51 protein-coding genes and 1 pseudogene (2 of these 52 only partly in view) are annotated in these 57,671 nt (G+C 57.8%); 32 read left to right on the forward strand and 20 right to left on the reverse strand.

Going from position 1 to position 57,671, the window contains the following annotated elements:
• Positions 1-606, forward strand: the 3' portion of a protein-coding gene (locus tag AC13C0_RS15515; protein ID WP_117619743.1) for a molybdopterin-synthase adenylyltransferase MoeB. The gene continues 141 nt to the left of window position 1, outside the view; 606 of the gene's 747 nt are visible here — the last part of the coding sequence; the start codon falls outside the window, past its left edge; the stop codon is at positions 604-606.
• 192 nt (positions 607-798) lie between these two features.
• Here the strand turns inward: AC13C0_RS15515 and phrB are convergent, their stop codons facing one another.
• Positions 799-2,202 (reverse strand): deoxyribodipyrimidine photo-lyase, encoded by a 1,404-nt coding sequence (gene phrB, locus AC13C0_RS15520; RefSeq protein ID WP_117619744.1) that lies wholly within the window; start codon positions 2,200-2,202, stop codon positions 799-801.
• A 178-nt stretch (positions 2,203-2,380) separates the two neighbouring features.
• Between phrB and AC13C0_RS15525 the strand changes: the two genes are divergently transcribed.
• From AC13C0_RS15525 to AC13C0_RS15550, 6 genes and pseudogenes are all read left to right on the forward strand, one after another.
• Entirely contained in the window at positions 2,381-3,190 is an 810-nt protein-coding gene (locus tag AC13C0_RS15525; RefSeq protein WP_117619745.1) for a hypothetical protein, read from the forward strand.
• Positions 3,191-3,214: 24 nt separating this feature from the next.
• A complete protein-coding gene (locus AC13C0_RS15530; protein ID WP_482954659.1) occupies positions 3,215-4,102 on the forward strand; it encodes a mechanosensitive ion channel family protein in 888 nt (295 codons plus the stop codon).
• Complete coding sequence (locus AC13C0_RS15535) at positions 4,083-4,574, forward strand: ATP-dependent zinc protease family protein (protein ID WP_482954660.1); 492 nt, start codon at positions 4,083-4,085, stop codon at positions 4,572-4,574. The genes AC13C0_RS15530 and AC13C0_RS15535 overlap by 20 nt, the downstream gene beginning before the upstream one ends.
• Before the next feature lie 3 nt (positions 4,575-4,577).
• A complete protein-coding gene (gene rimK, locus AC13C0_RS15540; protein WP_117619747.1) occupies positions 4,578-5,483 on the forward strand; it encodes a 30S ribosomal protein S6--L-glutamate ligase in 906 nt (301 codons plus the stop codon).
• A 3-nt stretch (positions 5,484-5,486) separates the two neighbouring features.
• Positions 5,487-6,551 (forward strand): succinylglutamate desuccinylase/aspartoacylase family protein, encoded by a 1,065-nt coding sequence (locus AC13C0_RS15545; RefSeq protein WP_117619748.1) that lies wholly within the window; start codon positions 5,487-5,489, stop codon positions 6,549-6,551.
• Between the two features lie 14 nt (positions 6,552-6,565).
• Positions 6,566-6,990: pseudogene (locus AC13C0_RS15550) on the forward strand (secondary thiamine-phosphate synthase enzyme YjbQ).
• A 7-nt stretch (positions 6,991-6,997) separates the two neighbouring features.
• On the opposite strand, the gene AC13C0_RS15555 reads toward AC13C0_RS15550, so the two are convergent.
• Together AC13C0_RS15555 and AC13C0_RS15560 are read right to left on the reverse strand one after the other, a co-directional pair.
• Positions 6,998-10,234, reverse strand: a complete 3,237-nt coding sequence (locus AC13C0_RS15555) for a type I restriction endonuclease subunit R (protein WP_341581419.1) — start codon at positions 10,232-10,234, stop codon at positions 6,998-7,000.
• Between the two features lie 23 nt (positions 10,235-10,257).
• The gene (locus AC13C0_RS15560) at positions 10,258-11,517 is read right to left on the reverse strand and encodes a DNA-processing protein DprA (RefSeq protein WP_341581420.1); all 1,260 of its coding nucleotides are present in this window, start codon (positions 11,515-11,517) and stop codon (positions 10,258-10,260) included.
• Between the two features lie 487 nt (positions 11,518-12,004).
• On the opposite strand from AC13C0_RS15560, the gene AC13C0_RS15565 reads away from it, so the two are divergent.
• From AC13C0_RS15565 to AC13C0_RS15585, 5 genes are all read left to right on the forward strand, one after another.
• A complete protein-coding gene (locus AC13C0_RS15565; RefSeq protein WP_117619755.1) occupies positions 12,005-12,982 on the forward strand; it encodes a TAXI family TRAP transporter solute-binding subunit in 978 nt (325 codons plus the stop codon).
• Positions 12,983-13,071: 89 nt separating this feature from the next.
• The gene (locus AC13C0_RS15570; RefSeq protein ID WP_482954661.1) at positions 13,072-15,258 is read left to right on the forward strand and encodes a TRAP transporter permease; all 2,187 of its coding nucleotides are present in this window, start codon (positions 13,072-13,074) and stop codon (positions 15,256-15,258) included.
• Between the two features lie 90 nt (positions 15,259-15,348).
• On the forward strand, positions 15,349-17,163 hold the full coding sequence (locus AC13C0_RS15575; RefSeq protein WP_482954662.1) for a sensor histidine kinase: 1,815 nt from the start codon (positions 15,349-15,351) through the stop codon (positions 17,161-17,163).
• A complete protein-coding gene (locus AC13C0_RS15580; RefSeq protein WP_117619758.1) occupies positions 17,160-18,512 on the forward strand; it encodes a sigma-54-dependent transcriptional regulator in 1,353 nt (450 codons plus the stop codon). Before AC13C0_RS15575 ends, AC13C0_RS15580 begins: the two co-directional genes overlap by 4 nt.
• A 153-nt stretch (positions 18,513-18,665) precedes the next feature.
• Positions 18,666-20,360 (forward strand): methyl-accepting chemotaxis protein, encoded by a 1,695-nt coding sequence (locus AC13C0_RS15585; RefSeq protein ID WP_482954663.1) that lies wholly within the window; start codon positions 18,666-18,668, stop codon positions 20,358-20,360.
• Positions 20,361-20,493: 133 nt separating this feature from the next.
• On the opposite strand, the gene AC13C0_RS15590 is transcribed toward AC13C0_RS15585, so the two are convergent.
• The 3 genes from AC13C0_RS15590 to AC13C0_RS15600 all read right to left on the reverse strand — a co-directional run bounded on the left by AC13C0_RS15590 (position 20,494) and on the right by AC13C0_RS15600 (position 23,200).
• The gene (locus AC13C0_RS15590; RefSeq protein ID WP_205422231.1) at positions 20,494-21,879 is read right to left on the reverse strand and encodes a PhoH family protein; all 1,386 of its coding nucleotides are present in this window, start codon (positions 21,877-21,879) and stop codon (positions 20,494-20,496) included.
• A gap of 24 nt (positions 21,880-21,903) precedes the next feature.
• Positions 21,904-22,395, reverse strand: coding sequence for a CBS domain-containing protein (locus tag AC13C0_RS15595; protein WP_117619761.1), 492 nt, complete (start codon positions 22,393-22,395; stop codon positions 21,904-21,906).
• 67 nt (positions 22,396-22,462) lie between these two features.
• A complete protein-coding gene (locus AC13C0_RS15600) occupies positions 22,463-23,200 on the reverse strand; it encodes an START domain-containing protein (protein ID WP_341581421.1) in 738 nt (245 codons plus the stop codon).
• Between the two features lie 136 nt (positions 23,201-23,336).
• Between AC13C0_RS15600 and AC13C0_RS15605 the strand changes: the two genes are divergently transcribed.
• Positions 23,337-24,344 (forward strand): DUF2804 domain-containing protein, encoded by a 1,008-nt coding sequence (locus AC13C0_RS15605; RefSeq protein WP_117619763.1) that lies wholly within the window; start codon positions 23,337-23,339, stop codon positions 24,342-24,344.
• A gap of 35 nt (positions 24,345-24,379) precedes the next feature.
• Here AC13C0_RS15605 and minE read toward each other — a convergent pair whose 3' ends face one another.
• The 5 genes from minE to AC13C0_RS15630 form a co-directional block, all read right to left on the reverse strand.
• Positions 24,380-24,634, reverse strand: coding sequence for a cell division topological specificity factor MinE (minE, locus tag AC13C0_RS15610; protein ID WP_117619764.1), 255 nt, complete (start codon positions 24,632-24,634; stop codon positions 24,380-24,382).
• A gap of 3 nt (positions 24,635-24,637) precedes the next feature.
• Entirely contained in the window at positions 24,638-25,450 is an 813-nt protein-coding gene (minD, locus tag AC13C0_RS15615) for a septum site-determining protein MinD (protein ID WP_117619765.1), read from the reverse strand.
• 77 nt (positions 25,451-25,527) lie between these two features.
• The gene (gene minC, locus AC13C0_RS15620; protein WP_117619766.1) at positions 25,528-26,289 is read right to left on the reverse strand and encodes a septum site-determining protein MinC; all 762 of its coding nucleotides are present in this window, start codon (positions 26,287-26,289) and stop codon (positions 25,528-25,530) included.
• Positions 26,286-26,675 carry a HopJ type III effector protein gene (locus AC13C0_RS15625; RefSeq protein WP_117619767.1) on the reverse strand — a complete coding sequence of 130 codons (390 nt, stop codon included), beginning with the start codon at positions 26,673-26,675 and terminating at the stop codon, positions 26,286-26,288. Before AC13C0_RS15625 ends, minC begins: the two co-directional genes overlap by 4 nt.
• The gene (locus AC13C0_RS15630; RefSeq protein WP_117619768.1) at positions 26,675-26,953 is read right to left on the reverse strand and encodes a DUF1244 domain-containing protein; all 279 of its coding nucleotides are present in this window, start codon (positions 26,951-26,953) and stop codon (positions 26,675-26,677) included. The genes AC13C0_RS15625 and AC13C0_RS15630 overlap by 1 nt, the downstream gene beginning before the upstream one ends.
• 113 nt (positions 26,954-27,066) lie before the next feature.
• Between AC13C0_RS15630 and dinB the strand changes: the two genes are divergently transcribed.
• The gene (gene dinB, locus AC13C0_RS15635; RefSeq protein WP_482954673.1) at positions 27,067-28,131 is read left to right on the forward strand and encodes a DNA polymerase IV; all 1,065 of its coding nucleotides are present in this window, start codon (positions 27,067-27,069) and stop codon (positions 28,129-28,131) included.
• A gap of 3 nt (positions 28,132-28,134) precedes the next feature.
• Here the strand turns inward: dinB and AC13C0_RS15640 are convergent, their stop codons facing one another.
• Both AC13C0_RS15640 and AC13C0_RS15645 read right to left on the reverse strand, forming a co-directional pair.
• The gene (locus AC13C0_RS15640; RefSeq protein ID WP_117619769.1) at positions 28,135-28,713 is read right to left on the reverse strand and encodes a phosphatase PAP2 family protein; all 579 of its coding nucleotides are present in this window, start codon (positions 28,711-28,713) and stop codon (positions 28,135-28,137) included.
• Positions 28,679-29,887, reverse strand: a complete 1,209-nt coding sequence (locus tag AC13C0_RS15645) for a glycosyltransferase family 4 protein (protein ID WP_117620448.1) — start codon at positions 29,885-29,887, stop codon at positions 28,679-28,681. The genes AC13C0_RS15640 and AC13C0_RS15645 overlap by 35 nt, the downstream gene beginning before the upstream one ends.
• A gap of 126 nt (positions 29,888-30,013) precedes the next feature.
• Here AC13C0_RS15645 and AC13C0_RS15650 point away from each other — a divergent pair, with 126 nt between their 5' ends.
• The 7 genes from AC13C0_RS15650 to glpK all read left to right on the forward strand — a co-directional run bounded on the left by AC13C0_RS15650 (position 30,014) and on the right by glpK (position 38,888).
• Positions 30,014-31,051: an NADP(H)-dependent aldo-keto reductase gene (locus tag AC13C0_RS15650; RefSeq protein WP_341581422.1), complete on the forward strand. Its 1,038-nt coding sequence runs from the start codon at positions 30,014-30,016 to the stop codon at positions 31,049-31,051.
• 226 nt (positions 31,052-31,277) lie between these two features.
• Positions 31,278-31,601: a hypothetical protein gene (locus tag AC13C0_RS15655; protein WP_117619771.1), complete on the forward strand. Its 324-nt coding sequence runs from the start codon at positions 31,278-31,280 to the stop codon at positions 31,599-31,601.
• 171 nt (positions 31,602-31,772) lie between these two features.
• Entirely contained in the window at positions 31,773-33,983 is a 2,211-nt protein-coding gene (locus tag AC13C0_RS15660; RefSeq protein WP_482954664.1) for an acetyl-CoA hydrolase/transferase C-terminal domain-containing protein, read from the forward strand.
• A complete protein-coding gene (locus AC13C0_RS15665; RefSeq protein ID WP_117619773.1) occupies positions 33,983-34,453 on the forward strand; it encodes an FKBP-type peptidyl-prolyl cis-trans isomerase in 471 nt (156 codons plus the stop codon). The genes AC13C0_RS15660 and AC13C0_RS15665 overlap by 1 nt, the downstream gene beginning before the upstream one ends.
• Positions 34,454-34,781: 328 nt before the next feature.
• A complete protein-coding gene (locus tag AC13C0_RS15670) occupies positions 34,782-35,510 on the forward strand; it encodes a response regulator (protein WP_117619774.1) in 729 nt (242 codons plus the stop codon).
• Positions 35,511-35,532: 22 nt separating this feature from the next.
• Positions 35,533-37,152, forward strand: a complete 1,620-nt coding sequence (locus AC13C0_RS15675; RefSeq protein ID WP_227539342.1) for an ATP-binding protein — start codon at positions 35,533-35,535, stop codon at positions 37,150-37,152.
• 254 nt (positions 37,153-37,406) lie between these two features.
• The gene (gene glpK, locus AC13C0_RS15680; protein WP_482954665.1) at positions 37,407-38,888 is read left to right on the forward strand and encodes a glycerol kinase GlpK; all 1,482 of its coding nucleotides are present in this window, start codon (positions 37,407-37,409) and stop codon (positions 38,886-38,888) included.
• Between the two features lie 7 nt (positions 38,889-38,895).
• Here glpK and AC13C0_RS15685 read toward each other — a convergent pair whose 3' ends face one another.
• Positions 38,896-39,969, reverse strand: a complete 1,074-nt coding sequence (locus AC13C0_RS15685; protein ID WP_482954666.1) for an ABC transporter ATP-binding protein — start codon at positions 39,967-39,969, stop codon at positions 38,896-38,898.
• Between the two features lie 4 nt (positions 39,970-39,973).
• Positions 39,974-40,888 carry an ornithine carbamoyltransferase gene (gene argF, locus AC13C0_RS15690; RefSeq protein ID WP_117619777.1) on the reverse strand — a complete coding sequence of 305 codons (915 nt, stop codon included), beginning with the start codon at positions 40,886-40,888 and terminating at the stop codon, positions 39,974-39,976.
• 238 nt (positions 40,889-41,126) lie between these two features.
• On the opposite strand from argF, the gene grxD reads away from it, so the two are divergent.
• Positions 41,127-41,453 carry a Grx4 family monothiol glutaredoxin gene (grxD, locus tag AC13C0_RS15695; protein WP_117620450.1) on the forward strand — a complete coding sequence of 109 codons (327 nt, stop codon included), beginning with the start codon at positions 41,127-41,129 and terminating at the stop codon, positions 41,451-41,453.
• A gap of 13 nt (positions 41,454-41,466) precedes the next feature.
• On the opposite strand, the gene AC13C0_RS15700 is transcribed toward grxD, so the two are convergent.
• The 5 genes from AC13C0_RS15700 to AC13C0_RS15720 all read right to left on the reverse strand — a co-directional run bounded on the left by AC13C0_RS15700 (position 41,467) and on the right by AC13C0_RS15720 (position 47,637).
• Entirely contained in the window at positions 41,467-42,222 is a 756-nt protein-coding gene (locus tag AC13C0_RS15700; protein WP_117619778.1) for a TonB family protein, read from the reverse strand.
• Between the two features lie 5 nt (positions 42,223-42,227).
• The gene (locus AC13C0_RS15705; protein WP_341581424.1) at positions 42,228-44,450 is read right to left on the reverse strand and encodes a DUF1631 domain-containing protein; all 2,223 of its coding nucleotides are present in this window, start codon (positions 44,448-44,450) and stop codon (positions 42,228-42,230) included.
• Between the two features lie 195 nt (positions 44,451-44,645).
• Entirely contained in the window at positions 44,646-45,248 is a 603-nt protein-coding gene (locus AC13C0_RS15710; RefSeq protein ID WP_117619780.1) for a Yip1 family protein, read from the reverse strand.
• Between the two features lie 213 nt (positions 45,249-45,461).
• On the reverse strand, positions 45,462-46,745 hold the full coding sequence (locus tag AC13C0_RS15715; RefSeq protein ID WP_117619781.1) for an HlyC/CorC family transporter: 1,284 nt from the start codon (positions 46,743-46,745) through the stop codon (positions 45,462-45,464).
• A gap of 85 nt (positions 46,746-46,830) precedes the next feature.
• Positions 46,831-47,637, reverse strand: a complete 807-nt coding sequence (locus tag AC13C0_RS15720) for a cytochrome C assembly family protein (RefSeq protein ID WP_117619782.1) — start codon at positions 47,635-47,637, stop codon at positions 46,831-46,833.
• Between the two features lie 181 nt (positions 47,638-47,818).
• Here AC13C0_RS15720 and ffh point away from each other — a divergent pair, with 181 nt between their 5' ends.
• From ffh to recJ, 10 genes are all read left to right on the forward strand, one after another.
• A complete protein-coding gene (gene ffh / locus AC13C0_RS15725; RefSeq protein ID WP_117619783.1) occupies positions 47,819-49,207 on the forward strand; it encodes a signal recognition particle protein in 1,389 nt (462 codons plus the stop codon).
• Positions 49,208-49,370: 163 nt separating this feature from the next.
• A complete protein-coding gene (gene rpsP, locus AC13C0_RS15730) occupies positions 49,371-49,613 on the forward strand; it encodes a 30S ribosomal protein S16 (RefSeq protein WP_117619784.1) in 243 nt (80 codons plus the stop codon).
• Positions 49,614-49,640: 27 nt separating this feature from the next.
• Positions 49,641-50,168: a ribosome maturation factor RimM gene (gene rimM, locus AC13C0_RS15735; protein WP_117619785.1), complete on the forward strand. Its 528-nt coding sequence runs from the start codon at positions 49,641-49,643 to the stop codon at positions 50,166-50,168.
• Positions 50,169-50,171: 3 nt separating this feature from the next.
• On the forward strand, positions 50,172-50,918 hold the full coding sequence (gene trmD / locus AC13C0_RS15740; RefSeq protein WP_117619786.1) for a tRNA (guanosine(37)-N1)-methyltransferase TrmD: 747 nt from the start codon (positions 50,172-50,174) through the stop codon (positions 50,916-50,918).
• Between the two features lie 37 nt (positions 50,919-50,955).
• Positions 50,956-51,312 carry a 50S ribosomal protein L19 gene (gene rplS, locus AC13C0_RS15745; protein ID WP_099619311.1) on the forward strand — a complete coding sequence of 119 codons (357 nt, stop codon included), beginning with the start codon at positions 50,956-50,958 and terminating at the stop codon, positions 51,310-51,312.
• 111 nt (positions 51,313-51,423) lie between these two features.
• Positions 51,424-52,326 (forward strand): site-specific tyrosine recombinase XerD, encoded by a 903-nt coding sequence (gene xerD / locus AC13C0_RS15750; protein ID WP_117620451.1) that lies wholly within the window; start codon positions 51,424-51,426, stop codon positions 52,324-52,326.
• 138 nt (positions 52,327-52,464) lie between these two features.
• On the forward strand, positions 52,465-53,196 hold the full coding sequence (locus tag AC13C0_RS15755) for a DsbC family protein (RefSeq protein ID WP_117620452.1): 732 nt from the start codon (positions 52,465-52,467) through the stop codon (positions 53,194-53,196).
• A 145-nt stretch (positions 53,197-53,341) separates the two neighbouring features.
• Complete coding sequence (locus tag AC13C0_RS15760; RefSeq protein ID WP_117619787.1) at positions 53,342-54,643, forward strand: homoserine dehydrogenase; 1,302 nt, start codon at positions 53,342-53,344, stop codon at positions 54,641-54,643.
• 11 nt (positions 54,644-54,654) lie between these two features.
• Positions 54,655-56,055 carry a threonine synthase gene (gene thrC, locus AC13C0_RS15765; RefSeq protein ID WP_117619788.1) on the forward strand — a complete coding sequence of 467 codons (1,401 nt, stop codon included), beginning with the start codon at positions 54,655-54,657 and terminating at the stop codon, positions 56,053-56,055.
• 6 nt (positions 56,056-56,061) lie between these two features.
• A protein-coding gene (gene recJ / locus AC13C0_RS15770) for a single-stranded-DNA-specific exonuclease RecJ (protein WP_341581425.1) crosses the window boundary here: on the forward strand, positions 56,062-57,671 show its 5' portion. 124 nt of this gene lie beyond the right edge of the window; only the first 1,610 of its 1,734 coding nucleotides appear in the window; it begins with the start codon at positions 56,062-56,064; its stop codon lies off the right edge, out of view.

Consider the following 57,671-nt stretch of genomic DNA (forward strand, 5'->3'; position numbering starts at 1 on the left):
CTGGGCGCAGCCGGTGTGGGGCAGCTCAGCCTGGTGGATGACGACAACATCGAGCTGGCCAATCTCCAGCGCCAGATCGGTTTTGAGCAGAACCAGCTGGGCGAATCCAAGGCGGAAAGCCTGGCTGGCCGTATTCGCCGGATCAATCCGCTGGTGTCGGTGACTGCCCTGAATCAGCGCCTGGAGGGCGAGGAGCTGGCCAGGCAGGTTGAGGAAACGAGCCTGGTGGTGGACTGCAGCGATAACTTCAGCACCCGTTTTGCTCTCAATCGGGCCTGTGTGGCGGCGAAGGTGCCTCTGATTTCGGGTGCGGCCATTCGCGGTGAAGGGCAGCTTTCGGTGTTTGACAGCCGTCAGCAGAGCAGTCCCTGTTATCACTGCCTGTATCCGGAGCAGGGCAATGAGGATCTGACCTGTTCGGAGGCAGGGGTGATTGCGCCATTGGTGGGGATGATCGGTTCAGCCCAGGCCATGGAAGCCATCAAGGTGATATCTGGTGTGGGTACGCCTCTGGTTGGCCGGCTGTTGATTCTGGATGCCTGGGAGATGCAGTGGCGGGAAATGAAGCTGGTTCGGGATCCTTCCTGCCCTGTTTGCTCGGAGTAGCTCTGTGAGTTGAGCTGGCAGTCCAACTCTCGGGCTGCAGGGTCGGGGACGGCCTTCCCAAAACACGCTCCTTGCGGCACGTCCCTGTGACGCTTGGGCTCCGCCATCCATGGCTCCGCACAGTTTTGGGAAGGCCGTCCCCGACCCTGCGTCATAGCTCTGCACTCTGCGGCGGTCCGCCTCGTTGTTTTTTTAGTTCTTCAGTGCCTGAAACCTGGCGATTGCTTCTTTCCTGCTTTCTTTCAGATCAACGATCTGCCTCGGATACCCTTTCGGAATAACACCACTTTTCGCGCCCGGATCATGAATCCGTTTGTTGTCCAGTTTGGCCAGTTCAGGAATCCATTGGCGGATGAATTCGCCGTTGGGGTCGAAGCGTTCGCTTTGGGTGACCGGGTTGAAGATGCGGAAGTAGGGCGCGGCGTCGGTGCCGGTGGAGGCGCTCCATTGCCAGCCGCCGTTGTTGGAGGCCAGGAATCCGTCTGCCAGCCGGGACATGAAGTAGGCCTCGCCCAGGCGCCAGTCGATGAACAGGTTTTTGGTGAGGTACATGGCGGTGATCATGCGCAGGCGGTTGTGCATCCAGCCGGTGTGGTTGAGCTGGCGCATGGCGGCGTCGACGATAGGCACGCCGGTGTTGCCGGTTTTCCAGGCGTCGAAGTTGCCGCCGGGGTGATTCCAGGCCAGGGCTTCGGTTTCCGGTTTGAAGGCGCGGTGCATGCTGATCCGGGGGTAGTGGTACAGGATGTTGATGTAGAAATCCCGCCAGGCGATTTCGTTGATCCAGGTAACCAGGCCTTCCTGGTTGCCGCCCATGCCCTGGGCCTGTTTTGCGGCCAGCAGGCATTGGCGGCCCGAAAGCACGCCGTTTGCCAGGTAAGGGGAGAGCTGGCTGGTTCCTTCGATGGCGGGGAAGTCCCGTTCGGCTTTGTAGTTGCCGCCGCGTTCCTGCAGAAACCGTTCGAGCTGGTCGTGGGCGGCGTCTTCGCCGGTTGGCACCAGTGGCTTCGGCGCGTTCCGGAACGCTTCCGGAATGGTGTCGATTTTTTCAGGCTGCACTGAATTGCCCCGGGCTTTCGGAGCCGGGAACAAACCTGGGTGGGTTTCGTCGATCCAGCTGCGCCAGCGCCTTGAGAAGGGGGTAAACACCGAGTAGGGCTCGTTCTGCTGGGTGAGGATCTCGCCCACCGGTGCAACGGTCTGGTCACGGTATTTGCACACGCGGATGTTCAGGTCATCAAAGCGGTGCTTGATGGCCTTGTCCCGCTTGCGCTCGTTAACGCCGTACTCTTCGTTAAAGTGCAGCGTTTTAATGCCGTGTTCAGCGCAGTGGCTTTCCAGTTTACGGATGCTGTCTTCAAAGCGTTCGGCCTGGATAAAGGCGAGCGGTATGCCCAGTCTGGCCAGTTCCCCGGAGAGGGCATTGGTGTGGGCTATCACAAACTGCACGCGAGCCGGTGACCAGTTGTGTTCCTGCCACTGGCCCGGGGTGAGAATAAAGCAGGCGCGCACGTGTTCGGCGCCCTTGCAGGCCGCCGTGAGAGCCGGGTTGTCGGCAACCCGGAGATCGTTTCTGAACCAGACCAGTTGTGTCATCCGTAGTCCATAGTCGTCTGAGGAATTGGTGTAGGGGTAATTACAGCCCGGTGTTTCAATAAAATCACTGACTTGGATATTCGCCCGGGGTGGCGGATTGGATTATAGTAAAGTCACCTTTGCCTACGATTTCGCCTGCACTTCAGGCTGCAGCGTTTCAGGGAGTTTTGTGCCGGGAATGGAGAATAACACTGAAGGCCGCCGGGACGGCGTCTGGGCCCAGCCATACTCTCTGGCCTCCGGGCAGACCCAGTATCACCAGCTGGGCCACATTCGTTTGTGGGTTACCTTGCTGGACCTGGAATGGCAGATCCGTTCTGAAGCGCTGGAGCTGGATGCCGATCCCGCCAGCTGGACGGAAACCATTGGTCACACCCTGCCGGCAGCTACGGTCCCCGTGCAACGGTTTATCCGGGAGGATGAGTCGTCGACGGTCACGTTTGTGCCGGCCGTCGCCAACCGGCCTACCGTGATACGTCCCTACCAGCCCCTTACGATTCCAGCGGGCGGGCGCTGCACGATTTATGTGGGGACGCCTGTCTGGATGAAGGTTTGTGTGGGTGAAAACCAATCCCTGTTAACGGAAATCCCCCTCGCACTTCCCTCCCTGACCTGGGTGGGGAAGAACACCATGGAGGGAGAGCTCTGTTATTCCTCAACGAGTTTCGCGCGGCTCGTGCTGGAAGCTGTCCCCAAACGACCCTGGCGGGCGGTGACTCCGGTTACCCTGATCAACCGGCGCTCCGAACCTCTATTGCTCGAACGCTTCAGTCTGCCCACCCCGTTGCTTTCGCTGCATCGGAACGAGCGTGGGCAGCTCTGGACGCCCGGGGTAATGGTGGAGGTGGAGACGGATATGAATTCCGCCAGTCTGCATGTCGATGAGTCAGTGTTGGCAGCTGCGGGAACCTGCCGGCCCGTGGCGGACGCCAGGGAAAAACTGACCCGTGGTCGCCTGGTGCGGGCTTTCGATCGGGTGTTTGGTTAAAACGGATCTGACGGAGTTGATGCTTTGCTAGAGGCAATTGAAACAGGCGTTTTGAAAGTGTTCACCGACATCGCCTGGGGCCAGTGGCTCAGTTCCGCCTTTTTGTTGGTGCTCGGGCTCTTTCTCGCCTCGCTGGCCGCCCGAAGCGTTTCCAGATTTATGGCGCAGCGGTCCTCCCGCCACCACACCGTGATGGTGCGGCGGCTGGTGTTTTACGTCATCGTTGTCGTGTTCAGTATCGCGGCGCTGAGGGAAGCCGGTTTCTCTCTGGATGTAGTGCTGGGCGCCGCCGGTATACTCACCGTGGCCATCGGTTTTGCGTCACAGACCTCTGCGTCCAACATGATCAGCGGTCTGTTTCTGCTGGTTGAGAAGCCCTTTGAAATTGGTGATTTTATTGAAGTGGATGCCACCTTGGGTGAAGTCATTGGTATCGATATGCTCAGCGTGAAACTGCGCACCCCGGACAACCTGTATGTGCGTATTCCCAACGAAACCCTGATCAAGACCCGGGTGGTCAACCGTTCCCGGTTCCCGATCCGTCGGCTCGACCTGACCGTCGGGATTGCCTACGCTGAAGATGTGGAGCGAGTGGAGGCACTGCTTTTGGCGCTGGCTGAGAAAGACCCGCACTGCCTTGAGGAGCCCAAGCCTTTTACGCTCGTGACGGCGTTTGGTCCGTCTTCCGTGGATCTGCAGTTTTCCTTCTGGGTTCCAAAGGAAAAGGTGCTCGAAGGCCGGAGTGGCATGATGGTGGCGATCAAGAAAGCGCTGGACCGTGAAGGCATTGAAATTCCGTTCCCCCATACCAGCGTTTATGCGGGTAGCCATTCGGAGCCCTTCCGTGTTCAGCTGTTGGGGCCGGAAAAAAACACAGAAAAGGATCTCCTGGATGCCGAGAAAGACCGCTGAAGTCATCAAAACCGTTGCCGCGACACCCGCCGAGAATAAGGTCAGCCTCGGCTGGCGAGAGTGGGTGGCTTTACCGGACCTGGATATCGGCCGTATCAAGGCGAAGATTGATACCGGTGCCCGAACGTCCTGCCTTCATACATTCCGCACCGAGCCATACACCGAAAACGGTGAGCGGCGGGTGCGCTTCTGGGTGCACCCAGTACAGAACGATCTGCACCATGTTGTGGCGTGCGATGCCAGAGTCCTGGATGAACGAAATGTCTCTGATTCGGGAGGGCACAAGGAGATGCGCCTGGTGATTGAAACCACGCTGGTTGTCGGTAGTCAGAGCTGGCCTATTGAAATGACATTGACCAACCGTGATTCCATGCGGTTCCGGATGCTGCTGGGCCGGACCGCCATGGCCGGGCGCTCAGAGATCTATCCCGAAGCTTCCTATCTTGCCGGTGAGCCGGCCCCTAAGGACTGAAAAATGAAAATTGCAGTATTGTCGCGAAACCGCCACCTCTACTCGACCCGCCGCCTGGTTGAGGAAGGCATTAACCGTGGCCATGAAGTAAAGGTTATTGACTGCCTTCACTGTTCCATGAATATCACCTCAGCCAAGCCGCAGATCCACTACCACGAAGAAGTGCTCGAGGATTTCGATGTGGTGGTCCCCCGGATCGGTGCATCGGTTACCTTCTACGGCACGGCGGTATTGCGCCAGTTCGAGATGATGGGGGTATTTCCGGTCAACGAATCCGTTGCCATCACCCGTTCCCGGGATAAGTTGCGCTCGCTGCAGTTACTGGCCCGCAAAGGTGTCGGGATGCCGGTGACCGGTTTTGCCAACAAACCCGACAACGTACCGGAGCTCCTGAAAATGGTGGGGGGCGCGCCGGTGGTCATCAAGCTGCTGCAGGGAACCCAGGGCATTGGCGTGGTTCTGGCAGAAACCCGGAAGGCGGCGGAAAGCGTTATCGAAGCCTTTATGGGGCTGAAGGCCGACATTCTGGTGCAGGAGTTCATCAAGGAAGCCGGTGGTGCCGATATCCGGTGTTTTGTGATTGGTGACAAGGTAATAGCCGCCATGAAGCGACAGGGCGCGGAGGGGGAGTTCCGGTCCAACCTGCATCGGGGAGGCAGTGCCTCTCTGGTGCGGATAACGCCGGAAGAACGCCGGACAGCCATTACCGCGGCGAAGTCCATGGGCCTGAATGTGGCCGGTGTCGATCTGCTGCGTTCCAGTCGTGGTCCATTGGTGATGGAAGTGAATTCATCCCCCGGCCTTGAAGGCATTGAGAATGCCACAGGCAAAAATGTGGCGGGTATGATCATCAGTTGGACCGAGAAGAACCAGCAACCCTGGAAAACCCGGACCAAGGGGAGAGGCTAGAACATGGCCCGTGCGCCTTTTGAAATTGCCGGTACCCAGATCAAGGCCGGCACCCGGCAGACCGTTGAAGTGCCGGTGGCCAAACTCTACACCCACACGCCGCTGCATATTCCGGTGGAAGTGGTACATGGTCGCCGGGGTGGGCCCGTTCTGATGGTGTGTGGTGCCATTCACGGGGACGAAATCAACGGTGTGGAGATTGTCCGCCGCGTGCTGACCAATTCCGCCCTGCGGCATCTGCGAGGCACCCTGGTGGCGGTGCCCATCGTCAATATTTTCGGGTTCGTGCAACGCACCCGTTACCTGCCGGACAGGAGAGACCTGAACCGGTGTTTCCCCGGCAGTGAAACCGGTTCCCTGGGTGGTCGTATTGCGTATTTGCTGCGCACGCAGATCATGGAAAAGGTTACTCACATCATTGACCTCCATACCGGTGCCATCCATCGGTTCAACCTGCCGCAGATCCGGGCGGAACTGAAAAACCCGGAGACCACCCGCATGGCGGAGGCCTTTGGCGCACCGATCATTATCAACGCCGGCTTGCGGGACGGCAGCCTCCGTGCCTACGCCGATTCCCAGGATATTCCGGTGGTCACCTTCGAAGGTGGTGAAGCCCTGCGGTTCGACGATGTGGTGATTTCAAGCGGCGTAAAAGGTGTGATCCGGGTGATGCGGGAACTGGAAATGATTCCCGCCAAGAAGGGCCCGAAGGCGCCGAGAAAGCGCTCGGAAACCGCGGCCAACTCCCAATGGGTGCGAACGGACACAGACGGTATCATGCGCCCGGTGGCAAGCCTGGGCCAGAAGGTACGCAAAGGCCAGAAACTGGCCATGGTGGCGGACCCGTTCGGAGAGTCCGAAACCGCCGTGCTCTCGCCCTGTTCCGGCATCGTTATCTGCGTCAATAACCTGCCGCTGGTGAACGAAGGCGAGGCCATCTACCACATTGCCCGGTTCGATGAACTCAGTGAGGCGGAAAAGGCCATGGATTATTTCCGCAGTAGCTACGAGGGAGATGTGGGCGACGATGTGATTCCCGTTCATCCCTGGGACGACCGACAGAGATAATCACGAGGTTCGCTATGATCTGGGATCAGACCTTCATTGAACTGGCACCGCTACCTCGCGGGTTTCACCTGGTAACCAATGAGATCATTGCCCAGGCGCCGGAGCTCACCAACTGTGAAGTTGGGCTGCTGCATCTGTTTATCCAGCACACCTCCGCGTCCCTGGCGGTGAACGAGAACGCCGATCCGGATGTACGGGGCGACCTGGAGCGCCACTTCAACGTGATGGTGCCGGAGAATGCGCCATACTATGAGCATGTGATGGAGGGGCCGGACGATATGCCGGCCCACATCAAGAGCATCCTCATCGGCCCGTCCCTGATGCTGCCTGTAAACCATGGCCGCCTTGCCCTGGGTACCTGGCAGGGGTTTACCTGTGCGAGCACCGGGACCGGGCCGATGGCCGCCGGATTGTGGCGACACTGCAGGGGCGGTGGTAATCGTTACTTAATTGTAGATAGGTGAGGGTACGGAAGGGTAAGCCCGATAAACATGGAGAAACACTTTTTCGGTAAGCACTGAAATCTCTTCATCTTCGTAGTCATCGACAGGAAGTCCGGTTCTATCATCGTAGAGAAAATCAAAAATTTGTTGTTTGACGGCATCGCGGGTCGATTCTTTTTGCCGCCAGTTGGCAATCTTTAATCTTTCTGATTTCAGGGTATCGAGTAACGACGCCGCTACTTTCTTGATTCTGGAAATATCCTTCTTTGGCAGATCCGGCTTGCTCAACAGATCAAACAGAGCCAAAGACTCCTCATCCAAACCCTCGCGTACGGCCCGCTTTTCTTCCTCTGACAGTTCTCTGTCCAGTTTCAATAGAGCTTCGAAGGTATTTTCGATGACAACCTGGTCTTTCTCCTGGTTGTACTCTTTCACTAGCTCTTCGTAATGCCGCTGATAATTCGTCCGCAGGGGATTTTGCATCATCAGTCGCGCCAGCTTCTTCTCAACAGCATGTTTTAAAGATTGCACTGTTGTATTTTTCTGGGTGGAGCGGGCGAATTCCTGGCGCAAACGCTCAAAGTCGATCTGACTGATATCATATAACCGCTTCTCTTCGTTATCGGACTTGGTCACGTCCTCCCGGGTGCCAATATGGGCATCAACTATCCCATAAAGGTCTTTCATTACCTCTGAAATATCGGCTTTTTCCTTGTCAGCCTGCAGGCTCTTATAAAGAACGTTGATGGCATCACGGGTATCCCGGTAGGTGTTGATGCCGGGCACGTTAATGCAGGCTTTGAACTTGTTGAACACTTGCCGGGCCAACACTTCGAACCGTTTGCGGGTTTCGTCGTTCTGGTTGATGACTTCCTTGGCCTCGGCGATGGTGGCGTTCTTCCCGAATCCCGTTTCTGTCACAATCCGGTCAAGCTCAAAGCCCCGCTGGCGGAAGAACTCGACGACAAAACTGATGGATTCGTTCAGGCTCTCCAGAAGTTCCGCATTAGGTTTTGCCGGTTCCTGCTCGTCCTGCTTGCCATCATGGCCTTCATCTCCAGTGCCGGCGAAGGTGGCCAGTGCGTTACGCAGGTTTTTCAGGATGCCGCAGTAATCAACAATCAAGCCGTTATTCTTGCCCTCGGCAACGCGGTTTGCGCGGGCAATGGCTTGCATCAGGGTGTGGGCTTTTAATGGCTTGTCCAGATACAACGTTGCTAGAGTAGGCACGTCAAAGCCTGTCAGCCACATGGCGCAGACAATGGCCACGCGGAACGGGTGCTCCGGTGACTTGAATGCCTCCTCCATACCAAGCCGCGAGCCGTCATCCAGGGCAAAGCCGGTTTTCATCAACTGACGATGGGGTTTGATGTCGAGCCCCCATTTCTCGAACTTGGCAACTTCTCCCTGTTCCTCGGAGACCACAACCGCAATCAGAGTTTCTTTCATCCATGCCAACTGGCGTTCGCGCCAGGCCAGATCCTGTTCGTCCGTTGCTTCTTTCAATGACTTTTCTTTGGCTCGGATTTCTTCCTGCCAGTAGAAAACAATGAGTTTGTGCATCCGCACGCAGGTTATCTTGTCGATGCACACGAACATGGCTTTGCCGGTTTCCCAGCCATTGGCGTAATGCGTTACAAAATCCCTGGCAATCTGATCAAGCCGGCTGCTGGCGGTGATGATGTGGTAGTCCCGTTTGAGCTCCCGTTCCAGGCGCTGCTGAACGTCCAGATCGTCAATCTCGAGCTCATCCAGTTTTTCTGCAATCTTCTCATTCAGGCCTTTCGGGTCTGCCACGCTGTGCCGGTTGCCGTCGTCGTCCGTGAACAGCAATTCCTCACCCCGGGCATCGTAATACAGAGGCACTGTAGCTTTATCTTCCACCGCCCGCTGGAAATCATAGGTGGAGATATAGTCACCAAAGACTTTCTTGGTGATCTCGTCGTCCTTGAACAACGGTGTGCCGGTGAAACCGATGAAGCTGGCATTGGGAAGGGCGTTCCGCATATTCAGGGACAGGATGCCGTACTGGGTCCGGTGTGCTTCATCGGTCACCACGATAATGTCATCGCGGCCGGAGTAGGGGTTCTCCGGGTCCACCTTCTGGTTAAACTTCTGGATCAACGTGAACATGAAGGCTTTTTGTTGCCCGATCAGCGCTTTCAGGTCCTTCCCGTTTTCGGCTCGGCAGGGGTCTCTGTCGTTGTCGACCAAACCACACCCAGCAAAGGTTTTGTAGATCTGAGTGTCGAGATCTTCCCGGTCGGTCAGCACCACGAAGGTGTAGTTGCCGCCGAGTTTCCGGTGAACCATCTGGGCGAAGAACACAATGGAGTAGGACTTGCCGGACCCCTGCGTGTGCCAGAACACACCCAGTTTTCCCGAACGTTCCTGCCGGTGTTTTACCGCTTCGATGGCTCGGGTTACCCCAAGGTACTGATGGTTCCGGGCGACAATCTTTACCAGCCGGCCTGAACTTTGGTCGAACAGGGTAAAGTTCTCGAAAATGTCCATCAGATTGTGTCGGGTGCAGGTGCCCTTCAGCAGGGTTTCCATATCAACGACACCGGCATCATCTTCTTTCAGGCGCTTCCAGTCGTTGAAGTGCTCGAATTTGCTTGAAACCGAGCCAACCCTTGCATCAATGCCGTTGCCCAGAACGATAAAAGCGTTGTGGTAAAACAGATGGGGCACCGTGTCTTTGTAATCGGCCAGATTTTGCTCATAGGCCGCACGGATGTCTTTGTGGACGTTTTTTACTTCCATGAATAGCAGGGGAATGCCGTTCACAAACCCGACCAGGTCCGCCCTGCGGCGGTAAATATCACCCTTTACCCAGAACTCGCGCACCAGCAGAAAGTGGTTGTTGGTGTAGTCGTTGAAGTCGAACAGTCTCAGCCGTTTCTTTACCCGTTCACCTTTGTCGTTCAGAAAGCTCACCTCAACGCCGTTCTTTTGCAGGGCGTATTTCCCCCGGTTTACCGCCAGAATGTTGGCTGTTGCCGGGATCTCGGTCACGATTCGCAGGGCTTCCTGATAGGCCACCTGCGGCAATCCGGGGTTAAGTTCGACCAGCTTTTCCCCCAGATAGCGGGTTAGCACCACCTCACGTTCAGAGGTACGGCCAAGGTCGCCTTCCTTACCCAGGCGCTCATGCATGCCCATGACGGATTCATTCCATTGGAGTTCATTCAACAGATAATCGGCTGTTACTTCCTGAACCAGGGTTTCTTCAGTCATGGCTGTAACAACGGCATCCTTAACTACTCGGCCTTAATGAATTTATAGCGTACCGGGCGACTCAGCTTCCTGGCCTGACCCTCATCAACCGCGCGCTTCAGCCACTCATTGACCTGGGTCTTGTGCAGCCCCGTGTTTTCCGTAAGGGTTTCCGCTGTAACCGGTTCTTCGGCCAGGCGGCCCAGTTCCCTCAGGAAAAGCTGGTAGAAGTCTGCAGGCTCCACGCTTAGAGACGATTCTGCTTTGTTGACCGAAAAATTTTCAGCATCTTCTCTGGCGGCAAACAAAGGCGGCTGCTGCTGTTCAGCAAACAGATCATTGCTTTCATTGATTTGCTGGCCATTAACGCTGCTGCTCTCCAGCACGTCTCTGACGGAAAGCTTGTCCAGGTTGCCTTCACACCAATACCCGCCCTGATTTACCAGGTCCGCATTGGCGGCGGCAGGGTCATCGTCATCAGTCGGTTTTACCCAGAGCGGCACCCAACCGTGTTTCAGGTTTTCCTGAGCGCCGTTGAGGGTGCCGCCTTTTTTACCGGAGTGAACCACTAGAGAACTGTCGGCCAGGCAATAAATGTATTTGTTTCTTGCCATGGCGTTGCCGGCGCTGAAACCTGCTTCCGGATAGAATGGGGAAACCAGAACAAGATTGCCGTCCATCAAGCCTTTACGCCATTTTGCGCTGGTGGCTGCCTTCAGCAGGCTGTCTGCCATGACACCAATCACCGGGCCGCTCTGGTCGATAGCTCCAAGCATTGCGGTTTCATCCACGCCGCGAGCACCGCCAGACACAATGGCGATACCCTCTGAGGCAGCCTTGGCACCGACCCGCTGGGTAAACTGTAGATCCTCTTCATTGGCACTGCGGGAACCGACAACCGCAAGGCCGCCGCTATTGAGAAGCGCTTTGTTACCACAGCCGAACAGCACTGGAGGTGAGTCGGTTTTGAGCCTTTGTTTCAGACGCACGGGGTATTCTTTGTCTGAGCGGGTAACCACCCAAAGGCCAGCTCGTTGCCACTTCTCGACCGCCAACGCCAGGCTGTGCCCGCGGTTGAGCAAACTGACAATCCGGTCATGGGTGATTTTGGCATCATGCCAGCTCTTCAACAGGGCTAGCGGGTCGGACTTAAGCAAATCGGCGGGGGTGCTGTTGTGGTCTCTCAGCCAGAGCGCAAACCGACCCCACTCCTTGTTGGTCAGCGGCCGCGCCTGTTCCGACCCGGCTTTGGAAAAGAAGCTGGTCAGCAATAAGGTGGCCTGTGCGGTATGGGATAGATTCATGAGTCTTTTACCGAAGAAGAAGCCAGTGCAACCGGGTAAACAACACCGCTGCCGGACTGTTGTAGCAAAGCTGCGATGACGGTGAGCGTCCAGCCTGAATCAACAATATCATCTATAATCCGTTGCTTTGTGCCAGTACCTGCAATATTTCGTGAACGTGCGCCTGGGAAGGGAGGGCCGAATCCCTGAAGAACTCGTGGATATCGCCATCCTCAATATATAGAAGCGAGTGTTGATATCAAACTAACGAACTCTACTTTTGTCTGGCCAAAGTTGTAGGTATTCACCCATTGCCTTATTTGAATGGGTGGAGATCCACCCATTCTCTTACCTTGGATGTTCAGATGATTGCAGGAATGCACTGTTTTATAAGGTAGTTTCATACCTGGTCTGGTCCTTGCCTTCAGATGTGCCAACGCCGCCCGGTTGAGGCGACGTCGAGAACCCAAACAAACAAACAAACAAAATGAAACGGGGAGCATTCTTTATGAAAACCCAAATCGTTATGGCGGCAGCGTTCGCGTCTACCCTGGTCGTGGCTAATCCGGTTGCTGCTCAGGATCGTGAAGGCTGGCCGGACAACTTTACCGTGGGTACGGCAAGTCAGGGCGGAACCTATTTCGCCTATGGTTCCGGTTGGGCCAACTTTGTGGCTGAGAACCTTGGGATTTCCGGCGGCGCCGAGATTACTGGCGGCCCGATGCAGAACATGGCGCTGGTGCACACCGGTGATCTGCAGTTTGGTCTGACCACCATGGGTCCGGCCCGGGAATCCATGGAAGGCAACAGCCCTCTGGCTCCGGGTTTACAGATGGACAACGTCTGCGCCATCTTCCCGATGTACCAGACCCCGTTCTCTGTTACCGCCCTGTCCAGCTCGGGCATTACCTCCATTTCTGATATTCCTGATGGCGCCACGATCGGCTTTGGCCCTGCCGGCTCCACTTCGGATACCTATTTCCCGCGCATGATGGAAACCCTGGGTGTGAATTTCGAGCGCCGTAATGGCAGCTGGTCTGATCTGGGTGGGCAGCTCCAGGATGGTCTGATTGACGTGGTGGCTTTTGCCGCGGGTATCCCCATCCCGGCTGTCAGCCAACTGGAAGTTCAGACCGACGTGAACATCATCGGCATGACCGACGCGGAAGCCAAGAAGATCACCGATAACTTCCCGGTCTCCGAGTTTGTCATTCCGGCGAGCACTTACCAATCCCTGGAAAAAGACTCTCGTGTGGTATCCATGTGGAACTTTGCCATCGCCAACTGCGACGTTCCGGAAAGCCTGGTGTATGAAATTACCAAGCTGACCATGGAGAACAACGACAAGATGGTTTCCATCCACAAGGCGGCAAAGACGTCCATCCCGAAAAACTATACCAAGAACACCGTTCTGCCCTGGCATCCGGGTGCGGCTCGCTGGTTCAACGAAAACGGTTACGAGATTCCTGAAAGCCAGATCAAGTAACTATCGTTATGTGTCAGGGGGCCGATGCTGGCCCCCGTCGGCCGGCCGGCTTAATGCTGGCCCAGTTTTTCCTGTAGGCAGGGTTTATCATGACCACCGAACACTCCCCCAAGGATCCGACCCCGGCGCTGCCGGACGACGACCATATTCTTGCCCACGATGTTGACGAGGAGCCGGTTGAGGCCAATCGTCGCCTGTTTGAAGGCTGGTTGCTGAAATTTGTTACCGTGCTGACGATCAGCTATTCGTCATTCCATCTCTATTCCCTGAACATTGCCCCGATGGAAACCTGGAGTTACCGCATCGTTCACGTGGCGGGTGCGCTGGTACTCGGCTTTATACTGTATGCCGGTGCCCGGTTTCTATCCCGTGAAGAGGGTGGCGCGCGCCATAAGTGGACCACCTGGTTTGGTGGCGTTGCCCTGTTGCCTGCCCTTTATGCGCTTTACCAGACGTTTTCCTTCAGCCAGATGGTAGCCAACGGCACCATACGGATTCCGCCCGAGCTGGAAACCTGGCATTTTGGCTGGCCTCTGCTGGCGGCCACCGCTCTTGGTATTGTTCTGGGCTGGTTCCATCAGCGTGAGCGCTCGCGGTTCAGCATGCCCGATCTGGTGCTGATTGTGTGCTCGATTGCCGTCGCTGCCTATCTACTGGTGGTTTACAACACAAGCATGCGTATGACCACTGGCACCTCGTTTGCGCCGGTGGGCATTTCCTTCGCCGCCGTTGCCGGCACCGCCCTGATCATGGAACTGACCCGCCGGGTCGCCGGGCTGGCGCTGGTGGTAATTAGTCTGGTGTTCCTGGTTTATGTTTTTGCCGGTCCTTATCTGCCTGGCTTCCTGGGTTTTCCGGGGTTGTCCGTGCAGCGCTTTTTCAGTCAGGTGTATACCGATGCCGGAATTTTGGGGCCCACCACGGCGGTGTCCTCCACCTACATCATTCTGTTCATCATCTTTGCCGCTTTCCTTCAGGCGTCGAAGGTCGGCGATTACTTCGTTAACTTCGCCTTCGCGGCAGCCGGCCGCTCCCGCGGCGGCCCCGCGAAGGTGGCCATCTTTGCCTCTGGTCTGATGGGTATGATCAATGGCACCAGTGCCGGTAACGTGGTTTCCACCGGTTCGCTGACCATCCCGCTGATGAAAAAGGTGGGTTACTCCAAGAAATCCGCTGGCGCGGTTGAGGCTGCGGCATCTACAGGTGGACAGATAATGCCGCCGATTATGGGGGCGGGCGCCTTCATCATGGCGGAAATCACCGGTATTCCTTATACCGAAATCGCTGTTGCGGCGATCATTCCTGCGGTGCTGTATTTTGCATCGGTCTACTTCATGGTGGATTTCGAGGCGGCGAAACTGGGCATGCGTGGCATGCGTGAGGACGAGCTGCCGAAGCTTCGCAAGCTGATCAGGCAGGTGTACCTGTTCATTCCCATCATTATTCTGATCTATGCCCTCTTTGAGGGCTATTCGGTGATTCGTGCCGGCACCCTGGCGACCGTCTCGGCGGCGGTGGTGAGCTGGTTCTCCCCGAACAAGATGGGGCTCCGTGCCATCCTTCGGGCCCTGGATATTGCCTCGATGATGTCCATCCAGATCATCGTGGTCTGTGCGGCTGCCGGTATCATTGTGGGTGTGATTTCTCTCACCGGTGTCGGAGCTCGGTTCTCGGTATTGTTGCTGGATGTGGCCGAAGCCAGCCAACTGCTGGCACTGATATTTGCCATGTTCATTTCCATCCTGCTGGGCATGGGAATGCCCACGACAGCGGCCTATGCGGTGGCTGCGTCGGTGGTGGCGCCGGGCCTGGTTCAACTGGGTATTGAGCCGCTGACAGCACACTTCTTTGTGTTCTACTTTGCCGTGGTCTCTGCCATTACCCCGCCGGTTGCGCTGGCCTCCTACGCGGCGGCCGGTATTTCCGGAGCCAACGCCATGGAAACGTCGGTGGCTTCGTTCCGGATTGGCATTGCGGCGTTTATCGTCCCGTTCATGTTCTTCTACAACAGTGCACTGTTGATGGATGGGGACTGGCTTGTTATCGCCCGCGCCCTGGTGACCGCAACCTTTGGTGTGTACCTGTTGTCTGGTGGCGTACTGGGCTGGTTCGGCAAGGTCAGTGCTGCCTGGGTGGTCCGTATCATGCTGATTGCCGCGGCGCTGCTGATGATCGAAGGCGGCCTGTGGACGGATATGGCGGGTGTCGCCCTGGCGGTAATCTCGTTCCTGGTTCAGCGCCAGCGCAGGCAACGTGTGGCGCCTTTGGCAGTCTGAGCCGGTGCAGGGCAGGGTAATCGTGCCGGCGCACGGTTGTCCTGCCTGGTTCCGGGCGCTACGCTAGCGGTTTTCTCGGGAACCGGGTTTATGTCCTACCGGATTGGCGTTTTCCTTATTTTTGGCCTGACCCTTCTGGTGTCCTGGACACTCGGAGGCTGGGCCGGCTATCGGCAGGTGGAACAGGAAAGCCTTGAGGAATCGTTTCGTTACCGTCAGCTTGTCGCCAACGAACTGAACCGGTATCTCCCCATCCCTGAGCTCATGGCCGAGCATCCCCTGCTCGAGAAAGCCCTGAGAACTCCGGACGACCCGGGGGTCATTCTGCAAGCCAACGAAGAGATGCAGCGGATGGCCACGATCGTGGGCAGCTCTGATGTCTATCTGATGGATGTGAACGGCCTGACCATTGCTGCCAACAACTATCAGCAGGAAGACAGCTTCGTGGGTAGCAACTACGCTTTTCGCCCATACTTTTCAGAGGCTTTGGCAACCCGGGATTCGGCCATCTATTTTGCTTTGGGGCTGATGTCCAATGTGCGTGGCCTGTATTTTTCGCACCCCGTTCTGGATAGCCAGGGCTCGGTGCTGGGCGTTATTGCCGTCAAGGTCCTTGTTCACGAGCTGGAGTCCCAGTGGCACCGCCCTGCGTCGCTGAGTGAGGCGGAAATGGTGGTGCTGGACCGGGACGGCATCAGCTTCCTGGCCAGTAAGCCACGATGGCTTTACCGGGACTTCGAACCCTATACCGGCACAACGCCGGCGGCTGAATCCTACCAACGCTATCCGGACCGGGACCTGACGCCCATCAACATGAAGCGGCTCGGGCGTCCCTGGGGTGTGTCTGACCGGTCTGAAAAAATCCATCTGGTTGGGAGTGATGCTGGCGGGGATTATCTGAGTGTCCGTACCGATCTGCCCAGGCTGGACTGGACACTGCAGGTAATGGTGAGCACCCGCTCCGTTATCTGGACCCGGCTGGCATTTCTTGTTGGCGGTGCGGCCTTGTTTTTCGGAGGCTTGCTGACCTGGCTCTATCTCCGGGAGCGTTATCGCCGGGAGGCTGAACTGGCCTTGAGGGGAGAGCAGCTGGAGAGGAGGGTGGCCGAACGAACCGCCGATCTGGAGAGCTCTAACTGCAAGCTACTGGAAGAAATCCGCGAGCGTGAGCGTACCCAGAACGAACTCCGGGAAACCCAGCAGGAACTGATCCAGGCCGCCAAGCTGGCCGTTCTGGGGCAGATGTCGGCGGGCCTGAACCATGAAATGAACCAGCCACTGACTGCGATACAGACTTACGCCAGAAACAGCCGCCGTTTCCTTGAGAAAGGCGTGGAAGACATGGTCGACGCCAACCTGTCGGAGATTATCGCGCTGTGTGACAAGATGGCGGAGCTGACGCGGCAGTTCAAGGTGTTTGCCCGCAAATCCGAAGGGCCGCCGGCGGTGGTAGACTTGCGACAGTCTGTTGATGCGTCCCTCAAGATCATCCTGGCTCAGAAATCCAGTGCCGATATCGACATCCGGTGGAACCGGCCGGACCACCCGGTGATGTGCCACGGTGACCTGATTCGCATTGAGCAAGTGATGGTGAACCTGATGGCCAATGCGGTGCAGGCGGTGGAGGAATCGCGGCATCCGCAGGTGGGGATTGATATTGAGGAAGCCGAAGATTGCTGGAAATGCCTGGTTCGGGATAACGGTCCCGGCCTTAAGGGCAATACCGAGCAGATCTTTGAGCCGTTTTTCACCACCAAATCGGTGAAACAGGGGCTGGGCCTGGGGTTGTCAATTTCACGCCAGATTGTCGACGCCCTCGGTGGCACCCTTACAGGACGGAACCGTATGGACGGCCCGGGTGCCGAATTTGTGTTAACCCTCAGGAAGCGGGAGGCGACGGAATGACAGAACCCTCGGTAATCTTTGTGGACGATGACCCCCATATCCGTCAGGCCATTGCCCAGACTCTGACACTGGAAGACCTGCCGGTCAGCTGTTATGAAGGTGCGCCGTCCGCGCTCGGGCAGATCGATGCCGACTATGACGGCGTTGTCTTGTGTGATTACAACATGCCGGAGATGAACGGCCTGGAGATGCTGGCGCGGATCCGGACTGTGGATGAGACTATCCCGGTGATCATCCTGACCGGCCAGGGGGACATCAGTACCGCCGTAACGGCCATGCAGCAGGGTGCCTATGATTTTATCGAAAAACCCTTTGATCACGACGAGCTGATTGAGCTCCTGCGGCACGCTCTGGAAAAACGCCATCTGGCCCTTGAGAACCGGCGACTGAAGGCGCAGTTACGCCATCTGGCGAGGCCGGGACCCCGGATTCTGGGGGATTCGCCGTCAATGCGGAAAGTGATGGCAACCATCGACCCAATCCTGGATATCTCCGCCAATATCCTGCTGCACGGCGAAACCGGCTCCGGCAAGGATGCGCTGGCCCGGTATATTCACGAGAACAGTGCCCGCAGCGCCCACAACTTTGTCGCCATCAATTGTGGCGCGGTTCCGGAAAACCTGATCGAGAGCGAGCTGTTCGGCCACGAGGCCGGTGCCTTTACCGGCGCCGACAAACGCCGCATCGGTAAAATCGAGCATGCCCACAAGGGCACCCTGTTCCTGGATGAGGTGGAGAGCATGCCCATGCCGCTGCAGGTGAAACTGTTGCGTGTACTGGAAGAACAGCGGGTGGAGCGCCTGGGCAGCAATCAGGTACAGGAGGTGGATGTGCGTATCATCGCGGCCACCAAGGCGGACCTGAAGACGCTCAGTGAGGAAGGTGACTTCCGGTCCGATCTTTATTATCGCCTGAATGTTGTGAAGGTGGATATTCCGCCCTTGCGGGAGCGCAAGGACGATATTCCGACATTGTTTCACCACTTCGTACTGATCGCCGCCGCCCGGTATGACCGGGAGAGTATTCCTCTGGATGCCGGCCAGGCGGCTCGCCTGATGCAGCACACATGGCCCGGCAACGTCCGGGAACTGAGGAATCTGGCGGAACGCTATGTATTGCTGGGGGCGGCCGCACTGGATGAGAACGAGCCCGCGGCTACCGCCAATGTGTCAGGCCGGCAGACCCTCGCCGAGATGATGGACGGGTTCGAGCGTTCGGCTATTATCAGTGCCCTGAATGCCTGCCACGGCAGTATCAAGGACACCATGGTGCAGCTCGGTATCGCCCGGAAAACCCTGTACGACAAAATGCGTAAACACGGTCTGGATAAGGCGCAGTTCAAGGACTGAGCTACAAAATTTTACCGTTGTCGTTACAGGGTAGAAACAAAATACGCAGTATCATCAATGACATTGCCGGTCTTTTTTTCGTAGTGTTGCCAACCTTTGTTCTGGGCCGGATGTTCCGGCGGATCGTTTGCCTGTAAGAGAAAACTACCTGTCATGAAAAACCTGACCATCCAGACCCGGGTGCTGTTACTGGCTCTTGTGCCGGTTATCCTGCTCACCGCGTTTCTTACCAGCTACAACCTGAACCAGGCCAGCGATATTGGCGAAGAAGCCGTTGCCGGTTTCTCCACGGACATGGAAGCAAGCAAGCGCCAGGAGCTGAAGAATTACCTGGAGTTGGCCAGGACGTCCATCGCGCATTTGTACAATCAGCCAGGTTCGGCCGATGATCCGGAAGTACGCGAGCAGGCCTGGGACATCCTGCGCCAGCTCCGTTTCGACGATTCCGGAAGCGCCGGCTATTTCTTTGCCTACGACACCCGCGGCGTTAACGTGATGCATGGTGTCAATCAGTCTCTGGAGGGCAGGAACCTATGGGATTTCCAGGATCCCAATGGCACCTACCTGATTCGTGAGCTGGTAAAGGTTGCCCGTAGCGGTGGCGGTTACGTTCCCTACGGCTGGAAAAACAGTGACACCGGTGAGGTGGCGCCCAAGCTGGGCTACGCGGAAATGCTTCCGAAGTGGGGAATCATGATCGGGACCGGGTTCTGGATCGACGGTCTGGAGAGTCAGGTGGCCGCGATGGACGCCCAGGTGGGGGATTCCCTTGCCGACGCCGTGATCGGTTCGGTTACCACGTCCCTGATTGCCCTGGCGGTCATAGTGCTTCTGGCCCTGATTGTGGTGCGCAGCATTATCCGGCCGCTGAAATCCGCCGTATCGGCGATGAACGATATTGCCAGCGGTGATGGTGACCTGACCCGTCGACTCGATGTCTCCGGCAAGGACGAGCTCGGCCAGCTGGCGACGGCATTCAACAGCTTCGCTGACCAGGTGCATGGGCTGGTTGAGCGCGTGCTGTCATCAACCCGGACACTGAACGAAGCCACGGCTGATCTTACCCAGGTCATGAGCGAAGCCGAGCGGGGCGTTGATCGCCAGAAATCCGAGAGTGACCAGGTGGCAACGGCCATGAACGAAATGACCGCCGCCGCCCAGGAGGTGGCGAATAATGCCAGTGAGGCGTCCGAGGCTGCTGATCGTGCCAACGGGCAGGTCTGTGATGCCCAGGGCCTGGTGCATCAGGCCATTGGCGTTATTGGCGGGCTTTCGGAACAGGTGGAGGAAGGTGTTCAGGTGATTGAACAACTGGGTGCCGATTCCCGCCGGATTGACAGCGTGCTGGAGGTCATCCGCGAAATCGCCGACCAGACCAACCTGTTGGCACTGAATGCCGCCATCGAGGCGGCCCGGGCCGGTGATGCCGGTCGTGGCTTTGCGGTTGTAGCGGATGAAGTGCGCACCCTGGCCCGTCGTACTCAGCAGAGCACCCAGGAAATTCAGGACATGATCGAACGTCTCCAGTCCGGCGCGGGCAATGCCGTGAAACTGATCGGTTCAATCAGCGAACGTAGTGAAGCAACCGTTGAGGAAACCCGTCAGGTCAACGAAGCCCTGCAGCGCATCGGCCAGGCGGTGGCCACCATCACGGATATGAATACCCAGATTGCCAGTGCAGCCGAAGAGCAGACCAGTGTTTCTGAAGCCATCAATCAGAATGTCCACGAGATTGTTGCGATCACCGAGAAGACCTCTCAGGGCACCCGGCGAGCGGGCGATGCTACCCAGCGCCTGAGGAACCTGGCTTCCGACATGTCGGATCAGGTGAGCCGTTATCGGGTATGAGCCCTGTCGGCTGAACAGGGGGTCAGAACCACAGTTCTGACCCCTTTTTTATGAGTCGCTATCGGGTGGGACGCCGGCCGGCTGAACACGGGGTCAGAACTTTGGTTCTGACCCCTTTTTTCATAAACCCGGATCAGAGGTTGGATTCGGCAAATTCCGCCAGTACCGAACGGGGAACGCCCTGCAGGTGAATGTGGCCGCCGTGGCGGAAATCCTTGAAGCGTTCCGTCATGTAGGTGAGGCCAGAGCTCAGGGCGCTGAGGTAGGGTGTGTCGATCTGTGCCAGGTTGCCAAGGCAGATTACCTTTGAGCCGTTGCCGGCGCGGGTAATGATGGTCTTGATCTGGTGCGGCGTCAGGTTCTGGGATTCGTCGATGATGATCAGACTGTGCTGGAAGCTCCGGCCGCGGATGTAGTTCATCGACTTGAAGTGCAGGGGCACCTTACTGAGGATGTAATCTACGCTGGCGGTCATGTTCTCGTCGTCTTCGTGCAGCGCTTCCAGATTGTCGACGATGGCGCCCAGCCAGGGCTCCATTTTCTCGGCCTCGGTGCCGGGCAGGAAGCCGATATCCTCGTCCAGCCCCTGGGTGGAGCGGGTGGCAATAATCCGTTTGTACAGTTTGCTGGCCACGGTCATCTCGATGCAGGCGGCCAGGGCCAGGATGGTTTTACCGGAACCGGCGGAGCCGGTGAGATTCACCAGATGGATATCGGGGTCCAGGAGCAGGTTCAGGGCCATGGCCTGGTAGATATCCCGAGGCACCAGACCCCAGACCTCCTCGTTCAGAAGATCATGCTGATGCAGGTCCTTAATGATGACCTGGGTGTCCGTGAGGTCTACCACCTTGCCGACAAAGCCCAGTTCATCCACCACAAACTCGTTGATCTTCAGCTTGGCCAGTTCCCCTTCCCGCTTCAGGATATGTTCCGTCGTGCCTTCCCGCTGGACGGTTTCCACCTTTTCGATGGTGTCCCAGAACGAGTTGGGAAACTCCCGGTACCCTTTGGGCAGCAGGTCAATGTCGTCCAGAAGCTGGTCGTTGTGGTAGTCCTGGGCTTCGACCCCGAAACCCCGCGCCTTGAGGCGCATATTGATGTCCTTGGACACCAGGATGATGTCCCGGGATTTGTGCCGGTCCTGCAGTGCCGCCAGGGTATTGATGATCTTGTTGTCGTTGAGGTGCTCCGGGAGGGAGTGGTTGCCCGTGTGCTCTGTGCTCATCAGGATCGACAGGCTGCCCAGGGGCTCGGCCTTTTTGCCCCGCACGATGGGAACGCCTTTCTCGATCTCCTTCGGGCTGGCATCGCCCAGCAGTTTGTCGATGTTACGGATGGCCTGGCGGCAGTCGGCGGCCACGGCCTGTTTGCCGGATTTGAGGCTGTCGAGTTCTTCAAGGACCGTCATCGGGAGGATGACATCGTGTTCTTCAAAGTTCAGGAGGGCGTTCGGGTCGTGAATCAGGACGTTGGTGTCGAGGACGTACATCTTCCGGCGAGCTTGCGGTGCTCTGGGCATAGGTGGCGCTACCTCTCTGGTGGCTCAGTCGTTACGGGCGCAGCGTTGCGTGAGTTCCTCATCCGAGATCACTTTCAGCATATCGTAAGTGGTTATGATGCCGGTAATTTTCGCATCCCTGGTGACAAAGATCCGGTGCAGGTGTTCACGCATCATGATATTCGCAATGTCGCGCACCGGCGTCGTCTCGTCAACCGATAAAACGATAGGGGTCATGATATCCCGGACTTCCACCGGCACCTTGCCCATTTCTTCAAAGAGAACCATGCGCAGGCGCCGCGCTTCCTGATGCTCCTCGGGCGTCAGGTGCCGGTCAGCGTCGGAGCGCGTGGCATTCCAGCGGAACTCGGTGATGTCCTTCAGGGTGGCAATGCCCACGATCTCGCCATCGCCGTCCGTCACGGGGCTGCCGGTTATTTCGTTGTCGGTGAGAAAGCGGGCAAGCCGGTCCATGGTCCAGGATTGCGGAACGGCTTTGATGCTGGGTGTCATTATCTCAAAAGCGAGAACGGTCATTGAACGGGGCCTGCCTTGTGAAGTCCTTTCCCAAAGCTTAGCGTGTGATGCCTGTTGCGTCATCCCTTCAGGGCTCTGACCGGCTCACTCCGGCAAGCTTGCCGTTTTCGTCGTAGACCAGCCGATAGCTCTGGTACCTATCCAGGTTGGCGACCCGCTCCAGTTCCTCCATGGACCGCAGGGGGATATCCACCAGCAGAGCATTCACCAGCCAGCCGGGCAGCGAACCGTTGGGGTCGGTATGCTGAACCCAGACCATCCGGGTCTTGTCGCCCTCCGGAGTAAACCGGTACAGGGTGTCAGAGCGGTCAACCCTGACCCGGCTGCTGCTCTCCGCGCGCTGGTTCGGGGTGGCGTTCAGATCCATGACAATTTCACCGGAGGTCTCATCACCCCGGGTCCGGATGCGCAGCACATAGTCCCGGTCGGTGACGGGCCAGGGCATATCATTTACTGAATAGGCATACCGGTCGTGGAAGTCGCCCTTGCCAAAGCCATAGGATTCGGTGCAGTTGTGAACCCACTCAACGCAGGAGCCGGGGTTGATCATCACCGCCATCAGGTTTTCGATAGGGGCATCAAGTACGCCAACGGCCTTGAAGGCCTTGAAGCTGGAGTCTGGCTGATCAATGGTATAGATACGGATGTGGTCTGCTTCCTTGCGTAGCGTCCATGCCTCGTCATCCTCGGCCGGCAGTTCTGCCCGGGCAGTGGCGGCCGCCAGGGCCGATACCAGTAATGCACAGACAAGCCCGCTGATGACAGAGGCCCAGCCCGTAATGCGATGGGCTCTGGTCTTTCTCATAAGGTACACTTCCTTGACGATGGTGGGCCGAGTCTAGCATGAGGTTCCGACCGGCACGGCGACGGAAACAGTGGATTGTGAACCAGGTAACTACCTGTCGGTCACGTCCTACACATTGGCCTGATCTGGCGCGACTATGACAATAAAAAAACTGATCAATGGTAAGGGGCAGGTTGTTCCCGGTGTTCTGGATGAGCCGGTAGACGAGATCAACTACCTGGATTACGACCTGCGCACGGTGATGGACCGTCCCCGATCCCGCCTGGCCCGGCGCTGGCGGTTTAACCAGTTCCAGTTTGTCAGCGCGATGGGTCCCGGGTGGGTGTTTGGCCTGGCGGTGGTGGATCTGAGGCTGCTTGGAAACGGCTTTTTCTATCTCTACGACTTCGAGACCGGCCAGATGATGGAGCAGACGTTTCTGCAGCCCCTGGCCCGTGAAACCCGCATCGAGCCCTTTCCTGAGCATGGTATGGCCTCTTTTGGCAAGGGCGACGTTGCCATGCGTATTCTCCCGTTTGCGGGAGGTCGCAATGTTTCGGTGTCTGCCCCCGGGGGAATCCGCATCGAACTGACCCTGAAGGAGGACCAGGACCCTCTCCGTCTGGTTTGCCCGGCGGGCTACAACGGCTGGGTGTTTACCCGCAAATCCGCAGGTTTACCGGTGGAGGGGGAAGTGCGCTGGGATCACAGGATCTGGCGTTGTGATAGGGATACCCGGGGGTCGATTGACTGGAGCTGCGGTTTTATGCGCCGGGAAACCGCCTGGAACTGGGCTTGCCTGGCCGGCCGTTTACAGGATGGCCGGTCCGTTGGTCTGAATCTGGCCGCTGGCGTGAATGAAACCGGTATGACAGAAAATGCGCTCTGGCTGGATGGCAAGTGCCACAAACTGGGCGCCGCGCAATTCCGTTTCGACCGTTACCAGCCGGGCAGTGACTGGCGCGTGGCCACGGAGGATGGCAGTGTAGATCTGCACTTCGCTCCGGCCGGTGTGCGTAAGGAGAAGCTGAATGCCCTGGTGCTGGCATCCAACTTTCGCCAGTACGTTGGCACGTTTAATGGAACGGTGACCGATGAGGCGGGCACCCGAATTCCCGTGAGGGGCTTACGGGGACTGATGGAGGATCATTTTGCCCGGTGGTAGGAAAAACCTGCCCTGTGCAGGGCAGGTGTTCGGGGTTATCGTTCGGGAAGTGTGACGTTCAGCTCCAGGACTGAACAGCTTTCATTGCGGTCGACTTCTACCTGCACCATGTCGTCACTGATCTGAACATACTTGCGGATGACCGCGAGCAGTTCCTGTTGCAGTTGGGGCAGGTAGTCCGGCTGGTCACGCTGGCCGCGTTCATGGGCGACGATGATCTGGAGCCGTTCTTTGGCCACACTGGCCGTGTTATTGCTTTTTTTGCCTTTGAAGTAATCCAGGAAACTCATCCCTTAGCCTCCCTTGAACATCCGTGAGAAGAAACCCTTTTTCTGGGCGGTCATGAAACGGTGCTCCCGGTCCTCACCCAGCAGGCGTGCTACCGCATCTTCATAGGCCTGGCCCGCGTCGCTGTCCTCTTCCAGAATAACCGGCACGCCCTGGTTGGACGCGTTCAGTACAATCTGGCTCTCCGGGATAACACCCAGTAGCGGGATGGCGAGAATTTCCTCGACATCGGCCACCGACAGCATCTCGCCCCTTTCTACCCGGGAGGGGTTGTAGCGGGTGAGCAGCAGGTGTTCTTTCACCGGGTCCTGACTCATTTCGGCCCGTCGGGATTTGCTCTGCAGAATGCCCAGAATGCGATCCGAATCCCGGACTGAAGACACTTCCGGGTTGGTGACCACCACGGCCTCGTCGGCATAGTACAGGGCCATCATGGCGCCGTGCTCGATGCCGGCCGGAGAATCACAGACGATGTAGTCAAACGTCTCGGACAGCTCGTTAATGATTTTTTCGACGCCTTCCTTGGTCAGGGCTTCTTTTTCCCGGGTCTGGGACGCCGGGAGGATATATAGCGTGTTGACCCGTTTATCCCGGATCAGTGCCTGATTGAGGGACGCCTCGCCCTGAATGACGTTGACAAAATCGTACACGACGCGGCGCTCGCAGTTCATGATCAGGTCAAGGTTGCGCAGGCCCACGTCGAAATCAATAACGACGGTTTTGTGGCCTCGTCTGGCAAGGCCGGTGCTGATTGAGGCGCTGGTGGTGGTTTTGCCAACGCCGCCCTTTCCTGAGGTAACGACAATGATTCTAGCCAAGGTTCTGTTCCTGTTTCGCGGTGGATTCGTCGTGTCTGCCGAATTATCCGGTCAAGTTATTGTATTCAGCTCCAATATCAGGCCTTGTCCAGTGGCGTCACCACCAGCAGGTCGTCCCTGAGCTGGATCTGCACAGCGCTTTTCCAGCCATTGTCCTGGAGATCTTCAGAGATTTTATAGTGTCCCGCAATGGACACAAGCTCTGCCTCCAGGGATTGACAGAATATCCGCGCGGACTCCGCCCCGTGGATGCCTGCCAGTGCCCGGCCCCTCAAGGGGCCGTAGACATGAATATTGCCTGCCGCAAGCACTTCGGCCCCGGCCTGGACCGGCGCCAGAATCACCAGGTCGCCTTCCGGGGCGTGGATTTGCTGGCCGGAGCGAACGGGCTGGCTGATGATGCGGGCAGGGGGCGGATCACCAGCGCCGGCCGAAGGCGCCTGAGCAGCCGCTGTCTCCGCTTCCGGAGCGGCGGGCTGATCGGTTTCGTGGCTCCGGTCCCGCTGGCCGCTGCCGGGCAGGAGTGCCAGGGCCGCTCCACGGGCCAGGCGGCGCTGGTCTTCATTACCGCCCCGGACGCCGATGACGTGGATGTGGTTGCGCCGGCAGGTGCCAATAATCTTGAAGAAGTCGAGTTCACTGTCCAGCCCCTGGTACTTTTCCAGGCTGATGATCAGCGGAATATCCTTGAAGAACCCGGGTGCCTGGCTGATCTTGTCCCGCAGGACCTCTTCGAACTCGCCGTCGTCAAAGTAGTAGAGCTCCAGGGCTGTCATGGACACGCTGGCGCTTTTTAGCTGAAAACCCTGTTTTACCCCGGAGGTGGCGGTATCGCTCATGAAGGAGTCTCTTCCCTGGTCATGTTATCGGTTGGGTTCGGGCGCTGCCGAAGTGGCACGCCTTCGAATCGGATGCCGGACCATCCGGTGCTGATAAACTGGCGGATGTTGCCGTGGCCCTCGCCGGCCGGGTCGTCCAGAACCTGTTGATAGTGCTGGGCAAACAGTTTGAGTGTGTCAACTTCACTCAGGTTGCAGTACTGGCCAAGGGCAAAGATCCGGCAGGAGCCGGCGTTTTCGCCTTCCGCGTTGACCAGAGGGCCGTTCCGGAACCCACAGGGCTGATACTCAAAGTGCTGTTCAATCAGGGCCAGGGAATCTTCGAAGTTGGCATGGCCAGCGTCCAGGGATGCCAGATGGATCCTCACGGCATCTTTTATGGTCATTATTTGTGTTCCTGCTTGGGGCCTTTTTGGTAGAGGGCTTTCCAGTCCTCGTAGGGCATGCCATAGATTTCTTCCCGGGCTTGCGGATCGGAAATCTCGAACCCCCGCTCATCCGCCTCCGCCCGATACCACTTGGACAGGCAGTTTCGACAGAAACCCGCCAGGTTCATCATGTCGATATTCTGCACACCGGTGTTCTCACGCAGGTGGCTGACCAGTCGGCGAAAGGCGGCTGCTTCAATTTCGGTGCGTTCTGCTTCAGGAATCGGGTTGCTCATGGTGGCCTCGCAATGGTTGGTGCGTCGGTTGATAGGGTTCCTGACATTCTCTGCATGTTAGCTTAAGATACAAGGCTGTATAAATGTACAGAAAGTCGACGCGAGCCCTGATTATGCCACAACGCAAGATCATCCATGTGGATTGTGACTGCTTCTATGCGGCGGTGGAGATGCGGGACGATCCCAGCCTCCGGGATGTGCCGCTGGCAGTAGGTGGCGATGGGGGCCGGGGCGTGGTGACCACCTGCAACTACAGGGCACGTGCCTTCGGGGTTCGCTCGGCGATGCCGGGTAGCGAGGCACGGCGGCTTTGCCCCGGGCTGGTGACGGTGCCGCCGGATATGGGCCGGTACCGGGCGGTATCACAGCAGGTGATGGCTATCCTGCGGGAACTGACGGACCTGGTCGAGCCTCTTTCGCTGGATGAAGCGTTCCTCGATGTCTCCGATGTACCCGATTACAAGGGCAGTGCCACACTGATGGCCCGCCATCTTCGGGAGCGGGTTTTCCGGGACGTCGGTATCACCATTTCCGCCGGCGTCGCCCCCAACAAGTTTCTTGCCAAGATTGCCAGTGACTGGGAAAAGCCCGACGGACTGTTTGTTATCCGCCCGGACGATGTCGAGGGCTTCGTGCAGGGGCTGCCGGTTGAGAAGCTGTTCGGGGTGGGGCAGGTAACTGCCTCGAAACTGCACGCGCTCGGTATTCAGACCTGCGGTGATATGCAGGCACTCGGGGCGGATGTGTTAATCGAGCGGTTCGGTAAACAGGGTTACCGTCTCCATGAAATGGCTCATGGCCGGGATGAGCGGCCTGTCGTGGTGTCGCGGATTGCCAAGTCGGTCAGCGTGGAGCGAACCTTTTCCCAGGATTTGCCGGATATGGCGGCCTGCGAGACTGTTATGGCCTCTCTGGTAGCCGACCTCAATCTGCGGCTATCCCGCAAGGCGCGTCGGAAACCGATCCACAAACTCTTCATCAAGATCCGCTACAGTGATTTCTCAACCCATACTCTGGAGCGGGTCCGGGAGCAGGTCAGGGAGCCCGCCCTGGAAGATTACCTGCCGCTGCTTGCGGAGCTGGTCACCAATCGGGAAAGGCCGGTGCGGCTGCTGGGGCTGGGCGTGCGTTTTCGCAATGATGACGCCCCTGTTACGCAGTTGCGCCTGTTCGACTAGCGCTCAGGCAGATCCTGTGAAAAGCCTGGCGAAGTCCGGGTACAGCCAGATCATCGCAGCATAACCCATCAGGCCGCCAATGAGCGCGCCTGCGGCGACGTCGCTGGGGTAGTGTAGCCCGAGAACCACCCGAGAGGCGGCAACGCTGACGGTAAATGGAAGAACCAGAAGCGCGAGCGCCGGTTCGGCCACGGTCAGCATAACCTGAAAGCAGGCGGCGTGGAGGGTGTGGCCGGAGGGGAAGCTGTAGCGGTCCAGTGGTGGTGTGCCGCAGTTGATGGCCGGAAAGGAGATAAAGGGGCGTTCCCGAATAAGCCAGCGCTTCAACAGCTTGTAGCTGATAGTGCAGCTGAGCCCGGTCAGCGCCATGAGCAGGGCCAGGCCGAGTCCGGATTCCGGATGGATAAAGGGGAAGGACAGAATCAGGGTGTACCAGAACCAGCCGTCCCCGAGCCGGCTGACCAGGCGGAAGTAGCCCAGGGCTGCCGGGAAATGAACGACACGGTTGATGGACTGGCAGAAAGCGACTTCCCGCTGGTCTGCCAGTTCAAAGAAGCGAGACGCTTTGCTTGTTAATGGCATGATATCCGGCCTTTGCGGTTTGGTTGAAAACCAGTTGTTCAAACTGTTCGATCTGCGAATTCCAGCTCTGGTCCAGGGCATCCAGTCGGGCCTGGGCCCGGACCCGGTTCAGCAGTGTCGGTTGGTCGGCCAGGCGGAGCGCGCTGTCAACATAGGCTTCGTCCTGATCCAGGGGCACCTTCATGCCGTTTTCTTCGTGCCGGATATGCTCGGCCGCCGCGGCATCATCGAAAGCAACCACGCCAAGGCCACTGGCCATGGCTTCGAGAACCACGTTGCCGAAGGTGTCGGTCTTGCTCGGGAACAGGAACAGGTCTCCGGAGGCAAAATGCCGGGCGAGGTCATCACCGCGTCGGGCGCCGCAAAAAACGTAATCCGGATGGCGCTCGGCCAGTTGCCGCCGCAGGGGGCCGTCCCCCACCAATACAAATTTTACCTGGGGGTGAAGCCCCCGGATGCGCTCGAAACAGGCAACCGCCATACGAAGGTTTTTCTCCGGTGCCAGCCGGCCCACATAAAGGATGGCCCGGTCGTTGGCCTGCACCCCCCAGGACTCTCGCAGGGCATTGTCCCGCCTGTGAGGGGTGAAACGATGACAGTCAACTCCCCGGCTCCACAGCCCCGTTGCCGGAATGCCCATGGCACCGGTTTTCTGCTGCATTCTCCGGGTTGGCACCAGGGTGATGGCGGTGCGGTTGTGGAACCACCGACCATAAAGGCAAAGCAACCGCTCAAGCACGCCGACACCGTAGTAACGGCTGTAACTATGGAAGTTGGTATGGAAGCCGGAGCTTACCGGAACGCCCAGCTGCCGTGCCGCAGATGTGGCGGCCACACCCAGCGGGCCCTGGGTTGCCACATAAACGGCGTCGGGGCGGTCAGCCGTCCAGAGCCTTTTCAGCCGGCTGCCGCGCACGAGTCCGAAGCGCAGGTCCGCATAACCGGGCAGGGGAAATCCGGTAACCACATGTTCGCGGGTAAACAGCGCCTCGCCAGCGCCGGCGGAATGGCCGTTGCGCTCATGCTGCTGTCGCGGCCGTATAACGGTTACCCGGTGTCCACGCTGCATCAGCCCCTGGCATAAATGTCTGAGCGTATTTGCCACACCATTGATTTCCGGCGGAAAGGTCTCCGAAACAATGGTAATGTGTTGTTGGCGCCGGCTGGCCTTCATGGTCTCGGTCACGGTGTTTCCTGTGCTTCCTCGGGCATGCCTCTACTATGAAAACCTGGCATGACAGTGATGCGACACTCCCGTGACATTCCCTTTACCTGTTAAACGCACCGACCCGGAGAGGATATGCAAACACGAAAGCTTGGAAAAACAGATATCGACGTTACCCTGATCTGTCTGGGCACCATGACCTGGGGCGAGCAGAACACCGAGCAGGAGGCATTCGAACAGCTGGATTACGCCGTGGCCGAAGGCATTAATTTTATTGATGCGGCGGAGATGTATCCGGTGCCCCCCAGGGCCGGGACCCAGGGGCTTACCGAGACCTATCTGGGAAACTGGCTGGCCAGAAGAGGCAGGCGCGATGATCTGGTGATTGCGTCCAAGGTGGCAGGGCCCGGCAATGGCCTGACCTACCTCCGTAATGGTCCGCGCCTGACCCGTAACCACATCATTGAAGCCTGCGACGCCAGCCTGAAGCGTCTGCAAACGGATTACATTGATCTGTACCAGGTGCACTGGCCGGACCGCAGCACCAACTTCTTTGGCAGGCTCGGTTATGAGCACAACCCTGATGAGCAATTCACACCAATCGAAGAGACTCTTGAGGCGCTGGATGAGCTGGTGAAGGCGGGCAAGATCCGGCATGTCGGCCTTTCCAATGAGACGCCCTGGGGCACCATGGAATACCTGCGCCTGGCCCGAGAGCGAGGGTGGCCCAGGGTGGCCAGCATCCAGAATCCCTACAACCTTCTGAACCGTTCGTTTGAGGTTGGTATGGCCGAAATTGCCCACCGGGAACAGGCAGGTTTGCTGGCCTATTCGCCGCTGGCGTTTGGCATGTTGTCCGGCAAGTATCTGGGGGGCAAGTGGCCGGAAAAAGCGCGGATGACCCTGTATGAGCGATTCAGCCGGTACACCAGTGACCGTGGTATGGAAGCCACCCGGGCCTATGTCGAGCTTGCGCGGCAGCACGGGCTGTCGCCGGTTCAGATGGCGCTCGCATACGTTAGCAGCCGCAGTTTCGTCACCAGTAACATCATTGGTGCGACGTCCATGGAGCAGCTGCGTGAGAACATTGGTTCCACCCGGATCACCCTGAGCTCCGAGCTGCAGGAGGCGATTGAGGCGATTCACCAGGAATTCACCTACCCCTGCCCCTGAGGTTCTTCTGTCAGACGGGCTGCAGCCCTGTTCACCCGCCAGGCCGGGCGGGGTTGCAGTTACAGTCTGAAATGTTGGGGATTATTTTTTGACGAAAATGCGCTGATCCGGTGACAAAAAGACGGCGTGTTTGTGTGCAAATTCACATCTTTCTGGCGCTGAATCATTAGACTTTAGCCATAGGTATCCGTAGACTCCCGTTTCGGAAAAGGTCTCAGTCAGTGTCATGATTATTCGCATCTTTGTCGCATTACTCGCTCTCAATCTCGTCGCTTTCGTGGTTCGCGCCGAAGCTTCCGGGCGTGTGTTTGAAGGAGTCGAAAACGCGCCGACGACCGAAGAAATTTACGAGCTGCAGGAGCGGATGTCCGGCAATTTTGATAACGACAGCTCCGAGGCTTTCGCCGAAATCGGTTCACGGCTGCTGAGCCTCACACTGACCCGTTCCAGGAATACCGGTAAGCAGTATGCCTCCGATCCGGCCCAGGCGGATCATGGCATTACTCTGTTGAACGAGGGCGCCCGCCTGAACCTGAAGTGGAACTTCTGATAATTCCCCTTTCTTCCTGCTGAGCCTGTTTCGGTTGGCTCGTCCGGTCTGGTCCCATCTCTGCCGTTGTTGCATGCAAATCCCCGAATCATGACTTGGCGCATTGTGTATGCCTGGAGCTCGTGTGATTATCCCCGTTGACATCCTGACTAGCCCCTAAGGAGCTTGGTAATGGCAGTGGATAAAGTGCGGGTTTCGAACGATGTGAATGCCAGTGTTGATGAAGTGATTCGCCGGGTTGGCAAGAATATTACGCTGGGATTGCCTCTGGGGCTTGGAAAGCCGGTCCGGTTTGTTAATGCGCTCTACCAGCGGGCCAAGGATGACCCGGAAATCCGGTTGCATATTGTCACGGCGCTGTCGCTGCTGGCGCCCAAAGGCGGTTCATCACTGGAGCAGCGCTTCATGGGCCCGTTTGTCGAGCGCCTGTATGGAGGTATACCGGAACTGGCCTATGCCCGGGACGTATCGTCAAATCGCCTGCCACAGAACGTCCAGGTCTCGGAGTTCTTCTTCAAGGCCGGAAGTTACCTCAATAACCGCTCCCAGCAGCGCCATTACGTTTGCACCAACTACACGCATGCCGTCCGAGACCTGATGGCGGTGGGGGTCAATGTAGTTGCACAGATGGTGGCTCCGGGCGAGGCTCACGGCCAACCCGGGCAGGTCAGTCTGAGTTCTAATCCGGACCTGACACTGGACCTGATCCCTCTGCTTCGGGAGCGGGAAGCCGCGGGCACACCGGTTGCCGTGGTGGCTGAGATGAACCAGAACCTGCCCTGGTTCGGGCACCATGCCGCCATTGAGGCAGACAAATTTGATGTTGTGCTTGACCAGCCGTCCAGCGACTATCCGCTTTTCTCCGCACCGCCGATGTCTGTCAGTCCGGAAGATCATTTGATTGGCTTTTATGCCAGCGCTCTGCTGAAGGACGGAGGCACCCTCCAGGTTGGCATTGGGTCACTGGGTGCCGCCCTGGTCCACAGCGCCATACTCCGGCACGGTCACAACGATGCCTGGCGGAAAGTGTTTGATCACCTCCGGGTTGATCAGCGCTTCCCGGTGGTCAGCGAGGAGGGCGGAACCGGGCCTTTCGAGCAGGGGCTTTATGGCTGTAGTGAGATGATGGTCGATGGCTTTTTGTACCTGATGCAGGAAGGCATCCTCACCCGTGAAGTTTATGATCACGCCGGCCTCCAGTCGCTGATCAACCGTGGCGACATTACCGGCGAGGTGTCCCTGGCCACGCTGGATGTGCTGCGCCGGGAGAAGCTGATCGACAGTCCGCTGCGGGCCCGGGATGTGCACTGGCTGGTCCGGCACGGGATTTTCAGGGAGACCGTGGAATTCAAGGGTGGGCGGCTGCGTGCTGGCGATCAGTCCGTTGAGGGCGATCTGGACAACCCGGAAGCCCGGGAAGCCATTGAAACGCTGATCCTCGGCGACCGCCTCACGGGGGGCATTGCCATGCACGGTGGCTTCTACGTCGGCCCCGAGAGGTTCTACCAGTGTCTCAGAGAGCTGACCGACGAGCAGCGTGAGAAGGTCTGCATGACCAGCGTGAACTTCATCAACCACCTCTACGATCACCGGTTTGGCGACCAGAAACTGAAAGCGGCGCAACGGGTCCATGGCCGCTTCATTAATTCGGCGATGATGTACACCCTCAACGGCGCCGGGGTTTCGGACGGTCTGGACGACGGCCGGGTTGTCAGTGGCGTGGGTGGCCAGTACAACTTCGTTGCCATGGCCCACGAATTGCCCGGTGCCCGATCCATCCTGACGTTGCGCAGCACGCGCTCATCCCATGGCAAGGTATTCTCCAATATCGTGTTCAACTATGGTCACTGCACCATCCCCCGCCATCTGCGGGATATTGTGATCACCGAATACGGTATTGCCGACCTGAGGGGGCAGTCGGACGAGCAGGTGTTCCTGCGGCTGATCCGTATTGCCGATTCACGATTCCAGCAGGAGCTTCTGAATAAAGCCCAGAAGGCTGGCAAGGTGGACGCTGCCTTCAAATTGCCTTCGGACTGGTGCAACAACACCCCGGAAAGCATCCGTCGCGCGGTGTTGGTGACCGGCGACAGTGGCCTTTTCCCTCCGTTCCCGTTTGGCAGGGATTTTACCGATGAAGAACTGGCGTTGGGGAAAGCCCTTAAGGGGTTGAAGGCCGCAACCGCCACTCGCCGTGGTAAACTGGCGACTCTGTTGCAGGCCCTCCGGGCCCGGGACGACGAAGGCCGTTATCGGGCCCTGCTTGAGCGCATGGGTCTGTCGGCCCCTTCGGGGTTGCGGGACAAGCTCGACCAGCGCCTGGTTATTCATGGCCTGCAGCAGCTCGAGTCACCACCGGATACAGGAAACCCGAAAACCTGATGACAGCTTCACAAGCAAGACCCGACGTTTTTACCGTTCACTATGTACTGAAGAACAAGATCGGCGAGCTGGTTGATACTTCTGAGGGCAGCGAGCCTTTGCATTTTGTCTACGGCAGCCCCGGGATTATTGAGGGTATCCAGCAGGCCGTGAAGGACCGCAACGTGGGCGACTGCCTTGAGGTGACAGTGCCGCCCGCGATGGCCTATGGCGAACATAAGCCGGAGCTGGTGCGCAAGGTGCCACGCTCACTGTTTGAAGGCATTGAAAACCTGCAGGTTGGCATGAAGTTTCAGACCAACACCGGGGACGAAGCGCAAATCGTGCAGGTAGTTGGTATCGATGGCAATCTGGTCAGGGTTGATGCCAACCACCCGCTGGCGGGCTTTACCCTGTACTTTGATCTGGAGATTGTCGGCCGCCGTGAAGCGACGGAAGACGAGGTAGCTCAGGGCCACCCGCTGTTCTGACGGGGCGGTCTTGGTCCAGCTCGCCAGCTCCGGTCTCAATCGCTGGACTTACGGGCGAATAAAACACCCCATGACCCGGGTCTCTTTTGTTTCCATTTCCCGACAAGCCTATGAAGCCGGTGTGACACATCGGTGACCAGCAGGTGATGTGTCTGTGACATCGCAGGGCAAACTGACTGCGCCGGAGCTGTGTCACGGGCTGTAACGAAACAGCGGTTCCATGTATATTTCTGAATAGCATGTATAATTGCTGTTACAGCAGGTTGCCTGTATTGTCAGGTACACAGAATGACCTGAAACCGGAATAACAAAACCAGAGACGGATGGCGTGGAACAGACAAACGAAAGTTGGCGAATTCTGATTGTCGAGGACGACGAGCGGTTGGCTGAGTTAACCCGTGAGTATCTTGAAAGCAACGGGTTGACCGTCTCCCTGGAAACTCACGGTGGCCCCGCGGTGGAGCGGATCCGCAACGAGCAGCCCGACCTGGTGGTGCTGGATCTGATGTTGCCGGGGGAAGATGGCCTGTCCATCTGTCGCCGGGTGCGTCCATTCTATTCCGGCCCTATCATCATGCTGACAGCCCGCACGGATGATCTGGATCAGGTTCTTGGTCTGGAGATGGGCGCGGACGATTACATTGGCAAGCCGGTCAAACCCAGGGTTTTGCTCGCCCGTATCCGCGCCATGCTGAGACGGGTAACCGAGGCGGGGCAGGGTTCAGCTGATGAATCGAGCGGCGAAGAGCCGGTGCGCCTTCAGTTCAATGACCTGGTTGTCGATCGCTCCATGCGTGAAGCCTGGTTGAACGACGAGAGTATCGATCTGACCAGCGCCGAATTTGACCTGCTCTGGCTGCTGGCCAGTAATGCGGGCCGGGTCCTGAGTCGGGAAGAAATCTTTACGGCGCTGCGCGGTATCGAGTACGACGGCCAGGATCGCTCCATTGATGTTCGGGTGTCGCGGATTCGCCCCAAAATCGGTGATGATCCTATCCATCCACGGCGCATCAAGACCGTTCGCAGTAAAGGCTACCTGTTCGTAAAGGAAGCCTGACGATTCAGTCGCTGGAACCGGCGTGCAAACGGCCTGCACACCGGTGTTCCATGCCAGGGTTGGTATCATGCCCCTGAAGTTCTTCCTCAAGCTCTATGCCCGCCTTGCCGGCCTCACTGCGCTGGTTGTTCTTTTGTGTGCTCTTCTGTTTGCCGGTATCAATTCGGTCCGCTCCCAGTTCTGGCATGAGCGCTTTCCTGAACCTGTGATACGGTGGCTGGCAGCCGCGCCTGCGCCGGCGCAGCAATATCATTGGCTGAGATCGACGGTTGATTTCCGTGTGGGTGCCGCCTCCGAATTTGTCCTTTCCCAGGTGGCCCTCGAGAGGCTGGGTTACGGCCAGGTGGTCGGAATTGAGAGTGGTGCCGGGTACCGGGTACTCATCGCGGGTCTGTCCGGACAGGTTTTGCAACTGCGCCTGACCAACCCTTACCACGATGTGGCTGAAACCACCGGGCTGATCTTCCGCTGGCATCTTGGCTCAGCGCCGCCCGAGAATCGTCCCGATGTTGCTGCCCAAATGGCACGGGCCCTCAATGTCGAGGTTCGTCCTTTGGATGACTCAGCCCTGCTGCCGGGTTCGGATGTTCTGGGCCAGGTTGCCGACCGTGGCCTGGCCGTCTACACAGAGGGCTCTGATGGCTCTGGCAGAGTCATTATTCAACTCTCGGACGGTGAGCTGTTCCGGATTGATATGCCGGCTCCCTTCAGCGCCTGGTCCTGGCCCGTTGTTCTCCTGCTGGTTATGGTGCTGGGTGGCGTGCTTGCGGTGGCCCTGTTCCTGGCGCTCCGGGAAGTGGATAACAATCTCAGAACCGTCGAGTCGGTGGCTGTTCGCATAGCCCGCGGCGAAATGGGGGCAAGGGTTCAGGCGGGCGAAGGGACCCTGGTTTCCCGGTTGGCAGCTTCCTTTAACGGCATGGCCGAACATATCCAGCGGCTGGTGCAGGTGCAGCGGGAAATGATTCACGCGGTGTCCCACGAATTGCGCACCCCGGTGGCCCGGATCCGGTTTGGTGTACAGATGATCGAGGATTGTCAGGATCAGGCCTCGCTCCAGAAACAGCTGGACGGTATTGACGGCGATATACAGGAACTGGACGAACTGATCGACGAGATTCTCACCTACGCCAGGCTGGAGCAGGGCGGCCCGGTTTTCTCCCTTCAGGAAACCTCGGTAACCGACATCGTCCGCCAGGTGGTTGCGGAGCAGCAACTGGTGCGATCGGAGCTGAGTATTCAAGACAATATTGATGAGATGTCCGAACGCTGGGCACTGTCGGATGTCGAGCCTCGTTACCTGCACCGGGCTATTCAGAATCTGGTTGGTAACGCTGGTCGCTATGCGGCTGGCAAGGTCGTCGTAAACTGTCATTTTGACGAGGATAACTGCCGGATTGACGTGGAGGATGATGGCCCCGGAATTCCGGAGGAGGACTGGGAAAAAGTGTTTACGGCCTTTGCCCGGCTGGACGACAGCCGCACCCGTACTTCCGGCGGCTACGGTCTCGGTTTGTCCATCGTCCGGCGGATTCTGTATTGGCATGGCGGCCAGGCTTTCGTCAGCAGAAGCGACACCCTCGGCGGCGCGAAGTTCAGCCTGGTCTGGCCCAGAAAGAAAGCACTGGATTCGATTGTGTGAACCAGCCCTCACTGACTCACCTGATGTAACAAAGCTGCTACACAAGCGCTACTGAAGTTTCCTGCTTCGGCGTCAATAATTGAAAACGTAAGGGATGACTTTTGAGGTTGTAGTTCTTACGAACTTCCTTGTTTCATTCGTCATTTGAGGGCTGGTTTTCCGGCCCTTTTTTTGTTGTCCGCCAAATTCCGGATTGTTCACTCTTTCCCGGAGCCTCTGCTGTTAGAATCGGAAAAAACAACAGGAGGCCGTCCATGACCCGTTATCTGCTCGCCATTGATCAGGGCACCACCAGCTCCCGCGCGATCGTTTTCGACCAGACGGGCAACAGCGTTGCTACTGCTCAACAGGAGTTCCACCAGTATTTCCCAAAGGACGGCTGGGTTGAGCATGATGCCCTGGAAATCTGGGACAGTACTCTGGCAGTGTGCCGCGGTGCCCTGGGGAAGGCCGGCATTGAGGCCGGCGACCTGGCAGGCATTGGCATCACCAATCAGCGTGAGACCACGGTGATCTGGGAGCGGGCCACCAGCAAGCCCATACACCATGCCATTGTCTGGCAGGATCGTCGCACTGCCTCCTGGTGTACCAAGCTCAAGTCTGACGGCCACGAAGACAGCGTCACCGAGAGGACGGGGCTGCTTATCGATCCCTATTTCTCGGCAACGAAGATCGCCTGGATACTGGACAGTGTGGAAGGTGCCCGTGAGCGGGCAGAATCCGGTGAGCTGGCATTCGGCACGGTGGACAGCTGGTTGCTCTGGAATCTGACTGGCGGCAAGTCACATTGCACCGATGCCACCAATGCCTCGCGCACAGCGCTTTTCAATATTCACGAGCAGGGCTGGGACGACGAACTTCTGGCCCTGTTCCGTGTGCCCCGCGCCCTGTTACCGGACGTGCTGGACAGTGCCGCGGATTATGGCACTTCGGAATCACATTGGCTGGGAAGCCCGGTCATGATTGCAGGCATTGCCGGCGATCAACACGCCGCTCTGGTGGGGCAGGCCTGTTTCAAGCCGGGCATGGCCAAGAGTACCTACGGCACCGGATGCTTTCTGATGCTCAATACCGGGGACCAGGCCGTTCGTTCCGAGAACCGTTTGCTAACGACCATGGCCTATCGCCTCAATGGGAAGCCCTGCTACGCCGTGGAGGGCAGCATTTTCGTCGCCGGTGCGGCCATGCAATGGCTGAGGGACGGGCTGAAGCTGATTGCCCACGCCAATGAGTCCTCGGCCCACGCGGAGGCGGTGGGTGTCGATAATCCGGTGTATCTTGTCCCGGCGTTTACTGGTCTGGGTGCGCCGCACTGGGATCCTCATGCCCGCGGGGCGATCATGGGGCTGACCCGGGACACGGGGATTGGCGAGATAGTCACGGCGGGCCTGCAATCGGTGTGTTACCAGACCAAAGACCTGGTGCGCGCTATCCAGAATGATGGTGCCCGGCTTGAGTCCCTGCGGGTGGATGGCGGCATGGTGGTGAATGACTGGGTGATGCAGTTCCTGGCGGATATCCTGAATGTCACCGTTGACCGGCCAAGGGTTACGGAAACAACGGCGCTCGGGGCCGCCTACCTCGCCGGCCTGCAGACAGGTGTGTTCGAGAGTCTCGAGCAGATATCCGGGCTTTGGGCCTGTGAGCGCCAGTTCCACCCCGGCATGCGGCCAGCCCTGCGTGAATCCCTCTATGCCGGCTGGATTGATGCCGTGGAACGGGTCTGTAACAACTGAACGCGGTTCAGCCGGTGCGCTCAAAAGCGATCAGGTGATCCGCCTCCACGCGCACCGGCACATGCTCGCCCAGATGAAAGTCCAGATGGCTTCGGAACAGGGCCTCGAACTCAGTGTCTTCGGAACAGCGGAAGCGGTAAAGCGTTGAGGTGCCTGCGAAGGTTTTCTCGATAACCTTCGGTCGAAGATCCGAGTCCGGATCGTGGACAATGTCATCCGGTCGGATCAGTACGTCTACAAGGGTTCCCGAGGACCACCTGTAGGCCCGGTTGCCGTGAATGGTGCCCAGTTCCGATTCAATGGTATCTGGCCCCAGGGCCTTGCCGGGGATGAATCCGCCCTGGCCGACGAAGCTGGCCACAAAGCGGTTTGCCGGCTCATGATAGAGATTGTACGGCACGTCCCACTGCTGGATCATGCCGTCCCGCAGTACCGCCACCTGATCGCACATGGCGAAGGCTTCCTGTTGATCGTGGGTCACCAGGATGGCACTGATCCCCAGGGTTTTGAGAATTTCGCGAACATCCAGGCTCAGGCGCCGGCGCAAGTCCGCATCCAGATTGGAAAACGGCTCGTCCAGCAGGATCAGGGTCGGCTCGGGTGCCAGCGCCCGGGCCAGGGCAACCCGTTGCTGCTGGCCGCCGGAAAGTTCATGGGGGTAGCTATCGGCCAGGTCCTGGAGGTGAACGACATTGAGCAGCTCCATGACCTTCTGCCGCTTTTCCGCCTTGCCCAGATTGCGCAGGCCAAAGCCAACGTTATCGGCGATTGTCAGGTGCGGAAACAGGGCGTAGTCCTGAAACACCATGCCGATCCGACGTTTCTCGGGCGGCAGGGTGCGACCGGGCAGGCTTATGGCCTGAGACTGGAGGCAGATTTCACCACCGGTCAATGGCAGGAAGCCGGCCAGGGCCCGCAGGATGGTACTTTTACCGCAGCCGCTGGGGCCCAGAAGGCAGCCGATGTCGCCGTGGCTCAAGGCGAAGCTGACATCCTTGACCACGGAATCCCCGCCGTAGCCACAAGACAGGTTGTTGACCTCAAGCAGCCAGTCTGCAGGAGATTGCGCGGTCGTGCTCATGGGGTCAGTCCAGGTGGTTCAGAATGAGAAACTCAAGCAGGGCTTTCTGGGCGTGCAGGCGGTTTTCAGCCTCGTCCCACACGACCGAAGCGGGATGTTCCATCATGTCTGCGGAAATCTCTTCGCCCCGGTGTGCCGGCAGGCAGTGCATGAACAAGGCGTCTTTATTCGCCACGGCCAGGAGCTCCGGATTGATCTGGTAGCCACTGAACGCCTTCTCGCGGGCTTTCTGTTCGTCTTCCTGACCCATGGATGCCCAGACATCCGTTACCAACAGGTTGGCATTGCGCGCTGCTTCTGCCGGTTCGCGAAACAGGGTTACGCGATCGCTGTGTGCCCTGATCAGGGATTCGGCGGGCTCGTAGCCTTCGGGGCAGGCAACATTCAGGTGGAAATCAAACCGGGCCGCCGCGTTGATGTAGGAGTGGCACATGTTGTTGCCATCGCCGATCCAGGCCACGGTGGCGCCGCGAATGCTGCCACGGTGTTCCCGATAGGTCTGCATATCGGCCAGCAGCTGGCAGGGGTGGAACTCATCCGTCAGGGCATTGATAACCGGAACCCGGGAAGCAGCGGCAAAACGCTCGACCGTGCCATGGGCAAAGGTGCGTATCATCACCGCATCCACCATGCTCGAAATAACGATGGCAGAGTCTTCAATGGGTTCGCCCCGGCCTAGCTGGGTGTCCCGTGGCGACAGGAACATCGCGGAGCCACCGAGCTGGGCCATGCCGGCTTCAAAGGAAACCCGGGTCCGCGTTGATGACTTCTCGAAGATCATTGCAAGCACACGATTTTTAAGGGAGTCGCGAACCTTGCCCTGCCGCCATTCATTGCGCAGTGCAGTGGCATGATCAACCAGGTTTTCCAGTTCACTGGTTGTCATGTCATTCAGTGTCAGAAAATGTCTTGCCGCCATGAAATGGCCCTTATCTCAACGAATCCCGCGGCGGGCGGGATTGCCTGAACGTTGCCTGAAAAAACGGGGCATCAAGTCTAGCCCTTCAGGGCAGCTATGACAACGCTGCAACCGGGCGGGAACCCATGGCCTTGTCTGAGGTCATATCACGGTGTTTGGTGAGCGGTTGCGCACCCGTGTACAATAGCGGCAATCAAATTGCCGTGTGGCAAGACTGTTCCAACAGAGGTGAATGTTCATGGATATCAATGAAACCATCAAGAGCCAGCTCGACGAAAACCCGGTCATCCTATACATGAAGGGCAGCCCCCAGGCGCCCCAGTGTGGTTTTTCCGCTAAAACCGTGCAGGCTCTGATGGCCTGTGGCGAGCGTTTTGCCTTCGTGAATATCCTGGACAATCAGGAGCTCCGTGAGGCCCTCAAGGTATACTCCAACTGGCCGACCTATCCACAGCTCTACATCAATGGCGAGCTCGTTGGCGGTTGTGACATCATTCTCGAAATGTCCGAGAGCGGTGAATTGGCCAAGATGGTCAAAGAGGCTGCGAAGCAGGCAGAAGCCTGACAGCGGTCTTGAGTCAGAGCCGTTTCGGGGTGAACACCAGTTCAACCTCGAAACGATTCTGGCTGTTTTCCCCCTCGGGTGGCCTGGGGTAGGGGCTTGCCGCCAGGGCAGCCCGGTAGGCGGCCTCATCGATACCCTCAATTCCCGTCGATTTCAGTACTCTTGCCCGGGTCAGGGCACCATTACCAAGCAGTTGTAACTCCACTTCCATTGCCACAGTCCGGGACAGTTCCCTCATTGCCGGAACCCTGGCTTGTTCAAGCTCGCGCGCCAGATGTGTCGCCAGGATTACCACGTATGGATCCTGCTCGACCGGGGATTTGGTAATGCGGGTTACCGTTGCCTCGGTGGCTTGCACTTCTGGCTGCGCAATCTCCCCGGCGCGGGCGCTGTTACTGGCTGTTGATTTGCGGGTATTCTCCGGTGTTTCGGGCTTTAGTGCAGGCGGCTCGGAGGCACTCTGTCTGGGGGCATCCGAAGGGGCGGGCTTTTGCCGGGTTATTATCGGTTCGACAGGCTCCGCCGTAAAACGTGGAATGGGAGGTATTGGCCGGCTGGTTGCATCGGATTGCGGGCCGGGTCGGGAAGTCTCATCAGTACCCGGAGGAATCAGTTCAAATTTCAGGCTTTCGCGATGGGCTTCCTGTTGCTCTCTGACCGGCGAAGGAATACCAGAGAGCAACAGGGTATGAATCAGTAGCGCCAGGGATAGTGCAAGGGCGATCCGGTATCTTGCCGGAAGGGTACGGGCACTGCCTTCTTCGACCATTAATGTCAGGCCGTTTTACTCCGTAAGGTGCCGACAACAGCGTCCAGAGCCCGGTCGATCAACGCGCCCTGTTCCAGCAGGGTCAGGCGGCCACGGCGCATTTCATGGGCCAGCTGGATCCGCGTTTTCTCGATGACCTTCAGCCCCATCCGGTTCACAAAGACAAAGCAGTCGGCTTCCTCGATAATGGCGGAAAGCTTGCAGCGGAAATTGGCGCCATTGACCAGGCGAAACTCAACCCAGTTACCGATTTCAATACTGTCAATCTGGGCGACGTACTCGGAAACTGCAGCTTCTTCCAGTTCCTGCTGTCTCTCGACCGCGGTCTGGTGAACGGTAGCGATTTCCTCTTCTTCAATCTCTTGCGGGGAGTCCTGCCGTGCCTCTATGGCCGCATTGGTCCGGAACGCTTCGGCCAGTTCATGTTTCAGGTGGCTCATCATTTCGTCCAGCCTGGACGAATTGTAGGAAACCTCCTCCAGGCCTGATCTCAGAGCTTTTAACAGGCCTGGCACGACCCGAACCCATTGGTCCCTCTCGTCATCTTCCTGATGTGGGTGCAGGCACCAGATCAGGTCATCGACCACCTTCACCGTCGCATTCCAGCGATGCTCAACGTCGTCCCGAAGGTAGGCGAGAAACATTACCCGGCTCCAGCCATTCATCAGAATGTCGTGGATCGATTCTGGCAGTTTGTAGCGTGACACTTTTTCTTTCAGTAAGTTATCGACGGTTTGCTGTGCTGTCTGGGATTTGATTCGGCCCCTTTCCGATTCCCGGGTCCGCTGCTCAACCAGTGAGGCTTTGCGGTTCTCCCGTTCCAGGAATTGCTCAAACTCCTGGTTCAGTGTCTCGAACAGCGCTATATCGCCATCAAATTCGTTGAGAATCCTCTGAACGATGTTGTGGATCTGGCCGTACAGCTTATCCTTGGTTTTCTCGTCGCTGCTGCTCCACCCGATGCCTGCCCGGGCGAGGGAGTTCAGCAAACGTCTGGCCGGGTGTGTGGCCTGGCTGAAGAAGCTCTTGTCCCGAATGACCACTTTCAGTATCGGAATCTGAAGGCGGCTGATCAAAACCTGGACCGGAGCAGACAGGTTGTAATCATCAAGAATAAACTCGAACAACATGGACACCAGATTGATGAGATCTTCGTCGACCTCGTTCAGTGCCGGTTTTCGGCCATCCCCCGCATCTGCCTTGGCAAGCAGCTGTTGCATCAACTGTCTCAGATCGATACTGATGGGTTCCCCGTTACTCAGGTCGCCCTGGTCGTGCCTGACACCTGCAAGAGGCAGCGAATTCAGTAAACTGGCCAGCTCCGAATCGCCGACTACGCGAACGTTGGGGTCGGATGATCGGGGCGGAATCCCGGCATTGGCCCTTTGATGTGCCAGCATCTCCCTGATCTGGTCGAAAACAGCGCTGCTGTTACCAGACTCTCCGGCCATTGTGTGAGTTGCGGAGTCTGCCGCCTCGGATGCCTCCTTGCTGGCGCCTTGTGCCTTTGAAGCACCATGTTGCTGTCCCGCTTTGCCGTGATAACGGAAATTCGGGATGACGCCGGCCTGAATCAGAATGCGGTTGGCTTCGTCCAGCAGCATCCCGAGGTTGGAGACAACGTAGCGGTCAAATTGCTTGAGCAGAATCAGGCGTTCCCGGATCTGGATTTCCAGTGCCTGTATCGCCTCGGTAAAGGCGCTGCAAAGATGTTCTGGCGCCATCGGGTTAACCGGTGATTCGTCGTTGGCTTCCGGATAAACCTGACTGAAGCGGGTCTGGAGTTGGAGCAGCGGGCCCTGAAAATGGGCTTTCGCTTTGGTAATCATAGCGTTGAGCGCAACCTGCTCTTCCAGGTCGTCATTTCCGACCAGAGACAGGGTGTCGGCACTGGCCTGCTTGCTCAGGTTTTCTTCCTGGAGGGGGCCGGTATGGGGCGGGTTCTCGAAATACTGGGCGACCATGTTCTGGAAGTGTCGCTCCACCCCCTTCCGCTTGATGCGGATTTCACGCATAGCCTCGAAATACCGGTTCTGCTCATTATTGCTGCGTGCGTTATTGGCCAGTTCGAACAGTGAATCGTCGACGGCGTCGAAAGCACCCTGCAGCAAATCACCCAGCCCGGCGACAACAGTGTCCCGGATGCGGGTGACCTCCACGGGAACTGGTTTGCCACTCCCTGCTTCCCGATGCTCACGGAGGTAATGTATGCCGGACTGCTTGTTCATGGCAGACTCCTGTTTACGCCTCAACCGGATACATGACCGAGCTCAAGATCCTTGTCTTCTCGTTATTGGCTAAATCTACCGCATTTTCGCTAAAGTTAACATGACTAAACACTAACGTGGGACCGAATTCAAAAAACATAGGGTGCCCTTCAGGACACCCTCATGCATGTTACTGACTTACCAGGGATATTGGGGTCAGTTCACATAAACAGGACCTATACCCATACTCCAGATGACCACGCTGATGGCCAGCAGGGCGACAAACATCACCAGTCCGACTGTGAGCACGGCGGATGCAAACATGAAGCCTCGCTCTTCCGGGATTTTCATCAGTATGGGGAGTCCTTTGTAGAGCAGATAGACTGCATAGCCAGCAGCTACGAGCCCGGCCAGCATATTGACCCAGATGTTGGGATACGCAGCGATGACGCCGATCAGGAAAATCGGCGTCGCCGTGTAGGCTGCCAGAGCGACGCCCCTCGGTATCCGCTCAACCGCATCGTAGGTGGCGGCAAAAAAATCGATGAACTTGCCCAGCACAAATATGCCCGCGAGCATGGCGACATAGAACAGCACCGATAACTGTAGCGCGCTGGCGGTGGAGAGTCTGGTTATCTGGCCGTCGCCAATTTGCCAGCCAACCTGGGTGGTTCCATAAAAACCTGCTACGGCGGGGATCAGGGCCAGTAACAAAATATGGCCGGCATAGAGTCTTGTAACAGACTCGGATTCTTTGCGTATCGCTTCCCATTCCTGGTCCGGATGGGTAAACAGGCCAAAACTGTGAGCCAGGCTCATGGACGAATTCCTTGTGGTTGTTTTATTGTCGCACGCACCTTCAGTCTTGGTGCGGGATTGATAATGGTCAAGCTGGCGATTAAATTTTGATCTTTCAAGAAGGATCGCGGCTATAACTGAAGAGTCTATAGCGGCGGGGAAAGGGGAGAGGGGAAAAAAGGGGGAAAGGAGAGAGGGGAAAGGAGAGAGGGGAAAGGAGAAAGTTTGGTCGGTTCAGGTCAGCGAAAGCGAGCGCTTTTTGCGTTTTTTAGGGTGCACAATAGCCGCTTTCACGACGTTGTCCTTAATCTGCAGCACTTCCACCCGGTGCCCGTCCACTTTCAGGCAGACGTTGGTGTCCGGAATGTTTTCCAGGGTTTCGGTAATCAGGCCGTTGAGGGTTTTTGGTCCGTCCGTGGGCAGCTTCCAGCCCAGGGTCTTGTTGATGGTGCGCACTGCAGATGCGCCGTCAATGATAAACGTGCCATCGTCCTGGGGAATGATATCGGGGCTGGTTGCTGCGTAGTCCGTTGTAAAGTCGCCGACAATCTCTTCCAGTATGTCCTCTAGCGTTGCAAGGCCAAGGACGTCACCATACTCGTCGACCACCACGCCAAACCGGCGCCGGCCTTTCTGGAAGTTGATCAGTTGGGTGTTCAGAGGTGTGCTTTCCGGAATGAAATAGGGCTCCTGGCACAATTGCATGATCATCGCCTTGTTGATTTCTTCCTGCTGGAGCAGCTTGGAGACACTCCGGAGGTGGAGTATTCCCTGAATGTTATTGATGTCACCCTTGAATACCGGCAGCCGGGTATGCTGACTGCTGCGTAACTGGCGCAGGATTGTGTCGGTGTCGTCCTCCAGGTCGACGCCAACCACTTCATTGCGGGGCACCATGATGTCGTTCACTGTCACTTTTTCCAGATCAAGAATGCTGACCAGCATGTCTTTGTGCTTGGCGGGAATCAGCGCACCGGCCTCATTGACGAGGGTCCTGAGTTCCTCCCGGCTGAGATGGTCATTGGCAGCATCTGCCGCAGAAACTCCAAGCAGTTTCAATATGCCACCGGTAAACAGGTTAACGGCCCAGACAATGGGGTAGAGGATCTTTAATAGCGGCCCGAGTATGTAGCTGGCGGGAAACGCGATTTTCTCCGGAAACAGCGCGGCCAGGGTTTTGGGGGTCACTTCTGCAAAAATCAGGATCACGATGGTGAGCAGGATCGTGGCTATCGCAATGCCGGCGTCGCCCCAGACGCGTATCGCAATAACCGTGGCAATCGAAGATGCAAAGATATTGACGAAATTGTTGCCAATGAGGATCACGCCGATCAGCTGGTCCGTGCGTTGCAGCAAGCCCTGGGCACGTTTGGCGCCTTTATGGCCGGTCTTGGCCATATGTTTGAGGCGATACCGGTTGAGGGACATCATCCCCGTTTCTGAGCTGGAAAAGAATCCGGAGAGCAGGATCAGTCCGACAAGGAGAATAAACAGCGCGGTAAGCGATGTTTCGTTCAAAAGAGGTGTCCTTATATTACCGACAAGTAGCGAAAATAGGGTGTGGGGGAGCTCTGTGTCAAGAGATTGCCGGGCGCATCAGGCCTCAACCGCCTCTCTGGAAAATGAGTTCCAGCACAAACTTGCTGCCATAGAATGCCAGCATCAGCAGCGCGGAGCCCGCCAGTGTCCACCGGCTTGCCGTGATGCCGCGCCAGCCTTTGGTGTAGCGCCCGATCAGAAGCGCCACGAAGACCAGCAGGGAAAGTATCGAGAACAGGGTTTTGTGGGCGAGATTCTGGGCGAAGAGGTCCTCTATGAAGAGCGCGCCGGTCACAATCGCCAGAATAAGCATTACCACGCCGGCCCAGACCATCTCGAACAGCAGCGACTCCATGGTTTGCAGCGGTGGCAGGTTGCGTACCAGCAGGCTGTTATAGTTGTGCTTCAGTTGGCGATTCTGGAAATAGAGGAGCACAGCCTGGATAGCCGCCAGTGTAAAGAGGCTGTAGGCTGTCACTGACAATGCGATATGGGACAGCATGCCATAGCTCTGGTCTGACACCAGTATGGACGGTCCATGGGTGATCAGCGCCAGGATAATCGTGAGTCCGGCCAGCGGGTACACGCCCAGAAACAGGCTTTGAACCGGCTTTTTCAGGTTCAGCCCAAGCAAAAGGAAGACGATAAGCCAGGAAATCAGCACCGAGCTTTTGAAAAAGCTGAAGTCGAAGCCGTCGTCATGGTGAACGGTCTGGGCTATCAGAAGGCCGTGACTGGTCAGGGCGAGTACGCCAATCAGAGTGGTAATGGCGAGGTTGCTTTGAACCCGGCCCCTGAAATGCAGGGCTTGCAGCGCAGTACCTACGCTGTACAGAAAAAGAGAGGTGACCGCGAGAATCAGCGTTCCCATGACTTCCTTATTAACCACTGTTCTGACTGGGGATCGGCATTGGTTTCAGCCGATTTGACCGGGCTGGTCGTTTCAGGGCGATAGTCTGGTTATAATGTCGCGATTATGCAACTGGAATCAAGGAGCCGACGCTGGCTCTGTGGTTCATGCACTCAATTTATCCGGGGTACGGAAGAGCAACATGTTTGAGAACCTCCAAGACCGACTTTCCGGCAGTCTGCGCAAGATTTCCGGCCAGGCGCGCCTCACCGATGACAATATTAAGGACACCCTCAGAGAGGTGCGGATGGCACTGCTGGAGGCCGACGTTGCCCTTCCGGTAGTGAAGGATTTTGTCGAAGGTGTCCGCGCGCGTGCTATCGGACAGGAGGTGCAGCGCAGCCTTACGCCGGGCCAGGTATTTGTAAAGGTCGTTCAGCAGGAGCTTGAACGGGTGATGGGTGAGGGTAACGAATCCCTCAACCTGAATGTTCAGCCGCCGGCCGTGATTATGATGGCCGGCCTGCAGGGTGCTGGTAAGACGACCACTGTTGCCAAGCTTTCCCGCTTCCTCAAGGAACGCCAGAAGAAATCCGTGATGGTTGTCAGTGCCGACGTTTACCGTCCGGCAGCGATCCGGCAACTGGAAACCCTGGCGGGCGAGGTCGGCGTCGAGTTTTTTCCGAGCACCGCTGACCAGGATCCCGTGGATATTGCTGAAGGTGCGATTGCTGCCGCACGGAAGAAGCATATTGATGTGGTGATTCTTGATACCGCCGGTCGCCTCCATGTCGATGAGCAGATGATGGGTGAGATCGGCAGGCTGCACAAAGCCGTCAATCCGGTAGAAACCCTGTTTGTGGTTGACGCCATGACCGGTCAGGATGCGGCCAACACCGCCAAGGCATTCAACGACGCTTTGCCGCTGACAGGCGTGGTGCTGACCAAAACCGATGGCGACGCCAGGGGGGGGGCGGCTCTGTCCGTCCGTCACATCACGGGCAAACCGATCAAATTCCTGGGTGTGGGCGAGAAGTCCGATGCGCTGGAGCCGTTTTACCCGGACCGGGTGGCCTCCCGGATTCTGGGTATGGGCGATGTGCTCTCCCTTATAGAGGAAGCGGAGCGCAAGCTGGACCAGAAAAAGGCCCAGAAGCTCACCAGGAAGATCAAGAAGGGCAAGAGCTTTGATCTTGAAGACTTCCGCGACCAGTTGCAGCAAATGAAGAATATGGGTGGCATTGGTGGTTTGCTCGACAAGCTTCCGGGTATGGGACAGATGGCCCAGATGGCCCAGCAGCAGGTAAACGACAAGTCCATGGGGCAGATGGAAGCGATTATTTGCTCGATGACTCCGAAGGAGCGCCGCTACCCGGATGTCATCAATAACTCCCGCAAGCGCCGGATTGCCACCGGGTCTGGTACACAGATCCAGGATGTGAATCGTCTGCTGAAGCAGCACAAGCAAATGCAGAAAATGATGAAAAAGTTTGGCAAAAAGGGTGGTATGGCGAATATGATGCGCGGCCTGGGTGGCATGATGCCGCCGGGCGGCGGAGGTGGTGGCGCGCCTCCATTTGGCCGTATGTAAAAAGCCTTACATGGAAAACCGGGAAACAACCGGTTTGCCTGTTTTCTTTGGCGTGTATTTAGCATAGAATAGCGCCCCTTTCGAGTATGGGTCTTCGCGCCAGCTGTTGTTCAGTCGGCGTGAATCGTACAAAGTTCGTACAACAGAACAGGATATTGGTTAAATGGTAACAATCCGTTTGGCTCGTGGCGGCTCCAAGAAGCGCCCGTTCTACCATCTGACAGTCACCGACAGCCGCAAATCACGCGACGGTCGTTTTATTGAACGTGTTGGCTTCTTCAACCCGGTTGCCCGTGGCCAGGAAGAGCGTCTGCGCGTAGATCGTGACCGTGTCAACTTCTGGCTTGGCCAGGGTGCGCAGGCCAGTGATCGCGTTGCCCAGCTGCTGAAGGCGGCCGCTGAGTAACCCAGTATTGACACCGGGGTTGGTGGCATGACACAGAATGTGCAGGAGACTGTGATCGGCCGGATTACGTCGGTGTTTGGGGTCAAGGGGTGGCTGAAAGTCTTCTCCTACACTGACCCCAAAGAAGGAATACTGAACTATCCGGACTGGACTCTGGATCTGGACGGTAAACGTATTCCGGCCAGGCTTGAAGAAGGTCGCCGCCAAGGGCAGGCCATTGTTGTCAGGCTGAAAGGAATTGATGATCGTGAGTTGGCGCGCACTTACTGTGGCGCTGAGGTCAGGGTTTCCAGGGCAGAGTTGCCGGAGCTCCCCGACGGGGAGTACTACTGGTTTCAGCTGGAAGGTCTTGAGGTCTTCACGGTTGAGGATGAGTGCCTTGGTAAAGTGCACCATCTGATAGAAACCGGGTCTAACGATGTTCTGGTGGTGCAGGCAACTGCGGGCTCCATCGATCAGCGTGAGCGCCTGATTCCTTACCTTCCGGACCAGGTGGTCCGGAAGGTTGATCTGGCTTCGCAGCGTATGGTTGTCGACTGGGACCCGGAGTTCTGACGGGTGTGGATTGGCGCAGTCAGTCTGTTCCCGGATATGTTCGGTGCGGTAACGGATTACGGGATCACGGGTAGGGCAGTCCGGGACGGTCTTCTGACTTTCCGGAGCTGGAATCCCCGTGACTATACCCATGACCGGCACCGCACAGTGGATGACCGGCCCTATGGTGGTGGTCCGGGTATGCTGATGAAAATTCAGCCCCTCAGGGATGCCATTCACGCGGCCCGGGAAGCGGCGCCTGGCAAGGCTTGCGTGGTTTATCTGTCGCCCCAGGGCGAGACGTTGAATCAGTCCGTTGTCGAGTCGCTTGCAGCAGAAAAGCCGCTGATTCTCGTGGCAGGCCGGTACGAGGGTGTTGATGAGCGCCTGATAGCGACGGAGGTCGATCGGGAAGTGTCACTGGGTGATTTTGTTCTTTCCGGTGGCGAGCTGGCAGCAATGGCTGTTATTGATGCGGTTACACGCCTCATCCCCGGAGCGCTGGGTCATGCGCAGTCGGCAGAGCAGGATTCTTTCGCCGACGGTTTGCTGGATTGTCCGCACTACACCCGGCCCGAGGTTTACGAAGGTCAGGCGGTGCCGGATGTTTTATTGGGCGGTCACCATGATCAGATCCGGCGTTGGCGACTCAAGCAGTCGCTGAGGCGAACCCGGCAGCGACGCCCCGACCTGCTTGAAAAGCGGGTGTTTACGGACGAAGAGCGTCAGTTGCTGGAAGAGATTTTGAACGAACCGGGTGCCTCTGAATGATCAGGGCATTAACAGATTGGGTATCAGGAGCATTACGATGAGCGGCAAGAACAACATCATCAGTCAACTTGAAGCAGAACAGATGACCAAGGAAATCCCCGCGTTTGCGCCGGGCGACACCGTGGTCGTTCAGGTTCGCGTAACCGAGGGTAACCGTGAGCGTCTGCAGGCGTTCGAGGGTGTTGTCATCGGTAAGCGTAACCGTGGCATGAACTCTTCGTTCACCGTGCGTAAGATTTCTTACGGCGTTGGTGTTGAGCGTACCTTCCAGACCTTCTCTAAGCTGATTGACAGCCTTAGCGTGAAGCGTCGCGGTGACGTACGCCAGGCCAAGCTTTATTACCTGCGGGACCTGTCTGGCAAGGCAGCTCGTATCAAGGAAAAGCTGGGCTGATCAGCGTATTGCTGAGCGCCAGACACAAAAAAGGCAGCCCATGGCTGCCTTTTTTGTGTCTGGTGGCCCGGTAGGCTTGCTGTGGGTTAGTCACAGTTTGAGGGCTTGGGCGTGAGATCAGAAGACGAATCAGTGATCGGTCGGTTTGTCGATGCGATCTGGCTTGAGGATGGGCTTGGTGAGAAGACAAGGCAGGCATACCGAAGTGACCTGTCACGGTTGTCCGAATGGCTGGAGCGCCGGCCGGGTCGTCCGATACTGACGGAGGTGCGCAGAGCCGACCTTCTGGCCTGGATGTCCCGTGGGCTTGCAGAAGGGATAAAGAGCTCCACGGCTGCAAGGCGCCTTTCGGGGCTCCGGCGGTTTTACCGGTTTTTGTTGCGGGAAAGTCTGATCGCCGAGGACCCGACCCTGCGTATAGACAGTCCGAGTCTGCCGCGACGCCTTCCGGATTCCCTGACAGAAGAGGAAGTGGATGCGCTGCTTTCAGAGCCGGACCCCGGTGTTGCCATCGAACTCCGGGACAAGGCCATGCTGGAGATCCTCTACGGGTGCGGTCTGCGGGTATCGGAGCTGACGGAGCTGAGGGTTGATCAGGTGAATCTGCGCCAGGGCGTGGTCCGGATTACCGGCAAGGGTGACAAGGAGCGCCTCGTCCCCCTGGGCGAAGAGGCAGTGGACTGGTTGCTCCGGTATATGAAACAAGCGCGTCCGGAGCTCTTGAGGGGACGGTCCTGTGATGCGCTATTCCCCGGTAACCGGGCAGCCGCCATGACGCGTCAGACTTTCTGGCACCGTATCAAGCACTACGCCGTGCGAGTGGGTATCCGGAAACACCTGTCCCCCCATACGCTCAGGCATGCGTTTGCCACGCATCTCCTCAATCATGGCGCGGACTTGCGTGTTGTCCAGATGCTTCTCGGTCACTCGGATCTGTCCACGACCCAGATCTACACCCATGTGGCCCGGCAGCGTCTTCATTCGCTGCACCAGGCCCATCACCCCCGTGGCTGAGTGGCTCGGTGGCCGGGGAGTGACAGGGCTCGAGGTGAACTTTCCCCGCACGGGGATGTCGCATTGAATTGATCCCCGGCCTGTGCCAATACTGCCCGGGTTGTTTAACCGATGACTGAAAAAGGGTTGTTTGCCAGAATGAATATTAAAAGTCTTATCGTGGTGCTCGGTGTCGTTGCCGGCTTGTCGGGAGTGGCCAGCGTCAGTGCCGGCGAAGTTGAGGACCGGATTGCCGGGCGCCTGACCAAGGCGGTGCCGGGGCTGAAGGTAATGTCGGTGCGAAAATCCGAGGCGGAAGGCCTCTATGAGGTTCAGAGCAACAACGGCGATACCATCTATACCACCGAAGATGGCCAGTACCTGATGACCGGTGACCTTCTTAAGATTACCGACCAGGGCATTGCAAATGTCACCGAAGTTGCCCGCGCCGAGGCCCGCAAGGCAGCGATGGCCGGGTTTGGCGATGATGGTGCAATCCGTTTTCCGGCAAAAAATGAAAAAGCCGTGGTGAGCGTCTTTACCGATATCGATTGCCCCTATTGCCGGAAGCTTCACGATGAGGTGCCACAGCTCAATGAGTATGGCATTACGGTGAATTACTACGCGTTTCCCCGCTCAGGCCCGAACACAGCTTCTTTCAGGAAATACGAGTCGGTCTGGTGTGCCGAGGATCAGCAGGCGGCTATGACATCAGCCAAGGCAGGCAAGCACATTGATGAGGCCAGCTGTGAAAACCCGGTTCAGGAGCAGTACCGGCTTGGTGGTCAGATTGGCGTAACCGGCACGCCCGCCATTGTCCTGGAAGACGGCAATATGGTCCGTGGTTATGTCCCGGCGAAGCGTCTGGCAGAGGGGCTTGGACTGCTCTGATTGCAGTTTCGGTCGTCAGGGCTTCCCGAAATTTTCAGTATTTGAGTTGGTTCCGGTTCAGGGCTTATTCAGTGAGGCCTGAATCGGTATACTATGCCTCCTTATTGCAATTCATCAGCACCCCTTCGGGATCAGAGGTGAGAGTTTGAAAGACGTCAGTGTCGGAATCTGCGGACTGGGAACCGTCGGCGGCGGTACCTTTAATGTCTTGACCCGGAATGCCAGGCTCATTGCCGGCCGGGCTGGCTGCAACATCCGGATTACCCGGATTGCCAGTCGCCGGGCTCGCGAGGACATGGACCTCGGAGACGTACCCTTCAGCACCGACATTTACGACGTGGTGAACGATCCAGGTGTGGATATCGTGGTGGAGCTCATCGGCGGTTACGACGCGGCCCGTGAACTCGTGCTGGCGGCTATCCGCAATGGCAAGCATGTTGTGACGGCCAACAAGGCCCTGATCGCCGTTCACGGCAACGAAATCTTCGAGGCCGCCGAGAAGGCCGGTGTTGTGGTTGCCTACGAGGCCGGTGTAGCCGGTGGTATTCCGGTGATCAAGGCGGTGCGTGAAGGCATGGCGGCAAACCGTATCGACTGGATTGCCGGCATTATCAATGGCACCGGCAATTACATCCTCACCGAAATGCGTGCAGGTCGCGAGTTTACAGAAGTGCTCAAGGAAGCCCAGGACCTGGGTTATGCAGAGGCAGATCCGACCTTTGACGTGGAAGGCATTGATGCAGCCCATAAGCTGACCATTCTCGCCTCGGCCGGCTTTGGTGTACCTCTGCAGTTTGAAAAAGGCTATACCGAAGGGATTTCGAAAATCACTCCGTACGATATTGCCCATGCCGAACTGCTGGGCTATCGCATCAAGCATCTGGGTATTGCCCGCCGCCGGGACAATGGCATTGAACTGCGGGTTCATCCCACTCTGGTTCCCCAGAGCCACCTGATTGCCCAGGTAGACGGCGTCCTGAACGCGGTGCTGGTGGATGGCGATGCCGTTGGCCAGACCATGTACTACGGCCCGGGAGCCGGGGATGAAGCAACAGCGTCCGCGGTTATTGCCGATATCGTGGATGTCGCACGTGCCGTGGCCACTGAAAGCAGCCAGCGTGTGCCTTACCTTGGTTTCTCACCGGACGCCATGGAGGACCTGGATGTCCTTTCCATGGAGGATATCCAGTCCGCCTATTACCTGCGCATTACCGCTCTGGACCGCCCGGGCGTGCTGGCGAAGATTGCCTCTATCCTGAGTGAGCACGGCATCAACATCGAATCGATCATGCAGAAGGAATCCGAGCTGAAAGACGGCCGTATTCCGGTGATTATCCTGACCCACACGGTTCAGGAACGGCAGATCAACCGTGCGATCGACGAGCTGGAAGCCCTGTCTGATACCGATGGTCAGGTTGTCCGGATCCGCGCTGAAAACTTTAACTGACAGGTACGCACGTGAGATACATCAGTACGCGGGGTGAAGCGCCCGCACTGGGCTTTGAGGACGTTTTGCTGACCGGGCTGGCCACCGACGGTGGCCTTTATGTTCCGGAATCGCTGCCGCATTTCAGCCTGGAGGAGATCCGGAGCTGGCGCGGGCTTTCCTACAGTGAACTCGCCTTCAATGTCATGCATCCGTTTGTGGACGACGCCGTTCCGGCGGACGATTTCCGCAAGATGTTGAATGAAACCTACGCCGTGTTCGCGCACCCGGCCGTTGCACCGCTGGTGCAGCTGGACACCAATGAGTGGGTGATGGAGCTGTTCCGTGGCCCGACTCTGGCGTTCAAGGATTTCGCCCTGCAGTTACTGGGTCGTTTGCTGGATTATGTCCTGGAGAAGCGCCAGCAGCACGTGGTCATCATGGGGGCTACCTCAGGTGATACCGGCTCGGCGGCCATCGAGGGCTGCCGTCGTTGTGAACACGTGGATATCTTCATCCTGCATCCTTACCAGCGGGTGTCGGAAGTGCAGCGCCGCCAGATGACCACGGTGCAGGGCGACAACATCCACAACATTGCGGTGCGCGGCAATTTCGATGACTGCCAGCGGATGGTGAAAGAGAGCTTTAGCAATCAGTCCTTCCTGGGCGGAAAGACCCAGCTTGCGGCGGTGAATTCCATAAACTGGGCACGAATCATGGCCCAGATCGTGTATTACTTTCATGCCTCGCTGGCACTGGGCGGTCCGGATCGCAGCATGGCCTTCTCGGTACCCACCGGCAATTTCGGTGATATCTTTGCCGGCTACCTGGCGAAGAAGATGGGACTGCCGATTTCCCAACTGGTCATTGCCACCAACCGGAACGATATCCTGCATCGCTTCATGAGTGGCAACAAATACGAGCAGCATCAGCTTGAGCACACCCTGTCTCCGAGTATGGATATCATGGTGTCCAGCAACTTCGAGCGCCTGCTGTTCGACCTCCATGGCCGGGATGGGCTGGCGGTGAAAACGCTGCTGGAAAATGCTGCGAAGGGGCCGGTCAGCATTGAGGATTACCGCTGGAAGCATGCCCGCAAGCTGTTTGACAGCGACGCGGTGGACGACAAGGCCACCTGCGATACCATCCGCGAGATCTACCAGCAGAACGAGTATCTGCTGGATCCTCACACCGCCATCGGCGTTCGCGCGGCCCGCAACTGCCGCCGGGACCCGGCAGTGCCGATGATTACCCTGGGAACCGCCCATCCGGCCAAGTTCCCGGATGCCGTTGCCGAGTCCGGCCTGAGTGTACAGCCGCCACTGCCGGCCCACATGGCGGACCTGTTCGAGCGGGAAGAACGTTACACGGTGCTGGATAACAACATCGCCGGCGTTCAGGAGTTCATTGCCAAGAACTGGAAGAATACCTGACCTGGTATGGCACCCAAAAAGATCCTGCGTCGCCCCCAGCCGGAATCGCTTACCGGCTGGGGGCAAAAACTGCCCCCCTTGCTTCGCCGTCTGTACGCGGCCCGCGGTGTCACCTCCGATGAGCAGCTGAGCTATACCCTGAAACACCTGGCCTCGCCCATGTCCCTTCGGGGCATAGACCGTGCCGTCGAGCTTCTTGCCGAGGCCATTGACCGGCAGCAGCACGTTCTGGTGCTCGGGGATTTCGACGCCGACGGCGCGACCAGTACCGCTGTGGCTATGCTCGGCCTTTCGATGCTCGGCTTACAGAGTATTGATTTTCGCGTTCCCAGCCGGTTTGCTGACGGTTACGGCCTGACCCCGGGCATCATCGAACGGTTGCGCGACGAAGGCGAGCTTCCGGACCTGATGGTCACCGTTGATAACGGGATATCCGCCGTTGAGGGCGTGAAAGCTGCCAGGGAGCTGGGTGTGAAGGTAGTGGTCACCGATCACCACCTGGCGGGCGAAGAACTTCCGGACGCCGATGCCATCGTCAATCCCAATCAGCCAGGCTGCCCCTTCCTGAGCAAGAACGCCGCCGGCGTTGGCGTGATGTTTTATGTACTTACGGCGTTGCGCAAACACCTCCGGGAAACCAATCGTCTGCCCAACCCGGAGCCGAACCTCGGAAGCCTGCTCGATCTGGTGGCCCTGGGGACGGTTGCGGATGTGGTACCCCTGGATCACAACAACCGCATTTTCGTAGAGCAGGGCCTGCGCCGGATACGTCAGGGCGAGGCCCGCCCTGGCATTCTGGCCTTGCTGGAAATCGCGGGCCGGGACCATACTGCCATCAGCTCAACCGATCTCGGGTTTGTCGTTGGCCCCCGCCTGAACGCGGCTGGTCGTCTGGATGACATGAGCATCGGCATCGCCTGCCTGCTGGCGGACAGCCCGGACGAGGCCCGCCGTCTGGCCCGGGAGCTGGATACCTTCAACCGGGAACGCCGGACCATCGAAAAAGAGATGAAAGTCCAGGCCCAGGATCTTCTCGCCTCCATGTCACTGGACCTTGAAGGTTTGCCCTGGGGGCTGGCCCTGTTTGATCCCGACTGGCATCAGGGTGTCATCGGCATTCTCGCTGCCCGCATTCGAGAGCAGACCCACCGACCCACCATCGCCTTTGCCCCGGACGACAACGGCGAAGACATCAAAGGCTCTGCCCGCTCCATCCCCGGGCTGCACATCCGCGATGTACTGGCGGTGGTCGATTGCCGCCACCCTGGGATCATGAAAAAGTTTGGTGGCCACGCCATGGCTGCGGGCATGACCCTCGCCAAAGCAGACCTGGACGCTTTCTCCGAAGCCTTCGACCGCGCCGTTCGCGACACCCTTTCGGCCGAGGATCTGGAAGCCGCGATCACCACTGACGGGCCTCTGGGCCCGGGCGAACTTTCTCTCGATACCGCCGCGCTACTCAAGCGCGCCGGCCCCTGGGGTCAGCATTTCCCTGAGCCGCTGTTCGACGGCGAATTCCGGGTGGTGAGCCAGCGAATCGTCGGGGAAAGCCATCTGAAACTGGTGTTGCAGCCGGTCGATGGTGGCGGCATTATCGATGGCATTGCCTTCAACAC

Source organism: Marinobacter sp. B-21, from assembly GCF_056857895.1.

What these genes read in the sequence shown, in the direction of transcription:
- AC13C0_RS15655 (WP_117619771.1), top strand. Translation starts at nt 31,278, where the DNA reads ATGATTATTCGCATCTTTGTCGCATTACTCGCTCTCAATCTCGTCGCT.
- AC13C0_RS15600 (WP_341581421.1), bottom strand. Translation starts at nt 23,200, where the DNA reads ATGAGAAAGACCAGAGCCCATCGCATTACGGGCTGGGCCTCTGTCATC.
- AC13C0_RS15590 (WP_205422231.1), bottom strand. Translation starts at nt 21,879, where the DNA reads ATGCCCAGAGCACCGCAAGCTCGCCGGAAGATGTACGTCCTCGACACC.
- AC13C0_RS15545 (WP_117619748.1), top strand. Translation starts at nt 5,487, where the DNA reads ATGGCCCGTGCGCCTTTTGAAATTGCCGGTACCCAGATCAAGGCCGGC.
- ffh (WP_117619783.1), top strand. Translation starts at nt 47,819, where the DNA reads ATGTTTGAGAACCTCCAAGACCGACTTTCCGGCAGTCTGCGCAAGATT.
- AC13C0_RS15565 (WP_117619755.1), top strand. Translation starts at nt 12,005, where the DNA reads ATGAAAACCCAAATCGTTATGGCGGCAGCGTTCGCGTCTACCCTGGTC.
- minC (WP_117619766.1), bottom strand. Translation starts at nt 26,289, where the DNA reads ATGAGCGATACCGCCACCTCCGGGGTAAAACAGGGTTTTCAGCTAAAA.
- AC13C0_RS15595 (WP_117619761.1), bottom strand. Translation starts at nt 22,395, where the DNA reads ATGACCGTTCTCGCTTTTGAGATAATGACACCCAGCATCAAAGCCGTT.
- AC13C0_RS15645 (WP_117620448.1), bottom strand. Translation starts at nt 29,887, where the DNA reads ATGAAGGCCAGCCGGCGCCAACAACACATTACCATTGTTTCGGAGACC.
- AC13C0_RS15570 (WP_482954661.1), top strand. Translation starts at nt 13,072, where the DNA reads ATGACCACCGAACACTCCCCCAAGGATCCGACCCCGGCGCTGCCGGAC.
- AC13C0_RS15755 (WP_117620452.1), top strand. Translation starts at nt 52,465, where the DNA reads ATGAATATTAAAAGTCTTATCGTGGTGCTCGGTGTCGTTGCCGGCTTG.
- AC13C0_RS15535 (WP_482954660.1), top strand. Translation starts at nt 4,083, where the DNA reads ATGCCGAGAAAGACCGCTGAAGTCATCAAAACCGTTGCCGCGACACCC.
- AC13C0_RS15605 (WP_117619763.1), top strand. Translation starts at nt 23,337, where the DNA reads ATGACAATAAAAAAACTGATCAATGGTAAGGGGCAGGTTGTTCCCGGT.
- minE (WP_117619764.1), bottom strand. Translation starts at nt 24,634, where the DNA reads ATGAGTTTCCTGGATTACTTCAAAGGCAAAAAAAGCAATAACACGGCC.
- rpsP (WP_117619784.1), top strand. Translation starts at nt 49,371, where the DNA reads ATGGTAACAATCCGTTTGGCTCGTGGCGGCTCCAAGAAGCGCCCGTTC.
- argF (WP_117619777.1), bottom strand. Translation starts at nt 40,888, where the DNA reads ATGGCGGCAAGACATTTTCTGACACTGAATGACATGACAACCAGTGAA.
- grxD (WP_117620450.1), top strand. Translation starts at nt 41,127, where the DNA reads ATGGATATCAATGAAACCATCAAGAGCCAGCTCGACGAAAACCCGGTC.
- phrB (WP_117619744.1), bottom strand. Translation starts at nt 2,202, where the DNA reads ATGACACAACTGGTCTGGTTCAGAAACGATCTCCGGGTTGCCGACAAC.
- AC13C0_RS15560 (WP_341581420.1), bottom strand. Translation starts at nt 11,517, where the DNA reads ATGAATCTATCCCATACCGCACAGGCCACCTTATTGCTGACCAGCTTC.
- dinB (WP_482954673.1), top strand. Translation starts at nt 27,067, where the DNA reads ATGCCACAACGCAAGATCATCCATGTGGATTGTGACTGCTTCTATGCG.
- glpK (WP_482954665.1), top strand. Translation starts at nt 37,407, where the DNA reads ATGACCCGTTATCTGCTCGCCATTGATCAGGGCACCACCAGCTCCCGC.
- AC13C0_RS15685 (WP_482954666.1), bottom strand. Translation starts at nt 39,969, where the DNA reads ATGAGCACGACCGCGCAATCTCCTGCAGACTGGCTGCTTGAGGTCAAC.
- AC13C0_RS15555 (WP_341581419.1), bottom strand. Translation starts at nt 10,234, where the DNA reads ATGACTGAAGAAACCCTGGTTCAGGAAGTAACAGCCGATTATCTGTTG.
- AC13C0_RS15625 (WP_117619767.1), bottom strand. Translation starts at nt 26,675, where the DNA reads ATGACCATAAAAGATGCCGTGAGGATCCATCTGGCATCCCTGGACGCT.
- AC13C0_RS15705 (WP_341581424.1), bottom strand. Translation starts at nt 44,450, where the DNA reads ATGAACAAGCAGTCCGGCATACATTACCTCCGTGAGCATCGGGAAGCA.
- rimM (WP_117619785.1), top strand. Translation starts at nt 49,641, where the DNA reads ATGACACAGAATGTGCAGGAGACTGTGATCGGCCGGATTACGTCGGTG.
- AC13C0_RS15575 (WP_482954662.1), top strand. Translation starts at nt 15,349, where the DNA reads ATGTCCTACCGGATTGGCGTTTTCCTTATTTTTGGCCTGACCCTTCTG.
- AC13C0_RS15665 (WP_117619773.1), top strand. Translation starts at nt 33,983, where the DNA reads ATGACAGCTTCACAAGCAAGACCCGACGTTTTTACCGTTCACTATGTA.
- AC13C0_RS15700 (WP_117619778.1), bottom strand. Translation starts at nt 42,222, where the DNA reads ATGGTCGAAGAAGGCAGTGCCCGTACCCTTCCGGCAAGATACCGGATC.
- AC13C0_RS15580 (WP_117619758.1), top strand. Translation starts at nt 17,160, where the DNA reads ATGACAGAACCCTCGGTAATCTTTGTGGACGATGACCCCCATATCCGT.
- AC13C0_RS15630 (WP_117619768.1), bottom strand. Translation starts at nt 26,953, where the DNA reads ATGAGCAACCCGATTCCTGAAGCAGAACGCACCGAAATTGAAGCAGCC.
- AC13C0_RS15640 (WP_117619769.1), bottom strand. Translation starts at nt 28,713, where the DNA reads ATGCCATTAACAAGCAAAGCGTCTCGCTTCTTTGAACTGGCAGACCAG.
- rplS (WP_099619311.1), top strand. Translation starts at nt 50,956, where the DNA reads ATGAGCGGCAAGAACAACATCATCAGTCAACTTGAAGCAGAACAGATG.
- AC13C0_RS15710 (WP_117619780.1), bottom strand. Translation starts at nt 45,248, where the DNA reads ATGAGCCTGGCTCACAGTTTTGGCCTGTTTACCCATCCGGACCAGGAA.
- AC13C0_RS15720 (WP_117619782.1), bottom strand. Translation starts at nt 47,637, where the DNA reads ATGGGAACGCTGATTCTCGCGGTCACCTCTCTTTTTCTGTACAGCGTA.
- AC13C0_RS15525 (WP_117619745.1), top strand. Translation starts at nt 2,381, where the DNA reads ATGGAGAATAACACTGAAGGCCGCCGGGACGGCGTCTGGGCCCAGCCA.
- rimK (WP_117619747.1), top strand. Translation starts at nt 4,578, where the DNA reads ATGAAAATTGCAGTATTGTCGCGAAACCGCCACCTCTACTCGACCCGC.
- AC13C0_RS15585 (WP_482954663.1), top strand. Translation starts at nt 18,666, where the DNA reads ATGAAAAACCTGACCATCCAGACCCGGGTGCTGTTACTGGCTCTTGTG.
- AC13C0_RS15660 (WP_482954664.1), top strand. Translation starts at nt 31,773, where the DNA reads ATGGCAGTGGATAAAGTGCGGGTTTCGAACGATGTGAATGCCAGTGTT.
- AC13C0_RS15650 (WP_341581422.1), top strand. Translation starts at nt 30,014, where the DNA reads ATGCAAACACGAAAGCTTGGAAAAACAGATATCGACGTTACCCTGATC.